This window comes from Pseudomonas sp. 02C 26 (assembly GCF_002843585.1).
GTDB classification, from domain to species: domain Bacteria; phylum Pseudomonadota; class Gammaproteobacteria; order Pseudomonadales; family Pseudomonadaceae; genus Aquipseudomonas; species Aquipseudomonas shirazensis.
Window position 1 is genome coordinate 1,080,687 of record NZ_CP025262.1, and the last position, 55,622, is coordinate 1,136,308.

General features: G+C 63.6%; 56 protein-coding genes and 1 pseudogene (2 of these 57 cut by a window edge). 38 read left to right on the forward strand and 19 right to left on the reverse strand.

Annotation, left to right across the window (positions count from 1 at the left end):
• From CXQ80_RS04885 to tatA, 4 genes are all read right to left on the reverse strand, one after another.
• On the reverse strand, positions 1-71 hold the 5' portion of the coding sequence (locus CXQ80_RS04885; protein ID WP_101317033.1) for an HET-C-related protein. The gene continues 1,945 nt to the left of window position 1, outside the view; only the first 71 of its 2,016 coding nucleotides appear in the window; its start codon is at positions 69-71; the stop codon falls past the left edge of the window.
• A gap of 86 nt (positions 72-157) precedes the next feature.
• Positions 158-901, reverse strand: coding sequence for a twin-arginine translocase subunit TatC (gene tatC / locus CXQ80_RS04890; RefSeq protein WP_101317035.1), 744 nt, complete (start codon positions 899-901; stop codon positions 158-160).
• Entirely contained in the window at positions 898-1,188 is a 291-nt protein-coding gene (gene tatB, locus CXQ80_RS04895) for a Sec-independent protein translocase protein TatB (RefSeq protein WP_101317037.1), read from the reverse strand. The genes tatC and tatB overlap by 4 nt, the downstream gene beginning before the upstream one ends.
• Positions 1,188-1,421 carry a twin-arginine translocase TatA/TatE family subunit gene (tatA, locus tag CXQ80_RS25225; RefSeq protein ID WP_101317039.1) on the reverse strand — a complete coding sequence of 78 codons (234 nt, stop codon included), beginning with the start codon at positions 1,419-1,421 and terminating at the stop codon, positions 1,188-1,190. The genes tatB and tatA overlap by 1 nt, the downstream gene beginning before the upstream one ends.
• 145 nt (positions 1,422-1,566) lie before the next feature.
• Between tatA and gspK the strand changes: the two genes are divergently transcribed.
• The gene (gene gspK / locus CXQ80_RS04905) at positions 1,567-2,529 is read left to right on the forward strand and encodes a type II secretion system minor pseudopilin GspK (protein ID WP_101317041.1); all 963 of its coding nucleotides are present in this window, start codon (positions 1,567-1,569) and stop codon (positions 2,527-2,529) included.
• Positions 2,530-2,599: 70 nt separating this feature from the next.
• Here the strand turns inward: gspK and CXQ80_RS04910 are convergent, their stop codons facing one another.
• Positions 2,600-4,645: a PhoX family phosphatase gene (locus tag CXQ80_RS04910; RefSeq protein ID WP_101317043.1), complete on the reverse strand. Its 2,046-nt coding sequence runs from the start codon at positions 4,643-4,645 to the stop codon at positions 2,600-2,602.
• Between the two features lie 224 nt (positions 4,646-4,869).
• On the opposite strand from CXQ80_RS04910, the gene CXQ80_RS04915 reads away from it, so the two are divergent.
• Genes CXQ80_RS04915 through CXQ80_RS04970 form a run of 12 tightly spaced genes read left to right on the forward strand, consistent with a single transcriptional unit; the run spans position 4,870 to position 15,534 of the window.
• Positions 4,870-6,510 (forward strand): lipoprotein UxpA, encoded by a 1,641-nt coding sequence (locus CXQ80_RS04915; RefSeq protein ID WP_101317045.1) that lies wholly within the window; start codon positions 4,870-4,872, stop codon positions 6,508-6,510.
• Positions 6,507-6,932: a pilus assembly protein PilZ gene (locus CXQ80_RS04920; protein ID WP_101317047.1), complete on the forward strand. Its 426-nt coding sequence runs from the start codon at positions 6,507-6,509 to the stop codon at positions 6,930-6,932. The genes CXQ80_RS04915 and CXQ80_RS04920 overlap by 4 nt, the downstream gene beginning before the upstream one ends.
• A 4-nt stretch (positions 6,933-6,936) precedes the next feature.
• Positions 6,937-8,889: a type II secretion system secretin GspD gene (gspD, locus tag CXQ80_RS04925; RefSeq protein WP_101317049.1), complete on the forward strand. Its 1,953-nt coding sequence runs from the start codon at positions 6,937-6,939 to the stop codon at positions 8,887-8,889.
• Positions 8,889-10,337 carry a GspE/PulE family protein gene (locus CXQ80_RS04930; protein WP_101317051.1) on the forward strand — a complete coding sequence of 483 codons (1,449 nt, stop codon included), beginning with the start codon at positions 8,889-8,891 and terminating at the stop codon, positions 10,335-10,337. The genes gspD and CXQ80_RS04930 overlap by 1 nt, the downstream gene beginning before the upstream one ends.
• Positions 10,338-10,340: 3 nt before the next feature.
• The gene (gene gspF, locus CXQ80_RS04935; protein WP_101317053.1) at positions 10,341-11,543 is read left to right on the forward strand and encodes a type II secretion system inner membrane protein GspF; all 1,203 of its coding nucleotides are present in this window, start codon (positions 10,341-10,343) and stop codon (positions 11,541-11,543) included.
• A gap of 15 nt (positions 11,544-11,558) precedes the next feature.
• The gene (gene gspG / locus CXQ80_RS04940; RefSeq protein ID WP_101317055.1) at positions 11,559-11,993 is read left to right on the forward strand and encodes a type II secretion system major pseudopilin GspG; all 435 of its coding nucleotides are present in this window, start codon (positions 11,559-11,561) and stop codon (positions 11,991-11,993) included.
• Between the two features lie 3 nt (positions 11,994-11,996).
• Positions 11,997-12,434 (forward strand): type II secretion system minor pseudopilin GspH, encoded by a 438-nt coding sequence (gene gspH / locus CXQ80_RS04945; RefSeq protein WP_101317058.1) that lies wholly within the window; start codon positions 11,997-11,999, stop codon positions 12,432-12,434.
• Complete coding sequence (locus CXQ80_RS04950; protein WP_101317060.1) at positions 12,431-12,799, forward strand: type II secretion system protein; 369 nt, start codon at positions 12,431-12,433, stop codon at positions 12,797-12,799. The genes gspH and CXQ80_RS04950 overlap by 4 nt, the downstream gene beginning before the upstream one ends.
• The gene (locus CXQ80_RS04955) at positions 12,796-13,386 is read left to right on the forward strand and encodes a Tfp pilus assembly protein FimT/FimU (protein WP_101317062.1); all 591 of its coding nucleotides are present in this window, start codon (positions 12,796-12,798) and stop codon (positions 13,384-13,386) included. Before CXQ80_RS04950 ends, CXQ80_RS04955 begins: the two co-directional genes overlap by 4 nt.
• Before the next feature lie 11 nt (positions 13,387-13,397).
• Complete coding sequence (locus CXQ80_RS04960; RefSeq protein WP_101317064.1) at positions 13,398-14,492, forward strand: GspL/Epsl periplasmic domain-containing protein; 1,095 nt, start codon at positions 13,398-13,400, stop codon at positions 14,490-14,492.
• Positions 14,492-14,878 carry a type II secretion system protein GspM gene (gspM, locus tag CXQ80_RS04965; RefSeq protein ID WP_101317066.1) on the forward strand — a complete coding sequence of 129 codons (387 nt, stop codon included), beginning with the start codon at positions 14,492-14,494 and terminating at the stop codon, positions 14,876-14,878. Before CXQ80_RS04960 ends, gspM begins: the two co-directional genes overlap by 1 nt.
• A complete protein-coding gene (locus CXQ80_RS04970) occupies positions 14,875-15,534 on the forward strand; it encodes a general secretion pathway protein GspN (protein WP_101317068.1) in 660 nt (219 codons plus the stop codon). The genes gspM and CXQ80_RS04970 overlap by 4 nt, the downstream gene beginning before the upstream one ends.
• A 53-nt stretch (positions 15,535-15,587) precedes the next feature.
• On the opposite strand, the gene CXQ80_RS04975 is transcribed toward CXQ80_RS04970, so the two are convergent.
• The 4 genes from CXQ80_RS04975 to CXQ80_RS04990 all read right to left on the reverse strand — a co-directional run bounded on the left by CXQ80_RS04975 (position 15,588) and on the right by CXQ80_RS04990 (position 22,901).
• Positions 15,588-19,892, reverse strand: coding sequence for a hemagglutinin repeat-containing protein (locus CXQ80_RS04975; RefSeq protein ID WP_101317071.1), 4,305 nt, complete (start codon positions 19,890-19,892; stop codon positions 15,588-15,590).
• A 28-nt stretch (positions 19,893-19,920) separates the two neighbouring features.
• Positions 19,921-21,603 carry a ShlB/FhaC/HecB family hemolysin secretion/activation protein gene (locus tag CXQ80_RS04980; protein ID WP_101317073.1) on the reverse strand — a complete coding sequence of 561 codons (1,683 nt, stop codon included), beginning with the start codon at positions 21,601-21,603 and terminating at the stop codon, positions 19,921-19,923.
• Positions 21,604-21,754: 151 nt separating this feature from the next.
• Complete coding sequence (locus CXQ80_RS04985) at positions 21,755-22,327, reverse strand: murein L,D-transpeptidase family protein (protein ID WP_101317075.1); 573 nt, start codon at positions 22,325-22,327, stop codon at positions 21,755-21,757.
• A gap of 19 nt (positions 22,328-22,346) precedes the next feature.
• The gene (locus CXQ80_RS04990) at positions 22,347-22,901 is read right to left on the reverse strand and encodes an NUDIX hydrolase (RefSeq protein ID WP_101317077.1); all 555 of its coding nucleotides are present in this window, start codon (positions 22,899-22,901) and stop codon (positions 22,347-22,349) included.
• 132 nt (positions 22,902-23,033) lie between these two features.
• Between CXQ80_RS04990 and CXQ80_RS04995 the strand changes: the two genes are divergently transcribed.
• The 5 genes from CXQ80_RS04995 to purT all read left to right on the forward strand — a co-directional run bounded on the left by CXQ80_RS04995 (position 23,034) and on the right by purT (position 26,194).
• Entirely contained in the window at positions 23,034-23,633 is a 600-nt protein-coding gene (locus CXQ80_RS04995; protein WP_101317079.1) for a CoA pyrophosphatase, read from the forward strand.
• Between the two features lie 43 nt (positions 23,634-23,676).
• Entirely contained in the window at positions 23,677-24,201 is a 525-nt protein-coding gene (locus CXQ80_RS05000; protein ID WP_101317081.1) for a gamma carbonic anhydrase family protein, read from the forward strand.
• A 1-nt stretch (position 24,202) separates the two neighbouring features.
• The gene (locus tag CXQ80_RS05005) at positions 24,203-24,400 is read left to right on the forward strand and encodes a DUF1289 domain-containing protein (RefSeq protein ID WP_101317083.1); all 198 of its coding nucleotides are present in this window, start codon (positions 24,203-24,205) and stop codon (positions 24,398-24,400) included.
• Positions 24,401-24,458: 58 nt separating this feature from the next.
• Positions 24,459-24,926: a VUT family protein gene (locus tag CXQ80_RS05010; RefSeq protein ID WP_101317085.1), complete on the forward strand. Its 468-nt coding sequence runs from the start codon at positions 24,459-24,461 to the stop codon at positions 24,924-24,926.
• An 86-nt stretch (positions 24,927-25,012) separates the two neighbouring features.
• Positions 25,013-26,194, forward strand: a complete 1,182-nt coding sequence (gene purT, locus CXQ80_RS05015) for a formate-dependent phosphoribosylglycinamide formyltransferase (RefSeq protein ID WP_101317087.1) — start codon at positions 25,013-25,015, stop codon at positions 26,192-26,194.
• 36 nt (positions 26,195-26,230) lie between these two features.
• Here the strand turns inward: purT and CXQ80_RS05020 are convergent, their stop codons facing one another.
• The 3 genes from CXQ80_RS05020 to CXQ80_RS05030 form a co-directional block, all read right to left on the reverse strand.
• Positions 26,231-27,535, reverse strand: a complete 1,305-nt coding sequence (locus CXQ80_RS05020; protein ID WP_101317089.1) for an MFS transporter — start codon at positions 27,533-27,535, stop codon at positions 26,231-26,233.
• Between the two features lie 256 nt (positions 27,536-27,791).
• Entirely contained in the window at positions 27,792-29,009 is a 1,218-nt protein-coding gene (locus CXQ80_RS05025) for a transporter associated domain-containing protein (protein ID WP_101317091.1), read from the reverse strand.
• Between the two features lie 9 nt (positions 29,010-29,018).
• The gene (locus CXQ80_RS05030) at positions 29,019-29,828 is read right to left on the reverse strand and encodes an inner membrane protein YpjD (protein ID WP_101317093.1); all 810 of its coding nucleotides are present in this window, start codon (positions 29,826-29,828) and stop codon (positions 29,019-29,021) included.
• 252 nt (positions 29,829-30,080) lie between these two features.
• On the opposite strand from CXQ80_RS05030, the gene ffh reads away from it, so the two are divergent.
• The 12 genes from ffh to CXQ80_RS05090 all read left to right on the forward strand — a co-directional run bounded on the left by ffh (position 30,081) and on the right by CXQ80_RS05090 (position 40,178).
• Positions 30,081-31,457, forward strand: coding sequence for a signal recognition particle protein (gene ffh, locus CXQ80_RS05035; protein ID WP_101317095.1), 1,377 nt, complete (start codon positions 30,081-30,083; stop codon positions 31,455-31,457).
• 245 nt (positions 31,458-31,702) lie between these two features.
• Positions 31,703-31,954, forward strand: coding sequence for a 30S ribosomal protein S16 (rpsP, locus tag CXQ80_RS05040; protein ID WP_101317097.1), 252 nt, complete (start codon positions 31,703-31,705; stop codon positions 31,952-31,954).
• Positions 31,955-31,959: 5 nt separating this feature from the next.
• Positions 31,960-32,496, forward strand: a complete 537-nt coding sequence (gene rimM, locus CXQ80_RS05045) for a ribosome maturation factor RimM (RefSeq protein ID WP_101317099.1) — start codon at positions 31,960-31,962, stop codon at positions 32,494-32,496.
• Between the two features lie 3 nt (positions 32,497-32,499).
• Positions 32,500-33,252, forward strand: a complete 753-nt coding sequence (gene trmD / locus CXQ80_RS05050) for a tRNA (guanosine(37)-N1)-methyltransferase TrmD (RefSeq protein WP_101317101.1) — start codon at positions 32,500-32,502, stop codon at positions 33,250-33,252.
• A gap of 42 nt (positions 33,253-33,294) precedes the next feature.
• Positions 33,295-33,645 (forward strand): 50S ribosomal protein L19, encoded by a 351-nt coding sequence (gene rplS, locus CXQ80_RS05055; RefSeq protein ID WP_023629812.1) that lies wholly within the window; start codon positions 33,295-33,297, stop codon positions 33,643-33,645.
• Positions 33,646-33,747: 102 nt separating this feature from the next.
• A complete protein-coding gene (locus CXQ80_RS05060) occupies positions 33,748-34,158 on the forward strand; it encodes an acyl-CoA thioesterase (protein WP_101317103.1) in 411 nt (136 codons plus the stop codon).
• Between the two features lie 81 nt (positions 34,159-34,239).
• Positions 34,240-35,136, forward strand: a complete 897-nt coding sequence (gene xerD, locus CXQ80_RS05065; protein WP_101317105.1) for a site-specific tyrosine recombinase XerD — start codon at positions 34,240-34,242, stop codon at positions 35,134-35,136.
• A 154-nt stretch (positions 35,137-35,290) separates the two neighbouring features.
• The gene (locus tag CXQ80_RS05070) at positions 35,291-36,046 is read left to right on the forward strand and encodes a thioredoxin fold domain-containing protein (protein ID WP_101317107.1); all 756 of its coding nucleotides are present in this window, start codon (positions 35,291-35,293) and stop codon (positions 36,044-36,046) included.
• A gap of 82 nt (positions 36,047-36,128) precedes the next feature.
• On the forward strand, positions 36,129-37,433 hold the full coding sequence (locus CXQ80_RS05075; RefSeq protein WP_101317109.1) for a homoserine dehydrogenase: 1,305 nt from the start codon (positions 36,129-36,131) through the stop codon (positions 37,431-37,433).
• A gap of 54 nt (positions 37,434-37,487) precedes the next feature.
• Complete coding sequence (gene thrC, locus CXQ80_RS05080) at positions 37,488-38,897, forward strand: threonine synthase (RefSeq protein ID WP_101317111.1); 1,410 nt, start codon at positions 37,488-37,490, stop codon at positions 38,895-38,897.
• Positions 38,898-39,377: 480 nt separating this feature from the next.
• Positions 39,378-39,818: a response regulator gene (locus tag CXQ80_RS05085; protein ID WP_101317113.1), complete on the forward strand. Its 441-nt coding sequence runs from the start codon at positions 39,378-39,380 to the stop codon at positions 39,816-39,818.
• 75 nt (positions 39,819-39,893) lie between these two features.
• A complete protein-coding gene (locus CXQ80_RS05090; protein WP_101317115.1) occupies positions 39,894-40,178 on the forward strand; it encodes a DUF3509 domain-containing protein in 285 nt (94 codons plus the stop codon).
• Positions 40,179-40,309: 131 nt separating this feature from the next.
• Here CXQ80_RS05090 and CXQ80_RS05095 read toward each other — a convergent pair whose 3' ends face one another.
• Positions 40,310-41,191, reverse strand: a complete 882-nt coding sequence (locus tag CXQ80_RS05095; protein ID WP_371918896.1) for a TIGR02285 family protein — start codon at positions 41,189-41,191, stop codon at positions 40,310-40,312.
• Positions 41,192-41,205: 14 nt separating this feature from the next.
• Positions 41,206-42,405, reverse strand: coding sequence for a CaiB/BaiF CoA-transferase family protein (locus CXQ80_RS05100; protein WP_101317120.1), 1,200 nt, complete (start codon positions 42,403-42,405; stop codon positions 41,206-41,208).
• A gap of 131 nt (positions 42,406-42,536) precedes the next feature.
• Between CXQ80_RS05100 and CXQ80_RS05105 the strand changes: the two genes are divergently transcribed.
• The 3 genes from CXQ80_RS05105 (at position 42,537) to CXQ80_RS05115 (ending at position 46,073) form a co-directional block, all read left to right on the forward strand.
• Positions 42,537-43,079: a YaeQ family protein gene (locus CXQ80_RS05105; RefSeq protein WP_101317122.1), complete on the forward strand. Its 543-nt coding sequence runs from the start codon at positions 42,537-42,539 to the stop codon at positions 43,077-43,079.
• A gap of 30 nt (positions 43,080-43,109) precedes the next feature.
• Entirely contained in the window at positions 43,110-44,819 is a 1,710-nt protein-coding gene (gene recJ, locus CXQ80_RS05110) for a single-stranded-DNA-specific exonuclease RecJ (protein ID WP_101317124.1), read from the forward strand.
• A 144-nt stretch (positions 44,820-44,963) separates the two neighbouring features.
• Positions 44,964-46,073, forward strand: coding sequence for an NADH:flavin oxidoreductase/NADH oxidase (locus CXQ80_RS05115; protein WP_101317126.1), 1,110 nt, complete (start codon positions 44,964-44,966; stop codon positions 46,071-46,073).
• Positions 46,074-46,129: 56 nt separating this feature from the next.
• On the opposite strand, the gene CXQ80_RS05120 is transcribed toward CXQ80_RS05115, so the two are convergent.
• From CXQ80_RS05120 to CXQ80_RS05135, 5 genes and pseudogenes are all read right to left on the reverse strand, one after another.
• The gene (locus CXQ80_RS05120) at positions 46,130-47,554 is read right to left on the reverse strand and encodes a gamma-aminobutyraldehyde dehydrogenase (protein ID WP_101317128.1); all 1,425 of its coding nucleotides are present in this window, start codon (positions 47,552-47,554) and stop codon (positions 46,130-46,132) included.
• A gap of 46 nt (positions 47,555-47,600) precedes the next feature.
• On the reverse strand, positions 47,601-48,047 hold the full coding sequence (locus CXQ80_RS25230; RefSeq protein ID WP_371918916.1) for a methyl-accepting chemotaxis protein: 447 nt from the start codon (positions 48,045-48,047) through the stop codon (positions 47,601-47,603).
• A gap of 108 nt (positions 48,048-48,155) precedes the next feature.
• Positions 48,156-48,866 (reverse strand): annotated as a pseudogene (locus tag CXQ80_RS25235) (PAS domain-containing protein); the annotation flags it as partial.
• An 18-nt stretch (positions 48,867-48,884) separates the two neighbouring features.
• Positions 48,885-49,940, reverse strand: coding sequence for a diguanylate cyclase (locus tag CXQ80_RS05130; protein ID WP_101317131.1), 1,056 nt, complete (start codon positions 49,938-49,940; stop codon positions 48,885-48,887).
• Positions 49,891-50,775, reverse strand: coding sequence for a hypothetical protein (locus CXQ80_RS05135; protein ID WP_101322956.1), 885 nt, complete (start codon positions 50,773-50,775; stop codon positions 49,891-49,893). The genes CXQ80_RS05130 and CXQ80_RS05135 overlap by 50 nt, the downstream gene beginning before the upstream one ends.
• A 307-nt stretch (positions 50,776-51,082) precedes the next feature.
• On the opposite strand from CXQ80_RS05135, the gene CXQ80_RS05140 reads away from it, so the two are divergent.
• The 5 genes from CXQ80_RS05140 to CXQ80_RS05160 form a co-directional block, all read left to right on the forward strand.
• Complete coding sequence (locus tag CXQ80_RS05140; RefSeq protein WP_101317133.1) at positions 51,083-51,778, forward strand: tellurite resistance TerB family protein; 696 nt, start codon at positions 51,083-51,085, stop codon at positions 51,776-51,778.
• Positions 51,779-51,906: 128 nt separating this feature from the next.
• Positions 51,907-53,529, forward strand: a complete 1,623-nt coding sequence (locus CXQ80_RS05145; protein WP_101317135.1) for a methyl-accepting chemotaxis protein — start codon at positions 51,907-51,909, stop codon at positions 53,527-53,529.
• Positions 53,530-53,534: 5 nt separating this feature from the next.
• Positions 53,535-54,056, forward strand: coding sequence for a chemotaxis protein CheW (locus CXQ80_RS05150; protein ID WP_371918918.1), 522 nt, complete (start codon positions 53,535-53,537; stop codon positions 54,054-54,056).
• Positions 54,053-55,318 (forward strand): CheR family methyltransferase, encoded by a 1,266-nt coding sequence (locus CXQ80_RS05155; protein ID WP_101317140.1) that lies wholly within the window; start codon positions 54,053-54,055, stop codon positions 55,316-55,318. The genes CXQ80_RS05150 and CXQ80_RS05155 overlap by 4 nt, the downstream gene beginning before the upstream one ends.
• On the forward strand, positions 55,315-55,622 hold the 5' portion of the coding sequence (locus tag CXQ80_RS05160; RefSeq protein WP_101317142.1) for a chemotaxis protein CheW. 358 nt of this gene lie beyond the right edge of the window; 308 of the gene's 666 nt are visible here — the first part of the coding sequence; its start codon is at positions 55,315-55,317; its stop codon lies beyond the right edge, outside the window. Before CXQ80_RS05155 ends, CXQ80_RS05160 begins: the two co-directional genes overlap by 4 nt.

A 55,622-nucleotide genomic window follows, 5' to 3' on the forward strand; every position in this document is an offset into this window, starting at 1 on the left:
AGCGGCGCGGCGATATCGGTCAGCAGGTCCAGCGCGAAGCTGGTCTGCAGGGTCATGGCGGGGGCGGTCATGATGGACACTCGGCGAGGGATGAGCCGCCAGCATGTGAGCCCTCGCCGGGTACTGGGAGCAGGCAATCTGTCCTGCTGTAAGTGCCTCAGTCGCGGCTGCGTGACTTGGGTAGAGAAGTACAGGCCAACAGCCCGACTTCAAACAGGACCCACATCGGCACCGCCAGCATCGTCTGTGAGAACACATCCGGCGGCGTCAGGATCATCCCCACCACAAAGCAGCCGACGATCACGTAGGGCCGACTCTTGCGCAGCGTCGCCACATCGGTCAAACCGGCCCAGACCACGATGAAGGTCGCCACCGGGATCTCGAACGCCAGGCCAAACGCCAGGAACAGCGCCATGATGAAATCCAGATACAGGCTGATGTCGGTCATCATCGCCACGCCATCAGGCGTCACGCTGGCGAAAAAGCCGAACATCATCGGAAATACCAGAAAGAACGCGAAGGCCATGCCGCTGTAGAACAGGACGATGCTCGACAGCAGCAGTGGCAGGGCGATGCGCCGCTCGCGCTGGTACATGCCGGGCGCTATGAAGCCCCAGGCCTGATGCAGCAGCAACGGCATGGCCACGAACAACGCGCACATCGCGGTCAGCTTGAACGGCGTCAGAAACGGCGAGGTGACGCTGGTGGCAATCATACTGGTGCCTTCCGGCAGGTACCGACGCAGCGGCTCGGAAATCAGCGTGTACAGCGTCTGCGCAAACGGGAACAGTGCGGCGAACAGCAGGCCGATCATCAGCAGCGCGCGCAGCAGGCGTTTGCGCAGTTCGCGCAGATGCTCGGTGATCGGCATGCGAGGCTGCTCAGGCACAGCAATGCTCATGATGCATTCTCCTTGGCGATGACCGGCGCAGCGGCGTCATTGGCCGGCTGCGTGTCGAGGCGGATACCCTGGCGCAGGTCCTGTTCCAGGCGTTGCAGCGGCGCGCTGTCCAGTGCCGGCAGGTCGATCTCGCGTTCGACCTGAGTGCGCAGCGTGTGCATAGCGCGACGGGCCTGGCCCAGCACGCGGCCGACCGCGCGCGCCGCCACCGGCAGCCGCTCGGGGCCGAGCACCAGCAGGGCGACGATGCCGACCAGCATCAGCTCGGTGAAGCCGATCTCGAACATCAGGCCTGACGGTCCGTGTGCGCCTGCGGCACGCTCTGCCCGTTCAGCGTTGGCGCCTGCTCGGCCTGAACATTGGCAGCGTTGTTGGCATCGGTATCGCCGCCCATGGATTTGCGAAAGCCCTGAATCGCCTCGCCGACATCGCTGCCCAGGCCCTTGAGGCGCTTGGTGCCAAACAGCAGAAACACGATCAACAGCACAATCACCAGTTGCCAGATTCCAATACCACCCATGTCAGCGCACTCCTGTAAGGCCATGAAAAGAGAAGCAATCCTGCCTGTCCTAGATGACGCCTGGATGACGGTGGAACGGCTGCCATCTGCCTGCAACACGCACGGTGTTGACTGGCGGCTTTCGGTGATGAAAAGGCAGGCGGCAATGGGCGGTAAGCAACAGCAGGGCGCGGCACTGTTGATGGTCATGGTGGCGCTGGCGATGCTGGCTGCGGGCTTGACCTGGCTGGTCGAAGGTGGCCGTCGTCAGGTCGATGAAGTGCGCCTGCTGCAGCAGCGGGTGCAGGCGCGGGCGATGCAACAGGCCGGTCTGGCCTATGCCAAACAAGCCCTGCGCGATCCCGCTTGGCGGCTCAGCCCGCTGTTCTGGCAGGCCCTGCGCGGGCAGCCACTGAATTACGATTTTGCCGGCGGTACGGCGCAGTTGCGGGTACGCGATCAGCACACCTGCTTCAACGTCAATGCCCTGCTTGGCAACGACGCCGAGCGCGCCGAGCGCCAGCTGCGCTACTTGCTGGGCGACAACATGGCGGCCGAACGGCTGGTGCACGGCCTGGCGGACTGGCTCGACAGTGACAGCGATGCCCGCCTGCAAGGCGCCGAAAGTGCCCAGTACCTGCGCCAGCAGCCACCGCGGCTGGCGGCCAATCAGCCGATGCTCGACAGCAGCGAGCTGAACCTGCTGCTGGAGCCGGACGCGACCCGCCAGCGCCGCTATCCGATGTTGTGTGCGATCGCGCAGACCAGTGGCTGGCGCTTGAACGCCAACGCCTTGGGCCTGGAACACCTGGAGCTGCTCGATGCGTTGTATGAAGGCAAGTATCCGCGTTCACTGCTCAGCCGCATTGTCAGTGGCCGCCCTGCGACCGGTTATGCCGATGCAGCGGATCTGCGCCAGGCGCTGGGTGCGGTCGATGATGAAACGTTCGAGCGCTTGAGTGAGGGCTTGCTGCTCAACAGCGGCCATTACCTGTTGCAGCTGTCGTTCGAGGAAGAGGGGCTGAGCTTGCGCAGTCAGTTGCAGGTCGAGGCTCTGGGTGTGGTGCAGTGGCATGCGCGGGTGCCGGCGCAGCAGGTGCGCGTCAGGGCGCGCGAACCGTTGTTGTGAGCCCACAATCGAGAACGCCCCGGTCGCAGTGCCAGGGCGGCGCTGCAACCGGGGCGTTGATCAGGTTCGATCAGGCAGTGCCGATCTCGCCGCCATCATTACGCTGAATGACTACCGTCGAAGCTCGCGGGCGCACCGTGGCACCTGCCGGAGTGGCGTCGGTAGCGACGTCGTTGTACGGCCAGTTGCCCGGATGCTGGATGTTGACGAACATCGACTTGTTGTCTGGGGCAAAGGCAATCCCGGTCACTTCACAGCCGTTCGGGCCGACGAAGAAACGGCGCAGGGCCGACTGGTTCTGCGCGTTTACCGGGACCTGCTTGCCGGCAGCATCGACCAGATCGGTCGGGATCACTGCCAGCAGCTGGTCGTTGGTGTAGTCGGTGAGGGTCGACTCGCCGTTGTCGGTTTCGATCCAGAGCACGCCGCGGCTGTCGAAGCTCATGCCATCGGGGCTGGCGAACTGGTTCAGTTCGGTCAAGCCGGAGCGGTTGATATCGGCAGTGCCGGCAGCGTTGGCGCCAAACACGAAGATGTCCCAGTTGAAGCTCAACTGGTCGTCGCTGTCGTGCCAGCGGATCACGTGGCCATGACGGTTCGGCCCGCGTGGGTTGGCAGCATCGACCTTGTCCGCAGTGCGCGCGCTGTTGTTGGTGAGGGTCAGGTAGACGTCACCGTTGACCGGGTGTACTGCGGTCCACTCGGGGCGGTCCATCGGCGTTGCACCAACGGCATCGGCGGCGCCGCGGGTATTGATGATGATCCCCGGCAGGTCACCGAACAGCGCGCCCAGGGTGCTGCCGCCGGTGGTGGCGGTGGCCACGTCGAGCAGCAGCCAGTTGCCGCTGCCGTCGGCATTGAAGCGAGCCACGTACAGCTTGCCTTGGTCCATGTACTTGGCACCGGTAGCCAGGCGGTCGGCCGGGGTGGCGTCCGCCGGGTCCCAGACCGCGTCTGAGACGAACTTGTACAGGTATTCGTTGTTGGAGTCGTCGCCGGTGTACCAGACCAGCGGCTTGCCCGCGACCGGCAGGCCCGGGCAGCAGCCCTCGTGGCGGAAGCGGCCCAATGCGGTGCGCTTCACTGCCAGGGTGCTGGCGTTGTACGGGTCGATCTCGACGATATAGCCGTAGGTGCTGGCTTCGTTGCGGTAGTCGTCAGTGGCGCTGGCGCCGCTTGGGGTGATGTTGAAACGGCCGAACTCATCGTCCACTTCGCTGGCATCACCGGCACAGGTTTCCCAGCGGTACTGGCCACGGGTGGCGCTGACGCCGATGCGCACCTGATCCGCCGGGCGGGTCGCAGTGTTGACGAAGATGCCTGGCCAGTTTTCTTCGCAGGTCAGGTAGGTGCCCCACGGCGTGTAGCCATTGCCGCAGTTGTTGTTGGTGCCGCGGCACTGGGTGCCGGCTGGGGAGAATTTGGTCTTGACGTGGTCGCTGCCGCGCAGTGGTCCGGCGATATCCATCAGCGACACCGTGGTGAAGCGGCGGTTGAGCGGGTCGTTGTCGACCACCTGCCAGCGCCCGCTGACCTTGCTCAGGCGGACCACGCCGGCGCCGTGGGCGTTGATTTCCTTGCGTGCTTCTTCCACCGGGCGCTTGCCGCTGCCGTCGGTGGTGGGGCCGGCCGGGTGCAGTGCGGCGGCATCGATGTACTCGAAGTTGATCGCCAGCAGGCCGTCATCCGAGCTGCCGTTGATAGGGAAGAAGTGCATGCCGTCGTGGTGCATGCCCATCGCGTTGGCCTGGTCGGTGGAGGTGTTGCTGCCATCGGACTTCCACGGATTGGCGTTGCTGTTCAGCGGAGTGCCCCAGGGCGCCAGCACGTAGGCGCTGTAACCGGCAGCGACGACGCAGGCATCGGTGCGCGAGCCGGCGATGGAGTCGAAACCGAGCTTGAGCTTGACCGGCTCCGGGGTAGACGGCGAGTCGTTGTCGGAACCGCCACCACTGTCGAAACAGCCTGTCAGACCGGTGCCGGCGATCATTGCGATGGCTGCGCCAAGGCTGCCGCGCATCACGGTGCGACGGCTCAGGTAAGTGTCCATGACGCTGGCCATCGGCAGGTTGCCGCTTTGGTTGCGGTCCAGGTTGTCGCCGGTGTCTCGACTCATCAGGGTGTCCTTATAGTGGCTGAGTTGGAGGAAACCGCGACTGTAGTGCTCAAGTGTGATGATTCCTTGGCAGAAATATTAAGGTCTGCTTAAAACCAGCAGTTCTTACCAGTACGTATTGACAGAACAATCGGCGATTACTGTCGGATATCTGCCATGAAACTGTCATCTGAGCGCCGCAATATCCGAACCCCAACGTGAACTCGGAAAAGGATGCGGGCCTGATGGTTAGCAGTGTGGGCAGACGCGAGGTAATCAGCTGGATGGGTGTCGCGGCGTTGACGCCGTTGCTTGGCGCCTGCTCGGCGCTGCCCGGCCAGCGTGGCGGCGGTGCGCCGCTGGACCTGCTGTATCTCGCCGACACCCTGGATGCCCGCCAACCCGGCCAGGCGGTGGTGCCGGCGACGCGCCTGGGGCCGGTCAGCCACCTCGGCCGCGCGCCGTGGATGACCGGCGCCAGCGCCAGTGCCGCATCCCCGGAGCTTGCACCTTTGCTGGATGCCAGCCAGAGCAGCCGCGCACAGCTGGGTGGGTACCCGGTGCTGGCCGCGTTGCTCGAGCAACTGCGCAACGAAGGCGGCGCAGACAACTGCCTGACCCTGGAGAACGGCCAGGGCTGGAATGGCAGCGGCCTGGCTTATCTGAGCCAGGGCGAAAGCGGCGTGCAGGGCAGCCAGCTACTGGGCAGCGATGTCCGCGTCAGCAGCGATGAACGTGTGCTCTGGCCACAGCGCTGTGCGGCGCTCTATCAGCAGTCTACCGCGGCGACACTGGGTGCAGGCCTGTCTGCCGAGCAGAGCAAGGCGCTGGGCATCGACAGCCTGCGGGTGTTCCAGCGCGCAGGTGTGCGGATTGCTGTAGTGGGGGTGACCGACCCTTATGCGCAGGATCAAAAAGCCTCTCTGAAGCAGTGGTATCAGTCACTGCAAGCGGTCTTTCAGCAGGCGCGACGCGAGGCTGATCTGGTCGTTGCGCTGGCCGATGTCGGCACCGGCCCGGGCCTGTGGCTGGCCGAGCGCGTGGCTGAAATCGACGTGCTGCTGTGCGCCCGTGGCCAGGACTTGTGGCCGGCGCCAGTGCTGGCCAGCCAGGCCAGCGGCCGGCAGGTGCCGGTGCTGTTCGCCGGTTGCCGTGGCAGCGGCGCGTTCCGTTTGCGTTGCCAGCAGGTGGCGGGTCAATGGCAGTTTCAGGCGCGTTTCTTTCCCGCCTTCGAGCAGCAGTTGACGCCCGTTGCCCAGGCGCGCGCCGCACAACTGCGCAGTGTGGTGCGGGCGCAGCGTGCTGGCCATGCCGCTTGGCTCGATCTACCGTTGGCACGAGCGCCGCAAGCCCTGTGGCGGCGCGATACGCGCGGCGGCAGTTGGGATGCCTTGCTCCAGCAAGCGTTGTCTGACAGCAGCGCCATGCCGGTGTTGTTGCCGGGGCTGCGCTACGACTATCCGTTGGCAGGCGGTGAAATGATTACCCGCGAGCACCTGATAAGCCTTACCGGTGGCTACCCGGCGCCCGTGGTCGAGGCGCCGGCACGGCAGGTTGAACAGGTGCTGGAAAACGCCGCCGAGCAGTTGTTCGGCGACCCGCTGCTGCTCGACAACAGCCAGGATCTACCACGCTGGCAAGACCAGGCCTGGCGCGTCAGTTATAGCCCGCAAGGCAAGCGTATCGCTGACTTTGCGACCGTGCAGGGCCAGTGCCGCACCTTCGGCCTGCAGTTCGCCGCCGATGCCGGTGAGCCGCTGTGGCAAACCCTCGAAGCCTGGTTGCGTCGTCAGCCCAGCGACTGGCGCCTGGCACCGCTGCAGTTGCCTGAGGTGCGCTATGTACAGGGGCATCCCGGCTGGCACCCACGGCAGGCTAAGACGTGAGCTGGAGCAGTCGCCTCGGCGCCTTTTTGCTGTTGACCCTCGCCGGCTGGCTGGCGGCGCAATGTGTGCTGCAGCTTAGCCGTCAGCCGCTGCCGGCCACGACGGCGCAGCCTGAACACGCGGCCATTCCAGGGCTGATGGCGGGGCACTGGCAAGCCCCGCTCGATACCGGCGAGATCCCTCTGACCCGGCTGCCCTTGCAGTACCTCGGCGGGCTGCGTGCCCAGCCGCTGTCGGCGACGGTGGTGGTGCTGCGTTTCGGCGAGCAGATTCGCACCTTGGGCCGCGGCCAGCGGCTGGCGCCGGGGATCGTGCTGCAGGACATCGATGGCGCAGGCCTGATTATCGACAACCAGGGGCGGCGCGAACGCCTGCCCTGGCCGCCACGGCCCGCCGTGACCGGCTTCAAGCGGCAAGGATGAGTTGATGTTTGCTAGATACTGCGCAGCGGCTGCATTGAGCCTGAGCTTGTCATTGGCGTGGGCTGAAGAGCCCGAGGTGCTCGACGAAGGCGGCACGCCGATGTACGAAGTGAATTTCGTCGACACTGACCTGGTCGAGTTCATCGACAGCGTGTCGCGGATCACCGGCACTACGTTCATCGTCGACCCGCGGGTCAAAGGCAAGGTCACCGTGCGCACCGTCGACCGGCATGACGCTGACGCCATCTACGATATCTTCCTCGCCCAGCTGCGTGCGCAGGGTTACGCCGCCGTCGACCTGCCCAATGGCAGCGTCAAGATCGTCCCCGATCAAGCCGCGCGGCTCGAGCCGGTGCCGGTCGAGAACGCCGCCAGCAAGAATACCGGCAGCGATGGTGTCGCCACCCGCGTGTTCAATGTGCGCAATGCGGGCAGCGAGCAGATACTTGGCATCATCAAGCCGCTGATCGATCCCCGGGTGGGCGTGATCACGCCGTACCCTGCTGCCAACCTGCTGGTGGTGACCGACTGGCGCAGCAACCTCGAACGCATCGACAGCCTGCTGCGCGAACTCGACCAGGTCAGCGAGGAGCCACTGCAGGTGATGAAACTGCAGCACGCCAGCGCTGCCGATACCGCCCAGTTGGTCACGCGGCTGCTGGCCAGTGAACAGGCCGCTGACCGTGCCCAGGTGGTGGCCGACCCGCGCAGCAATGCCTTGCTGGTGCGCGGCAGCGCCGACAGCCGTGAGCGCGTGCGCGCCTTGTTGGCCCAGCTGGATCGGCCCGGCGACAACCTGCACAGCAGCAATACCCAGGTGATCTACCTGCGCCACGCCAATGCCAGCGAAGTGGTCAAGGTCTTGCGCGGCCTGAGCCAGACCGGCGCGGTGCCGGCCGAAGGGCAGGGCGAGGGCAAGGATCAGCCAGTGGCGATGGCCAGTGACTCCGGTATTCGCCTGGAATACGAGGAGGGCACCAACGCTGTGGTGATGGTCGGCCCGGACAGCGAGCTGGCGGCCTATCGCAACATTGTCGAGCAGCTGGACATCCGTCGTGCGCAGGTGGTGGTCGAGGCGATCATTGCCGAGGTCTCGGACATTCAAGCCCAGGAGTTGGGTGTGCAGTGGCTGTTTGCTGACGAGAAGTTTGGCGCTGGCGTGGTCAACTTCGGCAGCAACGGAGTGAACATCGCTGGTATTGCCGGCGCGGCCGCCGAGGGCGATACCAGTGCGCTGGGCAAGCTGCTGTCGGCTACCACTGGGGTGACTGCCGGCATCGGCAACTTCGGCGGCGGCTTCAACTTCGCCATGTTGGTCAATGCACTCAAGGGCAAGAGCGGCTTCAATCTGCTGTCGACGCCAACCCTGTTGACTCTGGACAACGCCGAGGCGTCGATCCTGGTCGGTCAGGAGGTGCCATTCGTGACCGGCTCGGTAACCCAGAACAACGCCAACCCGTACCAGACCATCGAGCGCAAGGAGGTCGGGGTCAAGCTGCGGATCAAACCGCAGGTCAACGTCGACAACAGTGTGCGCCTGGATATCGTCCAGGAAGTTTCGTCGATTGCCGACAGCAGCAGCGCCAGTGACGTCATTACCAACAAGCGCGAGATCAAGACCAAGGTCATGGTCGAGGACAACGGCCTGGTGATTCTCGGTGGCCTGATCAGCGATGAATTGAGCACCAGCAACCAGCGTGTGCCGCTGCTTGGTGATGTCCCGGTGCTGGGCCGCTTGTTCCGCTCCGATGCCAGCCGCAATACCAAGCAGAACCTGATGGTGTTCATCCGCCCGCGCATCCTGCGTGACGGCCCAAGCCTCGCCGGTCTGAGCCAGGACAAGTACCGCAGCCTGCAGCAGAGCACGCCGCTGCAATTGCCAGCGTTGGCCGAAGGCTCGCAGTTGTTGCAGGTGTTTCCGGCCAGCCGCGCGCGGCTCGAAGGCGGTAACTGGTGATGCTGCCCTATCGCCTGGCGCGCCAGTCCGGCCTTGCCCTGGCGCCACTCGCCGAAGGTTGGCAGCTGTGGCTGCGGGCCGACGCCGACAGCGCGCAGTTGCAGGAACTGCTGCGCGTGCACGGCCAGCCGGCAGCGGTCGAGTACCTGCCGGCGGCAGACTTCGATCAACGCCTCGGCCAGCTTTATCAAGCCGGCAGCGCGGCCAACCAGGCGTTGATCGAAGGCATCGGCGAGCAGGTCGATCTCGACAGCCTGATGAGCGAAATGCCACGCATCGAAGACCTGCTCGAAAGCGATGACGAAGCGCCGGTGATCCGCCTGATCAACGGCCTGTTCGGCCAGGCCATGCGCCTGCGTGCATCGGACATCCACATCGAAACCTTCGAGCAAAGCCTGGTGGTGCGCCTGCGCGTCGACGGCCACCTGCGCGAAGTGCTGCGCCCACCGCGGGCACTGTCGGCGATGCTGGTGTCGCGGATCAAGGTCATGGCCCGCCTCGATATCGCCGAAAAACGCCAGCCACAGGACGGCCGGATCACCCTGCGCGCAGCTGGTCGCGAGATCGATGTGCGGGTCTCGACCTTGCCCGGCATCCACGGTGAGCGGGTGGTGATGCGCGTGCTCGACAAGCAGGCCAGCCTGCTGGCGCTGGACAACCTGGGCATGCCCGCCGCCGTGTTGCAGGGCTTGCGCAATTGCCTGGCGCGGCCCAATGGCATTGTCCTCAGTACCGGCCCGACCGGCTCGGGCAAGACCACCACCCTGTACGCCAGCCTCAACAGCCTCAACGACGGCAGCCGCAACATCCTCACCGTGGAAGACCCGGTCGAATATGCCATCGCCGGCATTGGCCAGACCGCGATCAACCCACGCGCAGGGCTGACCTTTGCCGCCGGCCTGCGGGCGATTCTGCGTCAGGACCCGGACGTGATCATGCTCGGCGAAATCCGCGACCAGGAGACTGCACAGATTGCCGTGCAGGCCAGCCTCACCGGCCACCTGGTGCTGTCGACCCTGCACACCAACAGCGCCGTGGGCGCCGTTACCCGTCTGCGCGACATGGGCATCGAGCCGTTTCTGATTGCCTCGTGCCTGCGCGGCGTATTGGCCCAGCGGCTGGTCCGGCAACTGTGCAGCTGTGCTGTCGCGCAGCCGCTGCAGGCCGCAGAAAAACAACTGTTCCCCGAACTGGGTGCGTTGCGCGAGAGCTTTCACGCAGTCGGCTGCGAAGCCTGCCAGGGCAGTGGCTATGCCGGGCGGATGGGCCTGTACGAATTCGTTGAACTGGATGCCGGGCTGATTGCCTTGCTGTACGAGGGCGCCAGCGAAGTGGCCATGCACGCCTACCTGAGCGACCGTCGGCGCAGCCTGGTGAGCATGGCCAGTGACTGCCTGCAGCGCGGCCAGACCAGCCTTGCCGAAGTGTTGCGCGTGGTCCAGGGCTAACCTATGCCGACCTATCGCTACCAGGCCGTCGACCTTGTCGGCAAACGCCACGCCGCCACTTTGCAGGCCGACAGCGAGCGCCATGCACGGCAGTTGTTGCGCGAGCAGGGGTTGTTCGCCAAAGACCTCAAGCGCCACGACAACGCGACCGGTCGCTCCCGTCACCAGCGCCTCAGCCGGGCGCAGCTGTGCGAGCTGACCCGCCAACTGGCAACCCTGACTGGCGCCGGTATCCCTCTGGTCGATGCGCTCGCCACACTGGAGCGGCAGTTGCGCCAGCCGGCGCTGCAAGCGGTACTGGTCGGTGTGCGCGGGGCGTTGGCCGAGGGCCTTGGGCTGGCCCGGAGTTTGGCAAGGCAGGGCGCGCCGTTCACTGGTCTCTACTGCGCGCTGGTCGAAGCCGGTGAGCGTTCCGGGCGGCTGGCGCAGGTGCTGACGCGGCTGGCAGATCACCTCGAACAGGTCCAGCGCCAGCAACACAAGGCGCGTACGGCGTTGATCTATCCGGCGGTGCTGATGGGTGTATCGCTGGCCGTAGTGGTCGGCCTGATGACCTTCGTGGTGCCCAAACTCACCGAACAATTTGCCCATTCCGGACAGAGCCTGCCGCTGGTGACCTCGATCCTCATCGGCCTCAGCCAGGGCCTGGTCAGCGCCGGGCCCTGGCTGTTGGCGGCGGTCCTGCTATTCAGCGTGATCAGCCGCTGGCTGCTGCGCAAAGCGCACTGGTGCCTGCGCCGTGATCAATGGCTGCTGCGCCTGCCGCGTGTCGGCGGCCTGCTGCAAGTGCTGGAAAGCGCGCGGCTGGCGCGCAGCCTGGCGATTCTCAGCAGCAGTGGCGTGGCCCTTCTCGAAGCGCTGCAGGTGGCCACCGAAACGGTTGGCAACCGGCGCATTCGCCAAGCCATGGAACAGGTCCGCCAGCAGGTCGAGGGCGGCACCAGCCTGCACCGGGCACTGGACGCCAGCCAACAGTTTCCGCCACTGCTGGTGAACATGGTCGGCAGCGGCGAGGCCAGCGGCACCCTGGCCGACATGCTCGAGCGCGTGGCCGACGACCAGGAGCGTGGCTTTGCCCGTCAGGTCGATACCGCGATGGCGCTGTTTGAACCTTTGATGATTCTGGTGATGGGCGGCGTGGTGCTGTTCATCGTACTGGCGGTCTTGCTGCCGATCATGCAACTCAACCAGGGCCTGCAACTGTGACAAGGAGAACCGGCAATGCAGCATCGACGTAAGCGCCAACAAGGCTTCACCCTGATGGAAATCATGGTGGTGATTTTCATCATCGGCCTGCTCATCGCCGTGGTCGCTCCGAGCGTGCTGGGCAATCAGGACAAAGCCATGCGCCAGAAGGTCATGGCCGACCTGGCAACGCTCGAGCAGGCGCTGGACATGTATCGGCTCGACAACCTGCGCTTTCCCAGCAGCGAGCAGGGCTTGGCGGCGCTGGTTACAAAACCGGTCGCCGAACCCGTCCCGCGGGCCTGGCGCAGCGACGGTTATATCCGCCGCTTGCCAGAAGACCCTTGGGGCACTCCGTACCAGTACCGCATGCCCGGCGAGCATGGTCGGGTCGACGTGTATTCGCTGGGTGCCGATGGCGTAGCGGGCGGCGAAGACCTGGATGCCGACCTGGGCAACTGGGCGCTGTGACCGATGCTCGCCCAGCGTGGCTTCAGCCTGATCGAACTGCTCGTGGTGCTGGCGATTGCCGGCTTGATGAGCGGCCTCAGTGTGGCCTGGCTCGACAGTGGCAACAGCAACGTCAGCCAGACGCTCAAGCGGCTGGCTGCACAGACCCGCGAACAAGCTGCGCTGGCGCGCCATGCCGGGCAATTGCGCGGGCTGCGTTGGAACGGCCGGCAGCCGGAGTTTGTCCGCCGCGAGGGCGACGCCTGGGTGGTCGAACCGGTGCGCCTCGGCCAGTGGCCAAAGACGCTGCGCCCGGACTGGTCCGCCAGTGCTACGCCGCAATTGCTGTTCACTCCCGAGGGCTGGGCACAGCCCGGCACGCTGCTGTGGCGCTGGCCGCAAGGCAGCCAGCGCTGGCAGTGGGGGCGCGACGGTCGCTTGCTGACCCAGGCCGCGCCGTGAAGTCGCGCCAGGTGGGCTTCACCTTGCTTGAGGTCGTGGTGGCGCTGGCCATCGCCTCGGTGCTGGCGGTGATCGCCAGTCAGGTCCTGCGCCAGCGCCTGGCGGTGCAGGAGACCGTCCAGCAGCATCGCCTCGGGCTGCTCTGCGCGCGTGAATTGCAGGCGCGCTTTGTCGTCGAGCAGTACTGGCCTGCGGCCAATCAGGGCAGCGGAGAATTGCAGCAGGGCGGGCAGACCTGCCATTGGCAACTGCAATTGCGCAGCACCGGTGTGCGTGACCTGCGCCGTGGCGAGCTGCAGTTGTTCGCAGACCGCGAGCAGCGCCTGCCGCTGGGTTTGTACAGCGTGTTTCTGGAGCGGCCATGAAGCGTCGCCAGGCAGGCTTGACCCTGATCGAGCTGATGGTCGCGCTGGCCCTGACCGCCGTGCTCGGGGTCATGCTCGCCGCGCTGGTCAACGGCTGGCTCAAAGTTCGCGAACGTCTCGACAGCACCAGCAACGAACGCGGTGTGCTGGAGTTTTGCCTGGCCCTGGAGCGGCGTTTCGACAGCCCGGTGCTGCGCCGTCTCTATGAGCAGCGCTTGCCCTTGGCCGTGCGCTGGCTCGATTGGCAACCGCAGGCGCAGCAGTTGCTCTGGGTGGCTGCCGCCGCCTGGCCGCAGGCCGAGGGCGGCTCGCGGCTGCAACGTCAGCGCCTGCGCTTCGATCCGCGCGAGCAGCAGTTGCTGTTGGAAAGTTCGGCAGACCTGTATGCCGTCGGCATGCCGCATTGGGTCGTGCGCGAGCGGTTGCCGCGGGTCAGCAGTTGGAGCGTTGTCTATTACCAGGGCGGCCGCTGGCTGGCCTGGCCTTCCGATCAACCGGCACACCCCGGCGCCGGTGTGCGGCTGCAACTGCAGCGTGATGGAGCACCTTATGTCTGTACATTCGCTTTGCCCCATGGGCTGTCCTGAAGGTGGCGCTGATGGCTGTTGATTGGCGTCGCAAGCGCAGCCCCCGGCCTTGGTTGCTGTTGCGTCCGGGCAACGTTGATCAGCCGTGGGACTGGCTGCTGGTGCAGGGTAACCAGCCGTCGCGCCACGGCAAAGGCCAGCCCCCGACCGATCTTGAGGCGCGGGTTGCGCTGATCATTCCTGCCGCGTCTTGCAGCCATTTTCACATGTCCGCGCCACCCGGCTTGAAGCGCGACGAATGGCCGCTGCTGCTTGAAGACCGACTGTTGCAGGCAGCTGATGAGGTGTTGTGTGCCTGCCTCGGGCGTTCGCCAAGGCAATTGCGCCTGGCAGTGGTCGCGCGTGCGCAGTTGCAAGACTGGCGCGAACAATGCGCGGGGTGGGCGTTGAACATCGAACGCTGCTGGACTGAGATGCAATTGCTGCCTGCGCCTGCGCCTGCTGTCGGCAGCGGCTGGCGATGGCAACGTGGCGATGGCCTCGAACTGTTGCGCGCTGTCACCGCCGATGGCCTTGAACACTGGCTGTGTTGGCCGCAGCGCCTTGGCCAGGCACCGTCCAGCCCGTGGGCCGAACTGCAGCTCAATTCACTGCAAGGTAGTTGGCCGACCCAACTGCAATGCCTCGATAGCTTGCCCGATCTGTTCGCCGCGCCGCGTCAGCGTCAGCCGCTCAAGCTGCCACGTGGCCCGTTGCGCCTGGCCGTTGCCTGTCTCGCCATGGCCACGCTGTGGGCCGGCATCTGGCTGAGCCAGCAGTGGCGCCAGGCTGAGGTGTATCGCCAGCAGGTGCTGGCCGTAACCGGCGAGCAGGCCACGCTGCGCCAGGCGAGTGTGGCACTCAAGCGCTTGGGCGAGGTGCACAGCGAGCGTCAGTTGCGCCTGCGCAAGCTGCAGGACTTGCAGGCCCAGCTGGACCTTTGGCTGGGTGAGAATCCCGGTTGGCGCCTGCAAGCGGTGCGCTTCGATGGCCAGCGCTGGCAACTGCGCCTGGACGGGGAGGGTAGTGCCCCGGACTGGCAGGCGCTAGCCAAATCCGTCGGCGCCAGCGTCGAAGTCGGCGCTGCAGGGCAGTGGCCGGTGGTGTTCGATCTGGGAGCCGCATGATGGACCGTCAATGGTTGCACCGAAACCGTATGCCGCTGGCTTGCGGCCTGATCGCGCTGTTGCTGCTGGCGCTTGCGAGCCGTACCGCGCTGGCGCACTGGGGGGAGATGCGCCAATGGCAGGCCTTGGCCGAGTCGGCGGCCAGCTTGCAGCAAGGCGCGCCGGTGAGTCTTGAGCAACTGCGCCAGTCAGCGCAGGTGCGGCAGGTCAAGCTGCTCGATGTCGAGCCGCGCGATGGCCTCTGGCAGTTGCGCGGCCAGGTGGCTGATGAGCAGCATCTGCAACAGTGGCTGGCGGCCTTGCAGGCCGATGGCGTGCAGTTGCTGCAATGGGGTTTGGAGCAAGACCCGAGCGGGCTGCGTTTCGAGCTGCAGGTGCAGCCATGAGCAAGCGCGCTGGGCTGTGGCTGGTGATGGTATTCTGCGTGAGCGTGCTGGCGCAACTGCCCGCCAGCTGGGTCGTCAGTGGCCTGGGCCTACCTGCAACGGGGGTTGCCGGCAGCATCTGGCAGGGCCAGGCGACGCAGTGGGGGCAGCTTGGGTTGGTACGTTGGCACTTGCAGCCGTGGCGCATCAGCGGGCAGGTGCAGGCGGGCTTTCAAGGCCAGGACTGGCAGGCACAGGTGTCCGGCTGGCCCTGGGCGTGGCGGGCAGAGCTGGCCGCGCTTGGCGCGCAGGCACGGGTGCCGGTCGGCTACCGCCTGGTCGGGCAATGGCAGGGCGCGATAAGCATGCAGGGCTCTGGCTGGGGCTGCAGCGCGGCGCAAGGGCAACTTCAGGCACACGACCTGGCACTGGTCGAGCCATGGTCGCTGGGGCTGGGCCGGGCGACGCTGCAGATGGACTGCAGTGACGGCTGGAATCTGTCGGGAACACTGCAGGCAGACGGGCAGCACCACGGCCGTGTGGACGCTGACCTGTTGCGCCGGCAAGCTAAGATCAACCTCGCGCTGGAGCCTGACACTGGCCTGGTGCCGATCTTGCGCGGGGCGCAGTTGCTGGGCATGCAGGCATTACAGATGCAGCGCCGTGTCAGCTGGTAGCAACCCACCCGCGCAGGCCCGTCCGTTCTGAACCGAACAGGCCAGCGCAGCCCTTACTTACGTGGCGTGCGTGTGTCTTGAATACTCGATGCGAATACCTCGCTTCGATCATGCCCGCTGGTGCGCAGCAAACCCAGGTTCAAGGCATTCTCACCATCAGTGCGAGTGCTGTTCTTGATCACGTCAAGCAATGCCGTGCCCAGATCGACCGGCGAATTTGACGCATCCACAGCCACATCGCGGCGGTAGTCGCGGCCATATAGGGTCTGCTCGGTGACGGATGCAGCCTGCACCTTCCCCTGGCCTTTGCCTGACTGCAGCTTGGCACCTTCCAGTTTCAGATTGCCGCCGACGTTGAGCTGGACTTCATCGCGTCCACTCAAACTCGCTTGCTCGCTGACGGTGTCGCGCTGAACCTGCGACACGTCCAGTTTCAGCGTAGGCGACAGGCTTGGGTCGACCTTGCTGACCTGCTTGCCGAACTTGCCGGTGAGCTTGTCGCCCGCGGGACCTGCCAACGCAGCCAGGGCATTGTTGAAGCCCTGCGGATTGCGCTCGCGGCTCAAGCGCGCATCAACATCGACGCTGAGGTTGTTGACTTGGTCCTTGCGGCTGGCGACCAGTAGGTCGCCACCGATGTCGGCGTCGATGCGTCCTGCATCCAGGCGCGCGCTCAGCAAGCGACTGTCGCCGCTGCTGGTCAGGACGATGTGGTCGGCGCGCAGGTTGCTGGTGTTCCTGGTCTGGTTATCGCGTTGGTCGAGGTTGACCTTGACCCGGCCGTGCAGGCCTTGGCTGTCGAGGCTGCCGCTGGATTGGGCAAAGCCGGCGCCGGCAGTGACGGCGAGGTTGTCGCGCCGCTCGCTGTTCGATGAGCCTTCCAGCAGCAGGCCGCCGTTGTCTGCGGTGATCGCGATCTGCCCCGCCGTCGCCTGCAGCCCTTGCAGGTGCATGGCAGTTTCTTCGCGTGCGCTGCTGGCCAGGGCCAGCTTGCCGGTGGCGTCGATCTGCGCATCCACTGCCTGGCGCGAGGACTCATCCACACGACCATTGTTGAAGTGGCCGCCGACTGCGCCACCGCGGCTATCGCCTTGCTTGAGGGCCAATTCCAGGCCGCCGCCGAGGGCGTTGCCGTGGGCCTCGTGACTTGAGGTAGCGGCCTTGACCTGTAACAGCCCGGCGCTGTTCATATCGACGTTGGCGACCTTGGCCGCTCGGCTGCCGATACGTGTGCCTTCCAGCAACAGGTCGCCAGCACTGCTCAGGCTGACATCGCCCTTGGCGTCGATCTGGGCCACCTGCGCAGTCGTATCGTCGAGCGAGCGTTGCTCGCTCTTGAGATAGCCGCGCACTTCACCCCCCGTGCTGCCGGGGCGGTTGCCGCCTTTGGCCCAGGCGTTGCCCTCGATGGCATTGATCTGCTCGCTGTGCCGATCAGTGACCTGCACCAGGCTCAGTTGCCCGCCGCTGTGCAGGCTTACCCCCGCATCGCCACCGTCGAAGCGGCTGCCCTCATAGCGGCCTTCGCTGCCCAACTGAACCTGAATGCCTTGCTTGCCGTAGAGGCTGCCTGGGCGGGCCGTGTCCTTGCTGACAAGACTTGCCAGTGAGTCACCCTTGGCCGAGGCGCGCACATTGATGTCTTCGCCAGTGCTGGTGTCGACCCGCAGGTCGCCGCCATAGGCCAGGCGGTCGACCTTGCTCTGCTGCTGATCAACCGCCGCCGCCATGTGATGACGGTTGGCATCGATCTGCAGGGTGCCGGTATTGGCTCGCCATGCCGTACCTTGATCATCGATGCGATCTGCCTTGACCACCACCGAGCCACCACTCAGCTCGCTGACCTGCGCATAGCCGCGGCGCTGGTTTTCCAAGCGTTTGAGGTGCTCCACAGTCATGTCGGCGCCGGCGCTCGGGGCGACCAGCGCATCCTCCACAGAGGCCTGCTGGAAGCGCTGACCCTCACCGCCTGCGATCAGTTGCTCGATCGGCCGGGTGAGCCCGCGGTATTCCAGGCTGCCACCCAGGCTGGCGCTCCAGTCGTTACGGTTGTGCTCGCGCACTTCAGTGTCATGCACCGCCCGATTGTCGATGTGCTCGGCATCGATTTGCAGAGTATCGCCGGCAGTCACCCGTGCGGCTTCGGTGACCAGTTGCTTGCTGTTGATATGAAGGTTGCCTGTGGCCGAGAGTTCGCTGCGCTGCACCTTGCTGTCCTTTTGCTGTTGCGTATCGCGGTTGTGGTGGCCTTCGAAGGCCGCACCGAGCTTGTCGATGCCGCCGCTCAACAGCAGGCCGCCGCCGCTCTGGCTGGAGCTGTCGAGCGACTCGTGCTGATTGTGGGTGGCGCTCAGAGTGGTTTGCTCTGCGTTGATGTTCAGGTCGCCGTGGGTGGCCTTGACCTGTGAGCCGTTGACTTGCAGGTGGGCATCGCTGCGCAGGTCGACGTTGCCGGCTTGCAGCTCACTGCCCAGCTGGGTGGTGTCTTGCTGCTCATGCTGGCTGTTGACTACCTGATAGCCCAGGCCCGCCTGGTACTGGTGCGAAGCAGGCTTGCCGTCCTCAGCCTCCTGGGTCTGCTTGGCAGATGCGGTGAGGCCGCGTTGATGAGTTGAAGCCTGCTGCTGGGATCGAGACTGGGCACTGTCGATCAGCAGATCGCCCTTGGCGTCGACCTTCAACTGCTGGCCAGCCTTGAGCCTGGAGCCGTGAATGCGCATCTGCTCGGCGCTGGCCAGGTGCAGGTTGCTCTGGGCCTGCACTTCGCTGGCCTGGGCTTGTTCATGTTGCTCGGCGTCGTCCTTGCTCTTGCTTATGATGCCGAACAACTTGCTGTCGCGGCTGTGCGAGTTGGAGCTTGACTGGGTCTGCCCGCTGGTGACCTCGAGGCTGCCCTGGTCACTGTGCAGGACTGCATCGCTCTGGCTATGCACTTCACTGCCGCGGACGTTTATCGCGCCGGTGGCACTGGCGCTGACTTGGCCAGCCTGAAGGCGGCTGCCGCGGGCGGTTTCCTGATAGTCGTCGCTGTTACTGTCGCCATTCCACAGGTGTTTGCGATGGCGGATGGTTTGGTTTACCCGCGTGCTGTCGACAGCTGCGTCGATGTCCAGTTTGCCGCCGCTGGCGAGATTAATCTGGCCCTCGCTGGTTAGCGTTGCGGCAGCCATTCGCAGGTCGCCGCCCGACTGCAATTGGACCGCTTCGTCAGCCTTCAACGTGGTGCCTTGCACGGTGCGTTCGGTGGTAGTGCGGTCGCGGTTGTAAGTTTCGGTGGTCACGAACCACCAGCCTTTATCCCAGTTCTCCTGCTCGCGGGCGATGGTTTCGCGGGTAGTGGTATCCAGGGTCAGCTGTTGCCCGGCCTTGGCTTCGATACGCTTGGCCTGGCCATCAATAGCGCGCAGGGTCAAGTTGTCCCTGGCCTGCAGCCTCAACAGCCCCTGCTCACTGCGTAACGTGGCGGCCTGGCCGGGTTCACCGCTGATGAACAGATCGCCTGCCGAACCGATGCTGACGCCGTCACGGCCGTTGACCTGCACCGCGCCAACGCGCACGCCGGCACCTTCGCCAGTGCTGACTACCCGAATACGCCCTGCGTGCATCGCACCGAAGAGCTGGGCGTCGATGCTCGAAGGCGTCGCAGCCAGGTGTTCGACGACGTTACCGGTCACCGCATCGATACGATTGCGGCCAACGGTGATGTTGAGGTCGTCCTTGGCGCCGAGCTCGCCCGTGCTGTGAATCTGCGGTGCGATCAGGTCCAGCGCACCGCCGTCGTTGCGTTGGCCGCCGCTCAGCACCTGCAGCGAGCCGCTCGCCTGCAAGGTATCGAGCAGCTTCAACTGCTGGTCCTGGACCTCTGCAGTACCGACCGCGAAGCCGGCCCGGGTGGTGTTGATGAAGCTGCCGCCGTTGAGGGTGATGCCGTTGGGGTTGGCGAGGATGTAGTTGGCCGCGCGACCGAAGATTTCCTGCGGGCCTTCGATCAGCGAGGCGTTGCGGCTGACCACCTCATTGAGGATGGTCGAAGCGGCCTGACCGTGAAACTGCGGGTTGGCCGCCAGGGCGCCGGCCAGTTGCGACTGGCCCGACTGCAGCGAGTTGTTGAGCACCAGCCCGGGCTTGCCGACGTTATAGTCGATGAACTGGTTGTGCGACAGGCCACTGGCATTTGGCGGGACGATTTCGATCACCGGCACGCCATGGGCCGGGTTGATCACGGGCGTTCCACCGGGGCCGCTGCTGGGCTGCAATGCGGGTTGGGCAAGGGCTGCGCCCGTGCAGAACAGGCCGACAAACACCGCCCAGCGCAGTGTGTCTGGTTGGATCAGGGGGAGTTGCGCAAGGTTTTTCATTATTGTTTTTCTCGTGGTGGTGGGTGAATCACAGGGACAGGCTCCAATCCAGCACCCAGAATCCCGGCTCGAGGGCCTGTCGAGAACGGTCACTGGCGTACAGCGGAAATTGATAGTCGAGGCGCAAACGGCTGCCCGGCAGGCTGACCTCGACGCCAGCGGCGGCGCCGGCCAGTCGTTGCCAGGGGCTGTCGCTGGTGAGGCGGGCCCAACCCAGGTCTAGGCTGAGTTGTGGGCGTAGCTGCAAGTTGAAGGGCAGGGGTATGGCCAAGGGTTGGCTAACGCTGTTGCGCCAGACCGCGCCGCTGGCGCCGGCGACGCTGTAGGCGCGAAAACCGCGTACCGCCGAGTCGTCGCTGAGCAGCAACTGTTCGATGGCCGGCAGCACATCGCGGCTGTACTGCAGATTGAGTTCGCTCTGCCAGCGCCAGGGGCTTTGCGCTGGCCCCTGACGCACATGCAGCAGATTTGCCCGGTACTTGAGAAACTGCGCTTGTGGATGCGCGGCTGCGCTAGCCGGTGGGTCTGCGCCAAACCAGGCCAAGCCGCGGGCAATGCCGAGGTAGCCGTGCCACAGGCCTGCCTCCAGCCACAGCAGATTGACCTCGGCGTCCAGCGTGGTCAGGGTCGGGCTCTGTAGTTGCAGCAGGCTGTCGTCGAGGCGGTTCTGCAGTTGCTTGTGGTCAAGCCGCGCGCTGGCGCTGAGCATGCCGTGCTGACCGCGCCAGAGCACGCGCTCGGCGCTCACGCCCTGGAAGCGGCTAGTGCCGTTGCTGGTGTAACGGGTATCCGGGATCGGCGCTCGGTAGCTCAGCTGGCTGGCGTTGACGGCGAACGTCCACGGGCCGTAGGGCACGCTGTAATACAGGCTGGCGCCCTGGCTCTGCCCCGGTGCGTCGAATACGGCGGCGTTGAGGGTCAGGCGCAGGTCGTCGTTGACCTGCAGCGGGCTGTCGACGCCGAGGCCGAGGCTCAACCTGTGGCGACCGGTAAGGGGGCTGCCGCGGTTGTCCAGGCGGCTGTCCAGGTGCCAGCGCGAACCCACTGCGCGCGGCTCGATGAGTATCTGGGTGCCGCCCTGCAGGGTGCCCGGCAGCAGCGCGGCAGTCAGGTCGTAGGCGCGCAGCCGATTGAGTTGGTCGAGGCCTTGCTCCAGATCAGGCAAGTACAACGGCCGGCCCAGCAGATTGGGAAAGGCGCCGCGTAACGACAATGGCAGGTCGGGATCGGCAAGCCTGATCGACTCGACAAAGCCTTCGATGATGACCACCTCGAGTGGCTTGCCAGTCGCCGGTTGCCGGGCCAGGTACGGTCGACTGGCCGGATAACCGGCGCGTACATAGAGTTCGGTGATGGCCTTGAGTAGGCGATTGAGATCGGCCACGCCCGTGCAGGATGGCAGCAGCGGCCGCAGGTGTTGTTCAAGGTCGGCGCTGGAGATCTGTTTGTTGCCGGTGATGCGCACACCGGAGATCGCCCAGCACTGTTGATCAGGCGGGGCTGACGTGGTCGACTCGACAGTGCTGTCGACCCGCCCCCGGCGCTGCCACTGCTGCAAACGCTGGTGCTGCTCGATTTGCTGCAGCGCGCGTTGTTGATCACGTATCTGCTGGCTGGCGGGGTCGCTGGCGAGCGCCTCTACTGTGCCAAAAAGGCCCAGCAAGAGGGCGCAAAGGATTAGTCGACCTACACGGGGCAGGCAAGTAGGCATTGTGAACTTCCGCAACTAGGGCACGGTTTGCGTGCTTCTTTGCGGAAATTTTAAGAAGTTGGCTATTGGAAAATATGCCGTACCTTGCCGACCGGAGCGTCAGACAAGTGTGCTAATTGTGTAGGAGATTTCTTGTCAGGAGCCGGCCGCTTCAGGGCCGGATCTCGATCATGGTGCCATCCTTGACCATGCTCCATACCTCGCGCATATCGGCATTGCGCATGGCGATACAGCCCTCGGTCCAGTCCAGGGTATGGAAATACCACTCCGGGTATTCCTCATCCAGCGGCGTACCGTGGATCATGATCATGCTGCCGGCGGATACGCCTGCGCGGCGGGCTTTGGCGGCGTCGGTGATGTTTGGGTAGGAGATGTGCATGGCCAGGTTGTAGCGGTCGCTGGCCTTGCGCCAATCGAGCCAGTAGAAACCTTCCGGGGTGCGTTTGTCGCCTTCGCGCTCCTTGGCGCCCTTGGGCTGCTTGCCCAGTGAGATGCGGTAGGTCTTGAGCGGCTCGCCGCGGCTGATCAGTTGCAGGCGGCGTTCGGACTTGAGCACCAGCACCTTGTCGATCAGTGGCTGCTGGGTCTGCTGCTGCTGCTGCTGCTGCTGCGCGGGCGCCTGGGTTTGCACCTGGCCCTGGGGCTTGCGAATGATGACTTCGGTAAACGCCGCTTGCGACACCGAAGCGACACCACAGCAGATAAGGGCTAGCAACCAACGCATGAAACGGTATCCCTGCAGACTAGGTAATGGGCGGCGCAACGGTCATCGGCGCCACGTATTCATGGCCTATGGGGAAGTGCTGCTCGATGCGGTCGCGATAATAGCATTCTAGTGTGCGTGCGACTGTGCGAAAAGCCAGATGGTCCCACGGGATCTCATGCTCCTCGAACAAACGCACCTCCAGGCTTTCGACGCCGACGGCATAGTCCAGATCGGCCAGTTCGGCGCGGAAGAACAGGTGCACCTGATTGATATGCGGCAGGTCGAACAGCTGATACAGCCTCATTTCGCCGACCCTGGCGCAGGCTTCTTCGACGGTTTCGCGACGAGCGGCCTGATCGATGGTCTCGCCGTTCTCCATGAAGCCTGCGGGCAGAGTCCAGAAGCCGCGGCGCGGCTCGATAGCGCGGCGGCACAGCAGCACCTGGCTGCCATGGGTCGGTAGCACCCCGGCGACGATGTTGGGGTTTTGGTAATGGATGGTCTGGCAATGGTCGCAGACGTAGCGCAGGCGGCTGTCGCCGTCGGGGATGCGCTGGATGACCGGCTTGCCGCACGCACTGCAGAAATTCATGCTTTGCTCCCTTTATATGCGCCTATCTTGGCGCGCCTTGCCGCCCGCCAGCAAGTGCCCGTCGGCCAGGGCTTGGGTGGCCCGCAGCTTTTGGTGCATCATGCACGGCAGGCCTTGCAATCGAGAGTGCGTATGCTGGACGAGCTGTTGCGCCGAATGAGCAACCATACCCCCGCGGCCATGGCGGGTGACCGTCGTTTTCCGGAAGCGGCGGTGCTGCTGCCCATCACCCGCAGCGATGAGCCCGAGCTGGTCTTGACCCTGCGGGCCAAGGGCCTGTCGACCCATGGCGGCGAAGTGGCGTTTCCCGGTGGACGGCGTGACCCGGAAGATCCGGATCTGGTGTTCACCGCGCTGCGCGAAGCCCATGAAGAGATCGGCCTGCCGCCGGGCCTGGTGGAAGTGATCGGGCCGCTCAGCCCGCTGATTTCGCTGCATGGCCTGAAGGTGACGCCGTTCGTCGGTTTGATCCCTGACTACGTCGAATACCGGCCCAACGACGCCGAGATTGCCGCGGTGTTCAGCGTGCCGCTGGAGTTCTTCCGTCAGGACCCGCGCGACCACACCCACCGCATCGATTATCAAGGCCGCAGTTGGTATGTGCCCAGCTATCGCTATGAGGGCTACAAGATCTGGGGTTTGTCGGCGATCATGATCGTCGAACTGGTCAACCTGTTGTATGACGCAGGTATCAGCCTGCATCAGCCGCCTGAGCGTTTCATCAATATCTGAGTGGGGTCGACCCCACCAAGCCGCCGACCGTGAGGAGCCAACCATGAAGTACCGCCTGGGTGACATGCACGTAGAGACCCATCCCACCAGCTGGACGGCACCGACCGCCACGCTGATCGGCAAGGTCCGCCTGCAGGCCGGGGCCAGCGTGTGGTTTGGCGCGGTGCTGCGCGGCGACAACGAGCTGATCGACATCGGCGAGGGCAGTAATGTCCAGGACGGCACCGTAATGCACACCGACATGGGCTCGCCGCTGACCATCGGCAAGGGCGTGACCATTGGCCACAACGCCATGCTGCATGGCTGCACGGTTGGCGACCACAGCCTGATCGGCATCAACGCGGTGGTGCTCAACGGCGCGCGTATCGGCAAACACTGCATCATCGGCGCCAATGCGCTGATTGCAGAAGGCAAGGAAATCCCTGACGGCTCGTTGGTGATGGGCTCGCCGGGCAAGGTCGTGCGCGAGCTGACCGATGCGCAGAAAAGCATGCTCGAAGCCAGCGCCGCTCACTACGTGCACAACGCCGAGCGCTATGCCCGCGACCTCGCTGTGCAGGAAGACTGACATGAGCGAAGTCGAACGTCCGGTCAGCTCGCCCTGCGTGAACATCTGCGCGCTGGATGAGCAGGATATCTGCACCGGTTGCCAGCGCAGCGTGGCCGAGATCAGCCGCTGGGGGCGGATGGATAACGACGAACGCCGGCAGGTACTCAGGCTGTGCCATGAGCGGGCGCTGGCGTCCGGGATGATTGTTGGCCTGTGAGGCTGGCGTTGACTTGAAAATCAAGTAATCTGTGCGGCTTGCCCGAAGGTCGCTCACCATGTTCTATCTGCTCGCCTATATCAGCAGCGTAGTGCTGATCAACTACGCGTTTTCCAGCGCTCCGCATCTGGACGTGATCTGGTCCGCCTGGGGCGGGCTGGTGTTCATTCTGCGTGACATGGTGCAAACCCGCTTTGGCCACGGCGCGCTGGTGGCTATGCTGGCCGCGCTGGTGCTGTCGTACATCACCTCGGAACCGGCCATCGCCCTGGCCAGCGCCACCGCGTTCTTTGTCTCCGAACTGATCGACTGGCTGGTGTTCAGCATCACCAAGCGGCCGCTGCGCGATCGCCTGTGGCTGAGCTCGGCGCTGAGCATTCCGGTGGACACCTTTATCTTCTTCGGCATGATCGGCGCGTTGACGCCGCTTGTGGTCGGCACCGCCATGGCCTCCAAGTTTGCCGGCGTCAGCGCCGTGTGGTTGGCGATGACCTGGCGCGCACGCAAGGCAGCGCTGCTGCGCTGAGCGCCGCGCCTGTTGTAGAATACCGGTCCTTTTTCAGCGGGTAGCGCTCAGCCTGACGCCGCCCCGCACGCCCACGAGGACCTGAAATGACCCGTATCGGAACTCCACTGTCGCCGACCGCGACCCGTGTACTGCTGTGCGGCTGCGGCGAGCTGGGCAAAGAAGTGGTGATCGAGCTGCAGCGCCTGGGCGTCGAAGTGATCGCCGTCGACCGCTACGCCAACGCGCCGGCCATGCAGGTCGCGCACCGCAGCCACGTCATCAACATGCTTGATGGGGTTGCGCTGCGGGCAGTGATCGAGGCAGAAAAACCGCATTACATCGTCCCTGAAATCGAAGCCATCGCCACCGCGACTCTGGTCGAGCTGGAAAACGAAGGCTTCAACGTGGTGCCAACCGCACGCGCGACTCAGCTGACCATGAACCGCGAAGGCATTCGTCGCCTGGCCGCCGAAGAGCTGGACCTGCCGACCTCGCCGTACCACTTCGCCGACACCTTCGAGGACTACGCCAGCGCCGTCAATGACCTCGGCTACCCGTGCGTGGTCAAGCCGGTGATGAGTTCGTCGGGCAAGGGCCAGAGCCTGCTGCGCAGCGCCGATGACCTGCAACAGGCCTGGGACTACGCCCAGGAAGGTGGCCGCGCCGGTAAAGGTCGGGTAATCGTCGAAGGCTTTATCGACTTTGAATACGAGATCACCCTGCTGACCGTGCGCCACGTCGGTGGCACCACCTTCCTTGCGCCGGTCGGCCATCGTCAGGAGAAGGGTGACTATCAAGAGTCTTGGCAGCCACAGGCGATGAGCGCCAAGGCTTTGGCCGAGTCGCAGCGCGTCGCCCAGGCAGTTACCGATGCCCTCGGCGGGCGTGGCCTGTTTGGCGTCGAGCTGTTCGTCAAAGGCGATCAGGTGTGGTTCAGCGAAGTCTCGCCGCGCCCGCACGATACCGGCCTGGTCACCTTGATTTCCCAGGACCTGTCGCAGTTTGCCCTGCACGCGCGGGCGATCCTCGGTCTGCCGATTCCACTGGTGCGTCAGTTTGGTCCATCGGCGTCGGCGGTGATCCTGCCGCAAGGCAAGTCGCAGCAGACCAGCTTCGCCAACCTTGGCGCTGCCCTGAGCGAGCCTGACACGGCGATCCGCCTGTTCGGCAAGCCCGAAATCGACGGCCAGCGCCGCATGGGCGTGTGCCTGGCGCGTGACGAGTCGATCGAGGCCGCACGGGCCAAGGCGACCCGTTCAGCGCAGGCGGTCAAGGTCGAGTTCTGATTCAGCAATGGGGCTGCCTTGCAGCCCCAACTTCCATCAGAGGTGCGCGTTGCGCGTCTCCTTCAGGCACAGCACAGCCAGCAGGCTGATCAGCGCTGCCGCCGACACATACCCGCCAACCCAGCTCAAACCGCCCATGCTCACCAGCTTCTGGGCAAAGAACGGTGCCGCCGAGGCGCCGACAATACCGCCCAGGTTATACGCCGCCGACGCGCCGGTATAACGCACCTGAGTCGGGAACAGCTCGGGCAGCAACGCGCCCATCGGCGCGAAGGTCACGCCCATCAAGAACAGTTCGATCGCCAGAAACAGCGCCACGCCCGCGGTCGAGCCTGAGGTCAGCAGTGGCTCCATGGTAAAGCCCGACGCAATTGCCAGCAGTGCGCCGACGATCAGCACCGGTTTGCGCCCGTAGCGGTCGCTGAGCCAGGCCGACAGCGGCGTGGCCAAGGCCATGAACACCACTGCAAAGCACAGCAGGCCAAGGAAGGTCTCGCGGCTGTAGCCAAGGGTGCTCACGCCATAGCTGAGCGAGAATACCGTCGAAATGTAGAACAGCGCATAGCACACGACCATGGCTGCGGCGCCGAGCAGGGTTGGCCGCCAGTGTTTGGCAAAGACATCCACTACCGGCATCTTCACCCGCTGATTGTCGGCAATCGCCTTGGCGAACACCGGGCTCTCTTCCAGCTTGAGGCGCACATACAGACCAACCAGCACCAGTGCGGCGCTGAGCAGGAATGGGATGCGCCAGCCCCACGCGCGGAACTGCTCGTCACTCAGGCCTAGAGCGAGGCCGAGGAACAGCCCGTTGGCCGCCAGAAAACCAATCGACGGGCCAAGTTGCGGGAACATGCCGAACCAGGCGCGCTTGCCTGGCGGGGCGTTCTCTGTGGCCAGCAGTGCTGCGCCGCCCCATTCGCCACCCAGGCCCAGGCCTTGGCCAAAGCGCAGGATGCACAGGATGATCGGTGCCCACACGCCAATGCTGTCGTAGCCCGGCAGCACACCGATCAGCGTGGTCGACACGCCCATCAGCAGCAGCGAGGCAACCAGAGTCGATTTACGGCCGATCCGGTCGCCAAAATGGCCGAACAGGGCGGAACCCAACGGCCGCGCCATGAAGGCGATGCCGAAGGTCAGAAACGCCGCGAGCATCTGCGCGGTGCCCGAGCCGGACGGGAAGAACACCGGGCCGATCACCAGCGCGGCGGCGGTGGCGTAGACATAGAAGTCGTAGAACTCGATCGCGGTGCCGATAAAGCTGGCGGTAGCCACCCTCGCTGGCGAGTTGACCGGTGCTGCCGGGGTCGAATCGGAATAGGTGCTGCTGGTGGTCATCTGTGTAGATCCCTGACAGTCGAAGCTCCGTGGCCGGCGCAGGTCAGACAGGCAGCTGCGCGCGCACAGGCGCTGGAGCGAATGGTTGTGGGTCGCTCGACTGATCAAAGCCCTGGGGGTAGGCGAGGGGAGCGGGCACTGTTCAGGATGGTGAGGCAGGCGCGCGGGGTACATCAGTGGAGCGGACTGGCCGTGTGGCGCCAAATGCGGATAGCGGGCGCGACGGCAGGGCTGGGTAAGCGTGACCCGAGTATAGCTAGCGGGTCACGGTCCAGACCAGTACCTTGCTCGCACAATTGTCTTCGGTTTCAAGGATTTCCAGCCGGTAGCGGCCAATCTTCAGGCACACGGCACTGGCCGGGATGCTTTCCAGTGCCTCGGTGACCAACCCGTTGAGGGTCTTCGGCCCGCCGTCACAGGGCAGATGCCAGCCCAGGCTGCGGTTGACCTCGCGCAGCGAAGCGGCGCCTTCGATGACGAAGCGGCCGTCGGCCTGCGGATGAATGTGCGGGTTCTGCGGGCTTTGCTCGTCCTCGAACTCGCCGACGATTTCTTCGAGGATGTCTTCCAGAGTGACGATGCCCAGCACTTCGCCGTATTCATCGACCACCACGCCAAGGCGCCGTTGCTGCTTGTGAAAGTTCAGCAGCTGCATCTGCAGTGGCGTGCTTTCGGGCACGAAGTACGGCTCATAGCAGGCGGCGGTAATCGCCTCCAGGGTCAGCTCGGCGTGTGGCAGCAGATGGCTGATCAGCTTGGTGTTGAGGATTGCCTCGACCTGGTTGATGTCGTTGTGAAACACCGGCAAGCGGGTATGCCGGCTGACGATCAGTTGTTCGATGATGCGTTCGATAGAGTCGTCGAGATTGATCCCGTCGACTTCGTTGCGTGGCACCAGAATGTCGTTGACGGTGATCTCGTCAAGTGAACGCAAACCATCGAGCAGGCCGTGGCGCTGGGCTTCGAACTCGTCCTGATCGTCATCGTCGTTATTCTGTGGGTGCAGCGCAACCGCAGTCGGCGCCGGGCGGAACGGGCGCAGGATGAGCTTGGCGATACCGTCGAGCAGGCACGCCAGCGGTTGCAGCAGGGTCAGCGGCAACTTCAGCAGGTTGGCGCCAAGGCTGACGAACGCTTCCGGATTACGCCGTACCATTCGCCGCGGCAGGTATTCGGCCAGTACCAGCACCAATACCGCAGCCATCAGACCGCCCAGCCAGAAGCCGTGCTCGCCGCTGTAGCGCTGACCCAGCAGACAGCCCAGGCCAAACACCAACAGCTTGCCCAGACTGGCGCCGAGCACCAACGCCTGAGCCGGCAAGGCAGGTGCGACAGGCTCTGTGCCACGTGGTTGCGCGTTGAGTTGTTGGCGGGCGCTATCGACCGCAGTGAACAATGCCGCCCACAGCAGCGCCAGGGCCAGGCAACCCAGCAGTGGCGCATGCAACTGGACGAACAGCGGCAGACTATCCATGGACCACCGTCAGATATGCAGGATGAATTCGCGTACCAGCTTGCTGCCGAAATAGGCCAGCATCAGCAGGCAGAAACCGGCCAGGGTCCAGCGGATCGCCTTGTGCCCGCGCCAGCCCAGGCGGGTACGGCCCCACAGCAGCACGCTGAACACCACCCACGCCACGCAGGCGAGCAAGGTCTTGTGCACCAGGTGCTGGGCAAACAGGTTGTCGAGGAACAGCCAGCCCGAGATCAGTGACAGCGACAGCAGTGCCCAGCCGGCCCAGAGGAAGCCGAACAGCAGGCTTTCCATGGTTTGCAGCGGCGGGAAGTTGCGGATCAGCCCGGACGGGTGCTTGTGCTTGAGCTGGTAGTCCTGCAGCAACAGCAGCAGCGCCTGGAACACGGCGATGGTGAACAGCCCGTATGCCAGGATCGACAGCAGGATATGGGCAAGGATGCCCGGTTCTTCGTTGATCAGCGGCACTGTACCTGCGGGGGCGAACTGCGCCAGCAAGGCGGTGATCGCGCCGAGCGGGAACAGCAGGACCAGCAGGTTCTCCACCGGAATGCGCAGGCACGCCAGCAGGGTCAGGGCGATCACTGCGACGGCGATCAGGCTCGAGGCACTGAAGAAGTCCAGGCTCAGCCCCAACGGGGTGATCAGCTGGAAGAACAGCGCGCCGGCCTGGGCGATGACCGCGATCGTGCCGAGCAGACCGAGCAGGCGCTTGTCGGCACGCGTGCCCTGGGCCAGGCGCATGCTGTGGTAGATCGCAGCGGCAATATAAAGGCCGGCGGCGAGCAGATTGGGGATGAGGCTGGGTGAAGAGAGCATAAGTCCTGATAGGCAAGCCCGGGAAGATCGCGAGTTTGGCATAGAACGCGGGTGCCAAGGAAGGCCGAAGCACGGCTCTGCCGTTGATCCAGCGCAGGCCTCGCGCTGCGGGTGATTGGGCCGATGGTCCTGTACATGGTGTGCGCGGCGTCAAGTCTCCGCTATAATCGCCGGCTTGCTGTTCCCCGTGCGTGTCGATTACCGCCGGGGCGCCTGACAAATCGCGGCTTTGCCAAGCCTGAAAGGATCACCATGTTCGAAAACCTGACCGACCGCCTGTCACAGACGCTGCGCCATGTCACCGGCAAGGCCAAGCTGACCGAAGACAACATCAAGGACACGCTGCGCGAAGTGCGCATGGCGTTGCTCGAAGCCGACGTTGCGCTGCCGGTGGTCAAGGATTTCGTCAACAGCATCAAGGAACGCGCAATCGGCACCGAGGTGTCGCGCAGCCTGAGCCCGGGCCAGGCGTTCGTGAAGATCGTCCAGGCCGAACTCGAAAGCCTGATGGGCGCAGCCAACGAAGACCTTGCCCTGAACGCCGCCCCGCCCGCCGTGGTGCTGATGGCCGGCCTGCAGGGTGCGGGCAAGACCACCACCGCCGGCAAGCTGGCGCGCTTCCTTAAAGAGCGCAAGAAGAAGTCGGTGATGGTGGTGTCTGCCGACGTCTACCGTCCGGCGGCGATCAAACAGCTGGAGACCCTGGCAGGCGAAGTCGGCGTGACCTTCTTCCCGTCCGATATCAGCCAGAAGCCTGTGGCAATCGCTGAAGCGGCGATCCGCGAGGCCAAGCTCAAGTTCATCGACGTGGTCATCCTCGACACCGCCGGTCGTCTGCACATCGACAGCGACATGATGGACGAGATCAAGGCGTTGCACGCTGCGGTCAAGCCGGTTGAGACCCTGTTCGTGGTCGACGCCATGACCGGTCAGGATGCCGCCAACACCGCCAAGGCGTTTGGTGATGCGCTGCCGCTGACCGGCGTAGTGCTGACCAAAGTCGACGGTGACGCCCGTGGCGGTGCCGCGCTGTCGGTACGCTCGATCACCGGCAAGCCGATCAAGTTCATCGGTATGGGCGAGAAGAGCGACGCGCTCGAGCCGTTCCACCCTGACCGTATCGCCTCGCGCATCCTCGGCATGGGCGACGTGCTCAGCCTGATCGAGCAGGCCGAGCAGACCATCGACAAGGCCAAGGCCGACAAGCTGGCCAAGAAGCTGAAGAAGGGCAAGGGCTTCGACCTCGAAGACTTCCGCGACCAGTTGCAACAGATGAAGAACATGGGCGGCCTCGGCGGCTTGATGGACAAGCTGCCGAGCATCGGCGGGGTCAACCTGTCGCAGATGGGCAATGCCCAGGGCGCGGCCGAGAAGCAGTTCAAGCAGATGGAAGCGATGATCAACTCGATGACCCCGGCCGAGCGCCGCGATCCCGATTTGATCAGCGGTTCGCGCAAGCGCCGCATCGCCCTCGGCTCCGGCACTCAGGTGCAGGACGTCGGCCGGTTGATCAAGCAGCACAAGCAAATGCAGAAGATGATGAAGAAATTTTCCACCAAGGGCGGCATGTCGAAGATGATGCGCGGCCTTGGCGGCATGATGCCAGGTGGCGGCATGCCCAAGATGTAACCCTACTCAGGCCAGTGGCGCGAAGGCGCGGCTGGCCGGGATCCCGCTTCGGCGGGGACACCGCTGCCTTGCGAGAGGCAGCTTTATCGCAGATCGGCAGGCGGGTCTTTTTTCAGGGTGAACAACCCGGTGAAAAAAGGCATTTGCAAATGTCCGGATATTCCTTGAGAATATGCGGCCTTTCGGGCACCCGTGTGCCCGCTGTGCATCATGATTTGCAGCACCGACTACAGGAACGATGTTCAATGCTTACCATTCGTCTTGCCCGTGGCGGCTCCAAAAAGCGCCCGTTCTACCAACTGACCGTAACCGACTCGCGTAACCCGCGTGACGGCTCCCACATCGAACAGGTTGGCTTCTTCAACCCGGTCGCTCGTGGTCAGGAAGTTCGTCTGTCCGTTAAACAAGACCGCGTTGCTCACTGGTTGAGCGTTGGCGCACAGCCGTCTGAGCGTGTTGCTCAGCTGCTGAAGGAAGCTGCCAAGGCTGCTGCCTGAACAGTATGAACGCGACGCCAGAAAAGGCTGACGACCTCATCGTCGTTGGCAAGATTTTTTCGGTACACGGCGTTCGCGGCGAGGTGAAGGTTTATTCCTTTACCGATCCGATTGAAAACCTGTTGGATTACCAGAACTGGACGCTTCGGCGCGAAGGGACGGTCAAGCAGGTCGAGCTGGTCAGTGGCCGTTCCAATAAAAAGGAGCTGGTCGCCAAGCTCAAGGGCCTCGACGATCGTGACGAAGCACGTCTTCTGAGCGGTTACGAGATTTGCATCTCGCGAAGCCTTTTGCCCAACCTGACTGACGACGAGTACTACTGGTACCAGTTGCAAGGTCTGAAAGTCATCAACCAGGACGAGCATCTGTTCGGCACGGTTGATCACCTGTTGGAGACCGGCGCGAACGATGTAATGGTGGTCAAGCCTTGTGCAGGCAGCCTGGATGACCGTGAGCGTCTGTTGCCCTATACGGCGCAATGCGTGCTTGCAGTCGACCTTGAAGCCGGCGTGATGCGGGTCGAATGGGACGCGGATTTCTAACTGATGGGTAACCTTCGCGTAGAAGTCATCACGTTGTTCCCCGAGATGTTCTCGGCCATTACTGAGTACGGCATTACCAGCCGCGCGGTGAAGCAGGGCTTGTTGCAAGTCACTTGCTGGAATCCGCGGGACTACACCACAGATCGTCACCATACGGTGGATGATCGGCCGTTTGGCGGTGGTCCGGGGATGGTGATGAAGATCAAGCCTCTGGAAGATGCACTGGCTAGCGCCAGGCAAGCGACCGGAGCAACGGCGAAGGTGATCTACCTCTCGCCACAGGGCCGCAAGCTGGATCAGCAGGCGGTTCAAGGCTTGGCCGAACAGGAATCTTTGATCCTGATCGCCGGCCGATACGAAGGCATTGACGAGCGCTTTATTGAGGCTCATGTCGATGAAGAGTGGTCGATTGGTGACTATGTACTTTCCGGTGGCGAGCTGCCGGCCATGGTACTGATCGATGCGGTTACGCGGCTGCTGCCCGGAGCTTTAGGGCATATAGGCTCGGCGGAGGAAGATTCCTTCACCGATGGCTTGCTGGATTGCCCGCACTACACCCGACCTGAGGTGTATGCGGATCAGCGTGTACCCGACGTGTTGCTAAGTGGCAACCATGCACATATCCGGCGATGGCGGATGAAGCAGTCCCTTGGTAGGACCTTCGAACGTCGCGCCGATCTTCTGGAAAGTCGCTCACTTTCTGGAGAAGAGAAAAAGCTGCTCGAGGAATACCTCCGCGAGCGGAACGATAGTTAACGTATCGATGGTGGATCACGTTTTCCACCTTAGGAGCACAGCATGACTAACAAAATCATCCAGCAGCTCGAAGCAGAGCAGATGAGCAAGGAAATCCCTACCTTCGCACCAGGCGACACCATTGTCGTCCAGGTTAAAGTGAAGGAAGGTGATCGTTCCCGTCTGCAGGCATTCGAAGGCGTTGTTATCGCCAAGCGTAACCGCGGTCTGAACAGCGCCTTCACCGTGCGCAAGATCTCCAGCGGCGTTGGCGTTGAGCGTACCTTCCAGACCTACAGCCCGCAGATCGACAGCCTGGCCGTGAAACGTCGTGGTGACGTGCGTAAAGCCAAGCTGTACTACCTGCGTGACCTGTCCGGCAAAGCCGCTCGCATCAAAGAAAAACTGTCCTGAGTACAGTTTGACTGGCGGCTGCGGCCGCCATGCGAGAAAAAAAGCAGCCTTCGGGCTGCTTTTTTGCTTTCTGCAACCTTGCCTTAGTGATGTGACATAACCATGACCAATACCCGCGAGCAGGAAATCCAGCGCCGCACCGAACTGTCGGTAACCCGCGTGACCAAGGCGGTGTTCCCCAACACCACCAACCACCACAACACCTTGTTTGGCGGCACCGCGCTGGCCTGGATGGATGAAGTGTCGTTCATCGCGGCAACGCGCTTTTGCCGCTTGCCGTTGGTGACCGTGTCGACCGATCGCATCGACTTCAAACACCCGATCCCGGCCGGAACCATCGTCGAGCTGGTCGGCACTGTGATCAAGGTGGGCAATACCAGCTTGCAGGTGCAGGTCGATGTGTTCGTCGAGAACATGTATCTGGATGGCCGCGAGCGCGCCATTCATGGGGTCTTCAGCTTTGTCGCCATCGACGAGGACAAACGCCCGGTGCCGGTGCTGGCAGGGTTCTGACGGCTGCAGCGCCGAGCGCCGATGACAGCGTGTCGGTGGCTGTGAAACACTCAGCCCATCTTCCCTGGATAGCGACTGTGCATGCCCGCCCTTGACCACCCTTTGATTGACCAGTTTCTCGATGCGCTATGGCTTGAGAAAGGCCTGTCCGACAACACCCGCGTGTCCTACCGCAGTGACCTTGCGCTGTTCAACGGCTGGCTGCAGGAGCATGGCGTTGCCCTGCCAGATGCTGGTCGCACGTTGATTCTCGATCACCTGGCCTGGCGCCTGGATCAGGGTTACAAGCCGCGCTCGACGGCGCGTTTCATCTCCGGCCTGCGTGGCTTCTTTCGCTACCTGCTGCGGGAGAAGCTGATCGCCGTCGATCCCACCCTGCAGATCGACATGCCGCAACTGGGCAAGCCACTGCCCAAGTCGCTGTCGGAGGCTGACGTCGAGGCGTTGCTGCAGGCGCCGGATCTCAGCGAGGCTATTGGTCAGCGTGATCGGGCCATGCTCGAGGTGTTGTATGCCTGTGGTTTGCGCGTTACCGAACTGATCAGTCTGACCCTTGATCAGGTCAATCTGCGCCAGGGCGTGGTGCGGGTAATGGGCAAGGGTAGCAAGGAGCGGCTGGTGCCAATGGGTGAGGAAGCTGTGCTGTGGCTGGAGCGCTATGTGCGTCATGGCCGCCCTGAGCTGCTCAACGAGCGCCCCAGCGACGTGCTGTTCCCCAGCCTGCGCGGCGAGCAGATGACCCGGCAGACCTTCTGGCACCGGATCAAGCACCAGGCCAAGGTTGCCGGAATCGACAAGGCCCTGTCGCCGCACACCCTGCGTCATGCCTTTGCCACACACCTGCTCAATCACGGTGCAGACCTGCGCGTGGTGCAGATGCTGCTGGGCCACAGTGACCTGTCGACCACGCAGATCTACACCCATGTAGCCAAGGCTCGGCTGCAGCAGCTGCACGCACAGCACCATCCGCGTGGATGAAGCAAATTCATGTTGCGCCGAGCGGTCGCTGAGGGCTCATTCAGCACAGCCTGATGTGGTAGGCTTGGGCGGTTTGCACCAAGGGCCGCACGGTCGCCGCGGTTTTTTACCCGCAGGTGACGTCTTCGGCCCGGTCCGTCTTCAGGAGTACCCCATGCGCGTGACCCGTATCATTGCCGCCGCCGCCTTGGCGCTGGCCAGTACCTTTGCTGTGGCTGCAACCAGCGAAACCAACAATGGCGCCGCCGAGCAGGCAATCCGCAAGAGCCTGCAGACCCTCGAACTGGAAGTGCCGATCGAGAGCGTCGCCAGCAGCCCGCTCAATGGCCTCTATGAAGTCAAGCTGCAGGGCGGCCGCGTGCTCTACGCCAGCGCCGACGGCCAGTTCGTCATGCAGGGTTATCTGTTCCAGATCGCCGACGGCAAGCCGGTCAACCTGACCGAGAAGACCGAGCGCCAGGGTATCGCCAAGCTCATCAACGGCATTCCAGCTGCCGAGATGGTGGTTTATCCTGCCAAGGGCGAGACCAAGTCGCATATCACCGTGTTCACCGACACCACCTGCCCGTACTGCCACAAGCTGCACGCCGAAGTACCCGAGCTCAACCGTCGCGGTATCGAAGTGCGCTATGTCGCCTTCCCGCGCCAGGGCCTGGGTTCGACCGGTGACGAGCAGTTGCAGGCCGTCTGGTGCTCCAGCGACCGCCGCGCGGCGATGGACAAGATGGCCGATGGCAAGGACGTCAAAGCGGCCAAGTGCGTCAACCCGGTGGGCAAACAGTTCCAGTTGGGCCAGTCGATCGGTGTCAACGGTACGCCAGCCATCGTGCTCGAAAGCGGGCAGGTGATTCCTGGTTACCAGCCAGCCCCGCAAGTGGCCAAGCTGGCCCTGGCTGCCGGCAGCAAGTAATCCAATTCAGTGCGCCGTCGCCATGCGGCGGCGGTAGTTTTCACGGTCGGCCGAGTGCCGGCCGTTCTATGGGGAGTTCACAGTGAAACCGGTCAAAGTAGGCATCTGTGGGTTGGGGACCGTCGGTGGCGGTACCTTCAATGTACTTCAACGCAACGCCGAGGAGATTGCCCGTCGTGCCGGGCGCGGTATTGAAGTTGCTCAGATTGCCATGCGCTCGCAGAACCCGAACTGTCAGATTACCGGTACCCCCATTACCGCTGACGTGTTCGAGGTTGCCAGCAACCCGGAAATCGACGTCGTCATCGAACTGATCGGCGGCTACACCATTGCCCGTGACCTGGTCCTCAAGGCCATCGAAAACGGCAAACATGTGGTTACCGCGAACAAGGCGCTGATCGCCGTACATGGCAACGAGATCTTTGCCAAGGCGCGCGAGAAGGGCGTTATCGTTGCTTTCGAAGCCGCCGTTGCCGGTGGTATTCCGGTGATCAAGGCGATCCGCGAAGGGCTTTCGGCCAACCGCATCAACTGGCTGGCCGGGATCATCAACGGCACCGGTAACTTCATCCTCACCGAAATGCGCGAAAAAGGCCGGGCGTTCCCCGATGTGCTGGCCGAAGCACAGGCGTTGGGTTACGCCGAAGCCGATCCGACCTTCGACGTCGAAGGCATCGATGCAGCGCACAAGCTGACCATCCTGGCCTCGATTGCCTTTGGTATCCCGCTGCAGTTCGACAAGGCCTACACCGAAGGCATCACTCAGCTGACCACTGCTGACGTCAACTATGCCGAAGCACTGGGCTATCGCATCAAGCACCTGGGCGTGGCTCGTAGCACCGAGGCCGGTATCGAGCTGCGCGTGCACCCGACGCTGATCCCGAGCGACCGCCTGATCGCCAACGTCAATGGCGTGATGAACGCGGTCATGGTCAATGGCGATGCCGCGGGTTCCACGCTGTACTACGGCGCTGGCGCCGGCATGGAGCCGACTGCTTCGTCGGTGATCGCCGACCTTGTCGACGTGGTACGGGCGATGACCTGCGACCCGGAAAACCGCGTGCCGCACCTGGCCTTCCAGCCGGATTCGCTGTCGGCCCACCCGATCCTGCCGATCGAAGCCTGCCAGAGCGCCTACTACCTGCGCATCCAGGCCAAGGATCACCCCGGTGTGCTGGCTCAGGTCGCGAGCATCCTCTCCGAGCGCGGAATCAACATCGAGTCGATCATGCAGAAGGAAGCCGAGGAGCAGGACGGCCTGGTGCCGATGATCCTGGTCACTCATCGCGTGGTCGAGGAGCACATCAACGACGCGATCCTGGCTCTGGAGAGCCTGCAGGATGTAGTCGGCAAGGTCGTGCGCATCCGCGTCGAGCAGCTCAACTAATTTCGCCGTCGGGCCGCGTCTGCGGCCCGGGCCCCAGCATTGAAGGTTTGCACCATGCGCTATATCAGCACTCGCGGCCAGGCACCGGCCCTGAACTTCGAAGACGTCCTGCTTGCCGGTCTCGCCAGTGATGGCGGCCTGTACGTGCCGGAGAACCTGCCGCGTTTTACCCAGGAAGAAATCGCCTCGTGGGCCGGCCTGCCGTACCACGAGCTGGCCTTCCGGGTGATGCGCCCGTTCGTGGCCGGCAGCATTGCCGACGCCGACTTCAAGAAGATCCTCGAAGAAACCTACGGCGCCTTCGCCCATGCGGCAGTGGCGCCGCTGCGTCAGCTTGGCTCCAATGAATGGGTACTGGAGCTGTTCCACGGCCCGACCCTGGCGTTCAAGGACTTTGCCCTGCAACTGCTCGGCCGCCTGCTCGATCACGTATTGGCCAAGCGCAACGAGCGCGTGGTGATCGTCGGTGCTACCAGCGGCGACACCGGCTCGGCAGCTATCGAAGGCTGCCGCCGTTGCGACAACGTCGACATCTTCATCCTGCACCCGCATCAGCGCGTATCGGAAGTGCAGCGCCGGCAGATGACCACCATCTTTGGCGAAAACATCCACAACATCGCCATCGAAGGCAACTTCGACGATTGCCAGGAGATGGTCAAGGCCAGCTTCGCCGACCAGTCGTTCCTCAAAGGCACGCGCCTGGTGGCAGTCAACTCGATCAACTGGGCGCGGATCATGGCCCAGATCGTCTACTACTTCCACGCCGCCCTGCAGTTGGGCGGGCCGGCGCGTTCGGTGGCGTTCTCGGTGCCGACCGGCAACTTCGGCGACATCTTCGCCGGTTACCTGGCGCGCAACATGGGCCTGCCGATCAGCCAGCTGATCGTCGCGACCAACCGTAACGACATCCTGCACCGCTTCATGAGCGGCAATCAGTACGTCAAGGAAACCCTGCACGCGACCCTGTCGCCGTCGATGGACATCATGGTTTCGTCCAACTTCGAGCGGCTGCTGTTCGACCTGCACGGGCGCAACGGTGCGGCGATTGCCGAGTTGATGGCCAACTTCAAGCAGGGTGGTGGTTTCAGCGTCGAGCAAGACCGCTGGACCGAGGCGCGCAAGCTGTTCGATTCGCTGGCGGTCAGTGACGAGCAGACCTGCACGACCATTGCCGAGGTGTTTGCCAGCACGGGTGAGGTGCTTGATCCGCATACGGCGATTGGCGTGCATGCGGCACGTGAGTGCCGGCGCAGTCTGGATACGCCGATGGTGGTGTTGGGGACGGCGCATCCGGTCAAGTTCCCCGAGGCGGTGGAGAAGGCTGGGGTGGGCAAGGCGTTGGAATTGCCGGCGCACCTGACTGACCTGTTTGAGCGGGAAGAGCGGTGTACGGTGTTGGCCAATGACCTGAAAGTGGTGCAGGGGTTTGTTAGCCAGCATGGCAATCGCGGTAAGCCATTGTGATGGGGTAGCTGGGGGACGGTCCCCTCGCTCCGGTCTTGCTCCCGGGGGACCGTGCTGTACGGGCCATCCTGGCCCGCAGCGCTTGTCGGCCATCCATGGCCGTCACCTCCCTTGGCAAGACCTGCGCTCGGCCTCCTGAGTCGCCGGTGGGTCAAGATCAAAAGCAGATCAAGAGCACGCCTCGCTGCGCTGGCGCAGATTAACAGCGGGGCCGCTTCGCGGGTGAGCCTGCTCCCACAGAGTTCGCGTTGCCAGGAGTGGTGTGCAGTATGGAAGCGAGGTTGCTGGAGCGTCGAACCAAAGGTCCGCTGAGAGCACCGCATCCTGTGGGAGCGGGTTCACCCGCGAAGGTCTGCGAAGCAGACCCCATTCACGGATTGTCCTGTTCGCACTTTCAGCCTTTTCCTATATCCCTCGCACTTGACCCTTTCTACAGTTGGCGCTACTTCAACCCGGGCGCGCGGCGCTCAGGAGCGCCCTATGTACCGGCTCAACGTCGTCATCTATCACACTCGTCCCGCCCAGCAGATCAGCCTGCATCAGGCTTGCAATGCTCAGGGCATATTCAATGTGCGCATCGCCGACAACCTGATCACCGCCACAACCTTGCTGGCTCGCCGGCGTGCACCTGATCTGCTGATCATCGACCACGCCATGCCCAGTGCCGACGGCAAGGCGTTGCTGCAGCACCTGAGCTTGACCTGCCCATCCACGGCGTTGCTGTTGATCGGTCAGCCCCGTCCCGCGCATCTTGATATCGCCCAGCAGGCCCGGCAAAAAGGCTTGTGGGTGGTCAACGAACTGGCCTGGCCTTTGTCGATGCCAGCATTGCAACGAACGCTGCAGCGAGTAGGTGGCAGCCGCCATAAGCCTGCTGTGAGCGATTTTCAAACTGTCATGATGCGCGCGCATGCTCACTGAACCCCGCAGCAACGAACTTTCTGCGGCCGCCAAGGGTCAGTACCCATATAGCCAAAAAACAAGTGAGTGCGCCGGATGGAAAGAATTTGCAGACTGCTCAATGATGCTCTGACCCCTTACCAAGCTCACCTTGCCGCCGCCGATGCCAATGGCAATCGGCAACTGGTTCTGCGTGACCCTCAAGGCAATGTCACCCTGCAACGGGCTGTCACCTCGCGACAATTGCAGGAACAGAGCCTGCTGATAGATCTGGTCGATGGCCTGCATCGGGATGTGCAGATTGCCGAAGGACGCCTGCAGCCTTGTGTGATCGCTGCCCTGCAGCAGCGCCAACCGATTCACGGAACCTTTGCCAGCTGATTGCGTCTTATTTGCTAATGGCAGCCCAGCGGCGCTTTGCTCCGGTGACGTTGAGCTGCCACGGAAAGTCCAGATGACTTTCGCTTGACCCCGGTCGTCTTCCCCAGCGACCGGGGTTTCTTTTTTCTGGCTCAGGGCGTGGCGTAGGCCTGATCGTCGGCCAGCTCTGCGGCCCGCTGCATATACGCTTCGCGCTGCTCTGGATCTAGCCAGCGGGCATACAGATCCGGCAATGTGTCACGGCGCAGCGCCGGCAACAGTTTGTCGATATGGCCGATCGCCTCACGCCCGAGCGGTGTGTCGGAGCAGGCGACATGCATTAGCTGGTAGGGCTGCACGCTCTGGATCGGATAAAAACGGTAGCTGTGCGTATCCGCGCCTTGCTGATTGAGCAGGTAGCGCAACTCTGGCCAGTAACCCAGCACCAGCTGCAAACGGCCCAACTGCTGCATCTGCAGCAAGCTGGCGGTCGCTTCGGTGCCGTAGTGACGGTTGAAAGCGCTGTCGGGCAGTTGCCTGAGCAACTTATCGACCGAGGCGCTGTAACTGCGCTCGGCAACAATCCCGAGCTTCAACGTGCTCTGGGTCAGTAGGCGTTTGAGGTCGACGCTGCCGCCTTGCAGGTAAGGTTCGATCAGCGTCTGGTCCTCGTTGCGCACCAACAGGCCGCTGCTCAACGTGGCCATGGTCGGGCTGGAGAAATAAGCGTACTTGGCCCGCTCCGGGGTCCACAGCAGGGTAGGGTCGCAGGTGAAGGAGGGCTCTTGCAGCATCTGGATGCCGCGGGCGCGGTTGACCCGGACGATGCTGTGCTCGTACTCGGGCATCTGCGCGATCAGCAGCGGCAGCATGCGGTCGAGCACGCCCTGGCCTTGTTCAGGCCCTTCAAAGATCGTGAAGGGCGGCAGATCGCGGATCAGCCACAGCAGCTTTTCCTTGGCCGTGGCTACGCCGGGCAGCAGCGCGCAGCTAACTGCAAGCGTCAGCAGCCAGCGTAACTTGAGCCTGAACACCACGGCGGCGCGGTTCAGACCGCGCCGTCCTTGCGCAGCCGGGCAATGGCTGCAGCATCGTAGCCAAGCCCGCTGAGCAGCGCCGTGGTGTGTTCGCCCAGCGCCGGGCCAACCCATTCAGTCGAGCCTGGCGTGTCGGACAGCTTCGGCACGATGCCGGGCATCTTGAACGCTTTGCCATCGGGCAAGCGGCCCTGCAGGAACATTTCGCGGGCCAGAAACTGCGGGTCGCTGAACATGTCCTCTGCCGAGTAGATCCGGCTGGCCGGCACCTGCGCGGTGTTCAAAACCTCCAGTACCTGTTCCAGCGGCAAGCCATTGACCCAGCGATCGATCACGCCGTAAAGCTCGTCACGGCGCAGGTCGCGGCCGTCGTTGCTGGCCAGGGTTGGGTCATCGGCCAGGTCGTCGCGGCCGATTGCCTGCATGAAGCGCTTGAAGATCGCATCGCCGTTGGCGCCGATCTGCACATGCTTGCCGTCGGCGCTGGTGTGGATGCATGAGGGAGTGATGCCGGGCATGATGTTGCCGGTGCGCTCGCGGATAAAACCGAACACGTCGAATTCCGGCACCATGCTTTCCATCATGGCGAAGATCGCTTCATACAGCGCCACATCGACCACTTGCCCGGCACCGCCATTGACCTCGCGGTGACGCAGCGCCATCAATGCACCGATCACGCCCCACAGGGCGGCAATCGAGTCGCCGATGGAGATACCGGTACGCACGGGCGGGCGATCATCGAAGCCAGTGATGTAACGCAAGCCACCCATCGATTCGCCGACCGCACCGAAGCCTGGCTGGTCTTTCATCGGCCCGGTCTGGCCGAAGCCCGACAGGCGCACCATGACCAGGCGCGGGTTCAGCGCATGCAGCACGTCCCAGCCCAGGCCGAGTTTTTCCAGCACGCCGGGGCGGAAGTTCTCGATCAGGATGTCGGCTTCGGCCAGTAGCCGCTTGAGGATCTCGCGACCTTCCTCGTGCTTGAGGTTCAGCGTCAGCGACTGTTTGTTGCGCGCCTGGACGAACCACCACAACGACGTGCCTTCATACAGCTTGCGCCATTTGCGCAACGGATCACCGCCGTCGGGCGATTCGACCTTGATCACCTCGGCACCGAATTCGGCGCAGATGCGCGACGCAAAGGGGCCGGCGATCAGGGTCCCGAGCTCGATGACTTTAAGGCCGGCGAGGGGTTTGCTGGGCGTGGGCATGGGGGCATCCGTGGCGGCAGAAACAAAGCGCTGGTTTTATCACAGCTCGCCTGCGGCAGATACTGCCGCGACGCAAGCAGGGCAGGATCAGTTAGACTAGCCGACTTTCTCCAGCTAGAAGCCCGTCACCCATGGCCCAGCCGTCCACCACCTACAAGTTCGAACTGAACCTGACCGACCTCGACCGCAACGTCTACGAAAGCGTCAAGCAGACCATCGCCCGCCACCCTTCGGAAACCGAAGAGCGCATGGCCGTGCGCCTGCTCGCCTACGCGCTCTGGTACAACGAGCAACTGTCGTTCGGCCGTGGTCTGTCGGACGTCGACGAGCCTGCGCTGTGGGAAAAGAGCCTGGATGATCGCGTCCTGCACTGGATCGAAGTCGGCCAGCCCGACGCTGATCGACTGACCTGGTGCTCGCGTCGCACCGAGCGCACCAGCCTGCTCGCCTATGGCAGCCTGCGCGTGTGGGAAACCAAAGTGCTCAGCGCGATCAAGAACCTGAAAAACGTCAACATCGCCGCCGTCCCGCAAGATGTGCTGGAAGTCATCGCCAAGGACATGCCGCGGGTGATCAAGTGGGATGTGATGATCAGCGAAGGCACGGTGTTCGTCACCGACGACCGCGGCCAGCACGAAGTGCAGCTGCAGTGGCTGCTCGGCGAGCGCGGCTGATTTCAACCTTTATAGACTGCTGAAGACCCCATGCGTATCGAACCCCGCCCGTTGCCGCCCACCCTGCCTTTTCTGGGAGCCTTGCCGCCGTTGCTGACCCGCCTGTACGCCGCTCGCGGCGTGCAATCGGAGGCTGAACTGGACAAGAGCCTGGCCCGTCTGCTGCCGTATCAGCAGCTCAAGGGCATCGATGCGGCGGTCGATCTGCTGGTCGAGGCGCTGGACCAGCGCCAGCGTATCCTCATCGTCGGCGACTTCGATGCCGATGGCGCCACCGCCAGCACCGTTGGCGTGCTGGGCCTGCGGCTGCTGGGCGCGGCGCATGTCGACTATCTGGTGCCAAACCGCTTCGAGTACGGCTATGGCCTGACCCCGGAAATCGTCGAAGTCGCGCTGCAGCGCCAGCCGCAGCTGCTGGTCACCGTCGACAACGGTATTTCCAGTGTCGAGGGCGTTGCCGCTGCCAAGGCGGCCGGGCTCAAGGTGCTGGTGACCGACCACCACTTGCCCGGCCAGCACTTGCCGGACGCCGACGCCATCGTCAACCCGAACCAGCCAGGCTGCGAGTTCCCCAGCAAGTCGCTGGCCGGGGTAGGGGTGATCTTCTATGTGTTGATGGCCCTGCGCGCGCGTTTGCGCAGCCTTGGCCGTTACCAGACGCAGGCACAACCGAACATCGGTGAACTGCTCGACCTGGTCGCGCTGGGCAGTGTTGCCGACGTGGTGCCGCTGGATGCCAATAACCGCATCCTGGTCCATCAGGGCCTCGAGCGAATTCGTGCTGGTCGCGCCCGCGCTGGCTTGAAGGCGATCCTCGAAGTCGCTCGCCGTGACTACCAGCGCATCACCTCGACCGATCTGGGCTTTATCCTCGGCCCGCGCCTGAACGCCGCAGGACGGCTGGACGACATGAGCCTGGGCATCGAATGCCTGCTCTGTGACGACCCGGCGCTGGCCCGTGACATGGCCGAGCAGTTGGACGGCCTCAACCAGGATCGCAAGTCGATCGAGCAGGGCATGCAGCGCGAGGCGCTGGCCCAGCTCAAGGACCTGCCGCTGGAGTCGATGCCGTATGGCCTGTGCCTGTTCGATGCCCAGTGGCATCAGGGCGTGATCGGTATCCTCGCCTCGCGCCTGAAAGAACGTTACCACCGCCCGACCATCGCCTTTGCCGATGCCGGTGAGGGTTTGCTCAAGGGCTCGGCGCGTTCGGTGCCAGGCTTTCATATCCGCGATGCGCTGGACGCGGTGGCTGCGCGTCACCCGCAACTGATCAGCAAGTTCGGTGGTCACGCCATGGCCGCCGGTTTGTCGCTGCCGGCAGAGAACTTCCCGGCGTTTGCCGCCGCGTTCGACGAAGAAACCCGGCGTCAGCTCAATGAAGACGACCTGACCGGGCGGTTGCTGACCGACGGCACCCTGGCGGTTGAAGAATTCCACTTGGACCTGGCCCGCGCCCTGCGCAACGCCGGCCCGTGGGGCCAGCATTTTCCCGAGCCGCTGTTCCATGGTGTGTTCCAGCTGGTTGAGCAGCGTGTGGTCGGCGAGCGGCATTTGAAGGTGGTGCTCAAGAGCGAGTGCGGTGCGGTCAAGCTCGACGGTATTGCCTTCGGTATCGACCGCGAAGTCTGGCCCAACCCCACCGTGCGTTGGGTCGAGCTGGCCTACAAGCTGGACGTCAACGAGTTTCGCGGCAACGAAAGCGTGCAACTGATGATCGCGCACATCGAACCACGCTAACCGGCTGCTGCAGGGATACTCCTGCGACCGGGCTGAACCCTGGTCGCAGCAAACTGGTCTAGGCTCAAGAGAACCGGTACCAGGCCACGGCTGCACATCAGTGCCCGGGCCGGTCACCCATTTGGAGTCCCAGGGAGATCCCCCATGAGCCTGCTGTTAGAGCCCTACACCCTCCGCCAGTTGACCCTGCCCAACCGCATCGCCGTGTCGCCGATGTGCCAGTATTCGGCCGCCGATGGCTTGGCCAATGACTGGCATCTCGTGCACTTGGGCAGCCGTGCCGTAGGCGGGGCCGGGCTGGTCTTCACCGAAGCCGTGGCGGTCACTGCCGATGGTCGGATTACCGCTGAAGACCTCGGTCTGTGGGATGACCAGCAGATCGCGCCGCTGCAGCGCATCACCCGCTTTATCACTGCCCAGGGTTCGGTACCCGCCATTCAGCTGGCCCATGCCGGGCGCAAGGCCAGCACTCATCGGCCCTGGCTGGGCAAGCACGGCAGCGTCAAACCGGAGGACGGCGGCTGGCAGCCGGTCGGCCCGTCGAAAATAGCCTTCGACCCGGAGCACACTGCACCGCGTGAGCTGAGCACCGGCGAGATCCAGGAGATCATCGACGCCTTCGTCAAAGCCGCCGAGCGCGCGCTCACTGCGGGTTTCAAGGTGGTCGAACTGCACGCTGCCCATGGCTACCTGCTGCATCAGTTTCTCTCGCCGCTGAGCAACCAGCGCCGCGATGAATACGGCAGCAGCTTCGAAAACCGCATTCGCTTTACCCTTCAGATTACCGAGGCTGTGCGTGCGGTATGGCCCAAAGAGCTGCCGCTGTTCGTCCGGGTGTCGGCCACCGATTGGGTCGAAGACGGCTGGAACCCTGACGAAACCGTCGAGCTGGCGCGCCGCCTGCGTGCGCTAGGGGTGGACTTGATCGACGTGTCGTCGGGCGGCACTTCGGTCAACGCCGAGATTCCCACCGGCCCGGGCTATCAAACGCGCTTTGCCGAGCGCGTGCGCAAAGAGGCGGAGATCGCCACCGGCACCGTCGGCATGATCACCGAACCCGCCCAGGCCGAGCACATTCTGCGCACGGGGCAGGCTGACCTGATCTTCCTCGCCCGTGAACTGCTGCGTGATCCGTACTGGCCGCTGCATGCCGACGAGGATCTGGGTGGCAACAAGGCCACGTGGCCAGCGCAATACCAACGGGCAACCCACCGCGCCAACCCGATTCACGAGTCCGACCTGCGCGACGCCTGACGTTGATGTGGCTGCCTTGTCGTCGACAGAAGACGGCGACAAGGCAGCCAACACGGCTAGTGCTTGAACATCACATGGCGGACACAGGTGTAGTCCTCCAGCCCATACATCGACATATCCTTGCCGTAGCCCGATTGCTTCTGCCCGCCGTGGGGCATCTCGCTGATCAGCATGAAGTGCGTGTTGACCCAGGTGCAGCCGTATTGCAGGCGTGCGGCAAGGCGGTGCGCGCGGCCCACGTCAGCGGTCCACACCGATGAGGCAAGGCCGTACTCGGAGTCGTTGGCCCACTCCAGCGCCTGGGCTTCGTCAGCAAAGCGAGTGACGCTGACCACCGGGCCGAACACCTCATGACGGGCGATTTCGTCGTCTTGAAGCACGTCGGCCAGCAGAGTCGGCGCGTAGAAGAAGCCTGCACCCTCCAACACCTTGCCGCCAGTGACCAGGCGGATATGCGGCTGGTCGAGGGCGCGTTGCACCATGCCTGCTACCTTGTCGCGGTGTTGCGCACTGATCAGTGGGCCGAGTTCGGTGTCGGCCGCATCCTGAGGTCCCGGCTTGATGCTGGCGACAGCCTGGCCCAGGCGCTCGATGAATTCATCGTAGATGGCGTCCTGCACATACAGCCGGCAGGCGGCGGTGCAGTCCTGGCCGGCATTGTAGAAACCAAAGCTGCGAATGCCAGCGACGGCCGCATCGAGATCGGCGTCATCGAAGATCAGCACTGGCGCCTTGCCGCCCAACTCCATGTGCATGCGCTTCACGCTGGCGGCAGTGGCGCCGATGATGTTCGCCCCGGTCGGGATCGAGCCGGTCAGCGATACCATGCGTACGCGCGGATGAGTGACCAGCGGCGTGCCCACAGTCGCGCCACGGCCAAACAGAATGTTCAGCACACCGGCCGGGAAGATCTCGCGGGCCAGCTCGGCCAGGCACAGCGCTGTCAGCGGGGTCAGCTCGGAGGGCTTGAGCACCACGGTGTTGCCTGCGGCCAGTGCCGGCGCGATCTTCCACGCGAGCATCATCAGCGGGTAGTTCCACGGCGCAATCGAGGCGACCACGCCCAATGGGTCACGCCGCACCATCGAGGTGTGCCCCGGCAGATACTCCCCTGCCGCCGAACCGCCCAGGCAGCGCGCCGCCCCGGCGAAATAGCGAAACACGTCGACAATGGCCGGGATCTCGTCATTGAGGGCGGCGGCGAGGGGCTTGCCGCAGTTCTGCGATTCGAGGCTGGCCAGTTCTTCGCCGTGTTGCTCAATGGCATCGGCCAGCGCCAGCAGGGCCAGCGAGCGGTCTTTCGGGCTGGTCTGCGACCAACTGGCAAAGGCGCTGTCGGCGGCGCGCACGGCGCTGTCGACCTGCGCCTCGCTGGCCTCGCTGATCTGCGCCAGGACAGTGCCTGCGGCTGGGTCGAGTACGGTCCAGGCTGGGCCTTCACCGGCCACCAGTTGGCCGTTGATCAGCATCTGGGTGTGCATGGGGCAATCCTCCGAGGCATTTGCGATGGTCGATAGCGTAGACCACTCACTGCAGCTCATTGGCTACCCGGCTGGTGACCTCGACGACCTGGCGTGCGCCGCGGCTGATTTCGTCCATCGCGTTGCCGGCCTGGCTGGCCAGGTCCTGCACAGCGCAGGCATGCTCGCGGCTGTTCTGAATGCCTTTGAAGGCGCCATCGGCCAGTTCTCGGTTCAGACGCACTACCTCGAAAATGTCCCGGGTGGCCTCGGTAGTGCGCGCGGCCAGGCGCCTGACTTCATCGGCAACCACAGCAAAGCCACGGCCCTGATCGCCGGCACGGGCGGCCTCGATGGCCGCATTGAGTGCCAGCAGGTTGGTCTGCGCCGCAATCCCGCCGATGGTCTCGACGATCGCACCAATGTTCAGCGACTGCGCCTGCAGCGCTTGCATGTCCTGGCCAACGCTGGCCATTTCCCCGGCGATGGATTGCATGGCCGACGCGGCCTGCATGACTACTGTCAGGCCTTGCTGCGCGCTGTGCTCGGTGGTCAGCGAAACATCATGGGCGAGGTCGGCAGCGCGGCGCACGAGGTCGGCCTTTTCCACCTGTTTGGTTACCACATTGGCGAACTTGGCCACCTTGTAGAGGCGACCGTGCTGGTCCTTGATCGGGTTGTAGGTCGCTTCAAGCCATACGGTATTGCCGCGGGCGTCGATACGACGAAAGCGCCCCGCCACGAACTGCCCGCGATTGAGCGCTTGCCAGAGCTGGGTGTAGTCGGCGCAGGCGGCGTCCTCGGCAGAGCAGAACATGCGGTGGTGCTTGCCGAGAATCTGCGTCAGGCCATAGCCCATGGCGTTGAGAAAGGCTTTGTTGGCATCGAGCACCATGCCTTTGAGGTTGAACTGGATGATGGCGGTGGAATGGTCAAGGGCGTTGTATAACTCCAGCCCGTCCCGGTCACGGCGGCTGGTGCCGGGGCTGGCGCAGCCGTAGCCATGATGTTGGCCCAGCGCGTCGCGCAGCCAGCATAGCTGAAGTAGCACCGGGCGGCCGTCGGCGCCCCGGCACCTGAGCGACGGCGAGCCTGTCAGTGTTGCCGGCACACTGCAGTCTGGTTCAAGCAGGGCTTCGAGCTTGACCCCGAGCAGTTGCGCGGCAGAAAAGCCCAGCGCGTTGGCGAACGGCGCATTGACCTCGGTGAAGCAGCCGTTGGCATCGAGGCGAGCGCTGAGCAGTTGCTGTTCCAGTTGGGCGAGCACAGCTTGCAGGTTGTCCAGTTGTTGTTGGCAAGCGAGTAGTGCCTGCGTGCAGCGGCGGTTGAACACGGCGAACTCCGGTAATTGTCAGGGTAAATGCTCGCCTACACCGAAATGCACCCGGTCCTTGCCGGCGCGTTTGGCCTTGTACAGGCAGCGATCGGCGTGGATAAGGATGTCGGCTAGGGCTTGATCGTGGCTGAAGGGCACCAGCCCAGCGCTGAAGGTGAAGCGGGCGGGAGCTTCGCGGCTGTTGCGTACCGCCTCCAGCAGGCGTTGGGCGATGGCCAGGGCGATGGCTGGGCTCAGGGTGTCGATGATGACGCCGAATTCCTCACCACCCAGCCGCCCGGCACAGTGGCTGCCGGCCATGTTGCGCAGGCGTGCGGCGAGCACGCGCAGCACCTGATCGCCGGCGGCGTGGCCAAGTTGGTCGTTGATCCGCTTGAAGTCGTCGATATCGATCATCATGAAGAAACCGCCACCGTGGCTTTCGATGACACGCTCGAAGCGGTCCATCAGTGCACGTCGGTTGTACAGCGAAGTCAGGTAGTCGGTTTCCGACAGGGTGCGATAGTGCTGCTCGATCTGCAGTGTGATGCTCAGTGCGCGCAGGTAGGTGCGGCTGTTGATCCAGCCCAGGCTGATCGAGAAGGCAAAAAAAATAGCCAGATACCAGCGGTAGTCGCTCACCTCATCGTGACCGATGTGGGGCATCACCAGCACCCAGCTCAACACGGCGACCAGCAGATAATCCATTGGCCCACGGATCAGCAGCGATGCGCCGACCACCGCCAGAACGGTCATGGCCAGAGAGAACTGGCGATGCAATGGCGGGTAGTCGAGAAAGATCAGCTTGAAGCCGATCACCACCGTCAGCATGAACAGCAAGCCTGAATACCGCCATACTTTGTCCGAGTTCGTCCGTGTCTGGATGATGAACAGAGCCATCATCATCAATAGCGGTCCCCAGGCGCCGAGGGTGGCGATGCGTTCGTCAAGCACCAGATGAACGGCAAGCCAGCTGGCGATGACCAACAGTTGCACGGCGATGATGCCCTCGCGCAGCAGCAGCCTGATGCGCGGGCGATGATCAGCCGAGACATCCAGCTCCAGGCTGGGGTATTTCCGATTCAAGGGCATAACTACCAAGCTCCATGCTGACCCGCGTGACGGCGAAGTAGATCGCCATGGTGTGCCTGACCAGCTCGGCGAACGCCGGGCGCATCTCAACCAGTGATCCCTGGGTGCGGAAGTAGCCTTTGCTTTCGCCTTCCTTGACCAGCCGTGCCACGTGCATGGTGGATACCCCGAGCCGGGAGGACAGCTCGGCATAGCTGGAGACCTTGTAGCCGCCGTCGTTTGAGCGAAGGCCCCGGGTATCAAGGTACAAGCTCAGCATCGGCAGATGACCACCGTCGCGGTTCATGATCCACTTGGCCCCCGGCAGCAGCCCGTCCAGCAGCACGTCGGCATCCAGCAGGTGAGCGAATCCGCTGAAGTATTGACGCAGGAACGCCGTTGGCTCGGTGCGCTGCCAAGGCTGGGCATCGGGTATCAGCTTCTGGGCCGGTATGAGGTATGCGCTGATCAGTTGTGTGGCCAGATCGATAGCGGTTTTGCTGGGTCTGTAGTTGCGTTGCCGAGCATCATCCGGGTGGGGCGATACGTGCATATAGCCCGATATCAGGAAGAACGAGAAATACGACTCCAGGGTGTTGCGCGTCAGGTAGCCACGCCGCTCGCAAAATGCCTTGACCCGCGATAACGGTGTCATAGGGTCGTGGAAATAAAAGGCGAACAGCGACAGCACGACCATCAGTCGGTCGTATTTGAGCAAGCTCTTGAAGAAGAACGGTTTGCGCCGGTATTGCTCAAGCATCAACTGCAGGTGGTGGTCCAGCGCGGCATCGGAATCAAGCCGGTAGAAGTTGCTGATCGTCAAATGCAGGTAGTCCAGCAGTTCGGCTCGTTTCATGGCTAGCAACATCACCTAATATCAATGGCTGCACATGGCCATCATCGTCTCAGCGCCGATTATGCGGTCTTGCAGAGCAAATTCAGGATGGCCCCAAAAATGTTGCAAGGTTGACCGCTGGGCGAGGTTTGTCCATGCATGGTCGATGGAGCTGGACCCATGGCGGCTATCGATGATCAGGCAGAGCGTGCCGCCTTGCCAGCGCACTTGGTCGGCTTGTGCAACATCCCGAAGCAAATACTTCCATGGCGAACGACAGGCCAAGCCTTACTCTGGGTTTTCCTTTCTGTAGCGTGGAGACGTGCGCATGAACACCCGAGGTTTGCTCGATCAACTGTTCAAGACCGGCCAGGAAATGCTCAGCAAACAAACCGGTAAAAGCGCTGGCGGCAAGCCATCGCTCGGTGCAGGCGGTCTCGGTGGGCTGCTCTCCGGGATGGGCGGCGGCGCCTTGGCAAGTGGCGCCATGGGCTTGTTGCTCGGTAACAAGAGCGCGCGCAAGTTCGGCGGCAAGGCGCTGACCTACGGCGGCCTGGCAGCGCTGGGGGTGATCGCCTACAAGGCCTTCAATAACTGGCAGGCGCAGCAGGCCACTGGCCAGGTGCGCGAGCCGCAGACGCTCGACCGGCTGCCACCGGCTGAAGCCGAGCTGCACAGCCAGGCCGTGCTGCGTGCGCTGGTCGCGGCAGCCAAGTCCGATGGCCATATCGATGAGCGTGAGCGTGAACTGATCGAAGGTGAATTCACCCGTCTGGACAGCGACCGCGAACTGCAGCAATGGCTGCACGCCGAGCTGAACAAACCGCTCGACCCGGCAGAAGTCGCCCGCGCCGCGCAAACCCCGGAAATGGCCGGCGAGATGTACCTGGCGAGCCTGATGATGGTCGATCAGGAAAACTTCATGGAGCGCGCCTACCTCGATGAGCTGTCGCGCCAGCTGCGCCTGGATCCGGCGCTGCGCCAGGAGCTTGAAGCCCAGGCCAGGCTTGCCGCCGGTCAGTAATCTGGCTATTTGCCACCTTTGCCGGCAGGGATGCCGCAAACGCCGCTCATTCAGCTGAGAAACCCGGCTCATGCCTGGGCTATACTCGAGCGATTTCCCCGCTCGTACTGAATTCTTGAGGGCTGATTTTGAAAAACTGGACCATGCGCCAACGGATCCTGGCAAGTTTTGCCGTGATCATCGCCATCATGTTGTTGATGATCGTTGCAGCCTACTCAAGGTTGGTCGCCATTTCCGCGAGCGAGGAAGCGGTCGGTTCCGATGCCATCCCCGGCGTCTACTACAGCTCGATGATCCGCAGCGCCTGGGTCGACAGCTACGTCACCAGCCAGCAGTTGGTCGGCCTGAGCAAGCATCGCGATATCGCCTCTGCGGATATCGAACTGTTCAAGAGCTTTGAAGAGCGCCTGCGCCAGCACATGGCCAGTTATCAGGGAACCATTCGTAATACGGAAGACCAGACCAGCTTCGACGCCTTCGTCGACATGGAAAAACGTTACATCGCCGACATCGAACTGGTACTCGAGGCCTACCGGCAGAAGAACTACGCCGAAGCCGAGCGCTTGATCACCGACGTGCTGACGCCCGCCTGGGTTGAAGGGCGCAAGCACCTCAACACCGTGATCGAACGCAATCGGGAAGCGGCCGACGTAGCCACCAAAGACATCGTCAGCGCCGTGGCCACCGCCAAGGGCAGCATGATCGTTTCGCTGATCCTGGCCATCATCGCTGCCGGCATTTGCGGGCTGCTGTTGATGCGTGCGATCACCACGCCCATGCAACGCATCGTACATGCCCTCGATAAGCTGCGCTCGGGTGACTTGAGCATGCGCCTGGACCTGGACCGTAAGGACGAGTTTGGCGCCATCGAAACCGGCTTCAACGAAATGGCCGAATCCCTCGCCAGCCTGGTCGCCCAGGCCCAGCGCTCGTCGGTGCAGGTGACCACCTCGGTTACCGAAATCGCCGCCACCTCCAAGCAGCAGCAAGCCACGGCCACCGAAACCGCAGCCACTACCACCGAAATCGGCGCCACCTCGCGTGAGATCGCCGCCACGTCGCGTGATCTGGTGCGGACCATGACCGAGGTCACCTCGGCTGCTGACCAGGCCTCGATCCTCGCCGGCTCCGGCCAGCAAGGCCTGGCACGCATGGAAGAAACCATGCACCAGGTGATGGGCGCGGCCGATCTGGTCAACGCCAAGCTGAGCATCCTCAACGAGAAGGCCAGCAACATCAATCAGGTGGTGGTGACCATCGTCAAGGTTGCCGACCAGACCAACCTGCTGTCGCTGAACGCTGCGATCGAGGCCGAGAAGGCCGGCGAATACGGCCGCGGCTTCGCCGTGGTGGCCACTGAAGTGCGCCGCCTGGCCGACCAGACCGCCGTGGCGACCTACGACATCGAGCAGATGGTGCGCGAGATCCAGTCGTCGGTTTCGGCCGGGGTAATGGGCATGGACAAGTTTTCCGAAGAAGTCCGCCGCGGCATGTTCGAAGTGCAGCAGGTTGGCGAGCAACTCAGCCAGATCATCCATCAGGTCCAGGCGCTGGCGCCGCGGGTATTGATGGTCAACGACGGCATGCAGGCCCAGGCCACCGGTGCCGAGCAGATCAACCAGGCGCTCTCTCAACTCAGCGACGCCAGCACCCAGACCGTCGAATCGCTGCGCCAGGCCAGTTTCGCCATCGATGAGCTGAGCCAGGTCGCGGCTGGCCTGCGTGGCGGTGTCTCGCGTTTCAAAGTCTGATGACAATCAAGGATCTGCCTCAGCGCGAACCCACAGCCGGCACCGGCAAAGGCGTGCTGTACCTGCAGTTTCGCCTCAACGACCAGCGCTTCGCCCTGGATGTGCGTGAGGTGGTGGAAGTGCTGGCGCTGCGTACGCTCAAGCCTATCGCTCAGGCCCCGGGGTGGGTGCGCGGGATTCTCAGCCATCGTGGTGCGCTGATCCCGGTGATCGACCTGGCCGCGCTGAGCTTTGCCAGGCCGGCCGCAGCACGCACCAGCACGCGGCTGGTGGTGGTGCGTTATCACCCGGCTGCCAGCGCTATCACGCTGCACCTGGGTTTGATCCTCGAGCAGGCCACCGAGACCCTGCGCTGCCAGCCTGACGAGTTCCAGCCGTATGGGCTGGACAACGGCGAGGCGCCCTATCTGGGCCCGGTGCGCCAGGATGCCCAGGGCATGTTGCAGCGCATCGAGATCGACCAGTTGCTCAGTGACGAGGTCCGTCGCTTGCTGTTCCCGGATGCGCCAGCGCAGGTGCCGGCATGATCGAACAGCAGTTTTTTCGATTCTTGCAAGAGCGCATCGGCCTGGATGTCGAGTCGGTCGGAGTGCCCATGGTCGAGCGTGCCCTGCGTCAGCGCAGTGCTGCGCTGGCAGCCCACGACTTGAACGATTACTGGCTGCTGCTGCAGCAATCGACGGCTGAACAGCAAGCGCTGATCGAGGCGGTGATCGTCCCGGAAACCTGGTTTTTCCGTTATCCCGAGTCGTTTGCCGCGTTGGCCAGCCTCGCGCACAAGCGCTTGGCCGAACTGGCCGGTGTGCGGCCGCTGCGCATCCTCAGCCTGCCGTGCTCGACCGGCGAAGAGCCGTATTCGATTGCCATGGCGTTGCTCGACAGCGGCATGAGCGCCGCCGCGTTCAGTGTCGATGGGCTGGACATCAGCCCCAACTCGGTCGCCCGTGGACGCCAGGCGCTGTACGGGCGCAATTCGTTTCGTGGCAGTGATGTGGCCTTTCGCGAGCGGCACTTCAGCGCTACCGGTGAGGGCCATCAGTTGCATGAGCGAGTCTGCCACCAGGTCGATCTGCAGGTCGGCAACGTGCTTGATCCAGCCCTGGCTAGTCGCAACGGGCATTATGACTTCGTGTTCTGTCGCAACCTGCTGATCTACTTCGACGTGCCCACCCAGCACCGGGTGTTTGCGGTGCTCAAGCAATTGCTGCATGCCCAGGGTGTGCTGTTCATTGGCCCCGCCGAAGGCAGCCTGTTGGCGCGCCTGGGCATGCGGCCATTGGGCATCCCGCAGTCGTTCGCCTATGTGCGCCAGCCGGAACAAGCCGTGCCCGTAGTTACCCCGACGCCTGCACGGCCGGCCCTGGCGTCTGCGCCATGGAGCCAGCCGCCTGTGCCGCGTAGCGTGCCGCCAGCGCCGCGGCACGTTCGCCCAGCGCCCGCCCCGTCGATAGTGGCCACTGCCGGGCAGGCCGGCGAGAGCGAGCTGCTGGCGCAAATCGCCCGCCAGGCCAACGCCGGCGACAGTCAGGCCGCGCTGGCCAGTTGCGAGCGCTACCTGCGCCAGTTCGAACCCAAGGCGCAGCTGTACTACTGGCTGGGCCTGCTCAGCGACACCGCAGGCGACAGCCACAACGCCATTATTCATTACCGCAAGGCCGTGTACCTTGAGCCGCAACACCCCGAGGCGCTGCTGCAACTGGCGACGCTGCTCGCCGCACAAGGCGATGAGGCCGGTGCGCGGCGTCTGCAGGAACGCGCCGCGCGTGCCGGTCGGGAGCCGCAACGATGAGCGAGATTCATGAGCTGCTGCTGGTCAGCGAAGACCACCCGCCGATCAACGACTGCTGGAATCGCATCGGCGTGCATGGCAACAAACAATGCCCTTTGCTTGAACAGCATATTCACTGCCGCAACTGCGAAGTGCATGCCGCAGCCGCCACGCGCCTGCTCGATCGCTACGCCCTGCAGCAGGATCAAGAGCCTGTCGCCGCCGCGCCGCTGACCGAATGCACCGGGCGTTCGATGCTGGTGTTCCGCCTGGGTGAAGAATGGCTGGCGCTGACGACTGCCAGCCTCGCCGAGATCGCTCCAGT

Coding starts and splice junctions, on each gene's coding strand:
- tatC (WP_101317035.1), bottom strand. CDS start 901: ATGAGCATTGCTGTGCCTGAGCAGCCTCGCATGCCGATCACCGAGCAT.
- tatB (WP_101317037.1), bottom strand. CDS start 1,188: ATGTTCGAGATCGGCTTCACCGAGCTGATGCTGGTCGGCATCGTCGCC.
- tatA (WP_101317039.1), bottom strand. CDS start 1,421: ATGGGTGGTATTGGAATCTGGCAACTGGTGATTGTGCTGTTGATCGTG.
- gspK (WP_101317041.1), top strand. CDS start 1,567: ATGGGCGGTAAGCAACAGCAGGGCGCGGCACTGTTGATGGTCATGGTG.
- CXQ80_RS04910 (WP_101317043.1), bottom strand. CDS start 4,645: ATGAGTCGAGACACCGGCGACAACCTGGACCGCAACCAAAGCGGCAAC.
- CXQ80_RS04915 (WP_101317045.1), top strand. CDS start 4,870: ATGGTTAGCAGTGTGGGCAGACGCGAGGTAATCAGCTGGATGGGTGTC.
- gspD (WP_101317049.1), top strand. CDS start 6,937: ATGTTTGCTAGATACTGCGCAGCGGCTGCATTGAGCCTGAGCTTGTCA.
- CXQ80_RS04930 (WP_101317051.1), top strand. CDS start 8,889: ATGCTGCCCTATCGCCTGGCGCGCCAGTCCGGCCTTGCCCTGGCGCCA.
- gspF (WP_101317053.1), top strand. CDS start 10,341: ATGCCGACCTATCGCTACCAGGCCGTCGACCTTGTCGGCAAACGCCAC.
- gspG (WP_101317055.1), top strand. CDS start 11,559: ATGCAGCATCGACGTAAGCGCCAACAAGGCTTCACCCTGATGGAAATC.
- gspH (WP_101317058.1), top strand. CDS start 11,997: ATGCTCGCCCAGCGTGGCTTCAGCCTGATCGAACTGCTCGTGGTGCTG.
- CXQ80_RS04955 (WP_101317062.1), top strand. CDS start 12,796: ATGAAGCGTCGCCAGGCAGGCTTGACCCTGATCGAGCTGATGGTCGCG.
- CXQ80_RS04960 (WP_101317064.1), top strand. CDS start 13,398: ATGGCTGTTGATTGGCGTCGCAAGCGCAGCCCCCGGCCTTGGTTGCTG.
- gspM (WP_101317066.1), top strand. CDS start 14,492: ATGGACCGTCAATGGTTGCACCGAAACCGTATGCCGCTGGCTTGCGGC.
- CXQ80_RS04970 (WP_101317068.1), top strand. CDS start 14,875: ATGAGCAAGCGCGCTGGGCTGTGGCTGGTGATGGTATTCTGCGTGAGC.
- CXQ80_RS04975 (WP_101317071.1), bottom strand. CDS start 19,892: ATGAAAAACCTTGCGCAACTCCCCCTGATCCAACCAGACACACTGCGC.
- CXQ80_RS04980 (WP_101317073.1), bottom strand. CDS start 21,603: ATGCCTACTTGCCTGCCCCGTGTAGGTCGACTAATCCTTTGCGCCCTC.
- CXQ80_RS04985 (WP_101317075.1), bottom strand. CDS start 22,327: ATGCGTTGGTTGCTAGCCCTTATCTGCTGTGGTGTCGCTTCGGTGTCG.
- CXQ80_RS04990 (WP_101317077.1), bottom strand. CDS start 22,901: ATGAATTTCTGCAGTGCGTGCGGCAAGCCGGTCATCCAGCGCATCCCC.
- CXQ80_RS04995 (WP_101317079.1), top strand. CDS start 23,034: ATGCTGGACGAGCTGTTGCGCCGAATGAGCAACCATACCCCCGCGGCC.
- CXQ80_RS05000 (WP_101317081.1), top strand. CDS start 23,677: ATGAAGTACCGCCTGGGTGACATGCACGTAGAGACCCATCCCACCAGC.
- CXQ80_RS05005 (WP_101317083.1), top strand. CDS start 24,203: ATGAGCGAAGTCGAACGTCCGGTCAGCTCGCCCTGCGTGAACATCTGC.
- CXQ80_RS05010 (WP_101317085.1), top strand. CDS start 24,459: ATGTTCTATCTGCTCGCCTATATCAGCAGCGTAGTGCTGATCAACTAC.
- purT (WP_101317087.1), top strand. CDS start 25,013: ATGACCCGTATCGGAACTCCACTGTCGCCGACCGCGACCCGTGTACTG.
- CXQ80_RS05020 (WP_101317089.1), bottom strand. CDS start 27,535: ATGACCACCAGCAGCACCTATTCCGATTCGACCCCGGCAGCACCGGTC.
- CXQ80_RS05025 (WP_101317091.1), bottom strand. CDS start 29,009: ATGGATAGTCTGCCGCTGTTCGTCCAGTTGCATGCGCCACTGCTGGGT.
- CXQ80_RS05030 (WP_101317093.1), bottom strand. CDS start 29,828: ATGCTCTCTTCACCCAGCCTCATCCCCAATCTGCTCGCCGCCGGCCTT.
- ffh (WP_101317095.1), top strand. CDS start 30,081: ATGTTCGAAAACCTGACCGACCGCCTGTCACAGACGCTGCGCCATGTC.
- rpsP (WP_101317097.1), top strand. CDS start 31,703: ATGCTTACCATTCGTCTTGCCCGTGGCGGCTCCAAAAAGCGCCCGTTC.
- rimM (WP_101317099.1), top strand. CDS start 31,960: ATGAACGCGACGCCAGAAAAGGCTGACGACCTCATCGTCGTTGGCAAG.
- trmD (WP_101317101.1), top strand. CDS start 32,500: ATGGGTAACCTTCGCGTAGAAGTCATCACGTTGTTCCCCGAGATGTTC.
- rplS (WP_023629812.1), top strand. CDS start 33,295: ATGACTAACAAAATCATCCAGCAGCTCGAAGCAGAGCAGATGAGCAAG.
- CXQ80_RS05060 (WP_101317103.1), top strand. CDS start 33,748: ATGACCAATACCCGCGAGCAGGAAATCCAGCGCCGCACCGAACTGTCG.
- xerD (WP_101317105.1), top strand. CDS start 34,240: ATGCCCGCCCTTGACCACCCTTTGATTGACCAGTTTCTCGATGCGCTA.
- CXQ80_RS05070 (WP_101317107.1), top strand. CDS start 35,291: ATGCGCGTGACCCGTATCATTGCCGCCGCCGCCTTGGCGCTGGCCAGT.
- thrC (WP_101317111.1), top strand. CDS start 37,488: ATGCGCTATATCAGCACTCGCGGCCAGGCACCGGCCCTGAACTTCGAA.
- CXQ80_RS05085 (WP_101317113.1), top strand. CDS start 39,378: ATGTACCGGCTCAACGTCGTCATCTATCACACTCGTCCCGCCCAGCAG.
- CXQ80_RS05090 (WP_101317115.1), top strand. CDS start 39,894: ATGGAAAGAATTTGCAGACTGCTCAATGATGCTCTGACCCCTTACCAA.
- CXQ80_RS05100 (WP_101317120.1), bottom strand. CDS start 42,405: ATGCCCACGCCCAGCAAACCCCTCGCCGGCCTTAAAGTCATCGAGCTC.
- CXQ80_RS05105 (WP_101317122.1), top strand. CDS start 42,537: ATGGCCCAGCCGTCCACCACCTACAAGTTCGAACTGAACCTGACCGAC.
- recJ (WP_101317124.1), top strand. CDS start 43,110: ATGCGTATCGAACCCCGCCCGTTGCCGCCCACCCTGCCTTTTCTGGGA.
- CXQ80_RS05115 (WP_101317126.1), top strand. CDS start 44,964: ATGAGCCTGCTGTTAGAGCCCTACACCCTCCGCCAGTTGACCCTGCCC.
- CXQ80_RS05120 (WP_101317128.1), bottom strand. CDS start 47,554: ATGCACACCCAGATGCTGATCAACGGCCAACTGGTGGCCGGTGAAGGC.
- CXQ80_RS25230 (WP_371918916.1), bottom strand. CDS start 48,047: ATGCAGGCCGCGTCGGCCATGCAATCCATCGCCGGGGAAATGGCCAGC.
- CXQ80_RS05130 (WP_101317131.1), bottom strand. CDS start 49,940: ATGCCCTTGAATCGGAAATACCCCAGCCTGGAGCTGGATGTCTCGGCT.
- CXQ80_RS05135 (WP_101322956.1), bottom strand. CDS start 50,775: ATGAAACGAGCCGAACTGCTGGACTACCTGCATTTGACGATCAGCAAC.
- CXQ80_RS05140 (WP_101317133.1), top strand. CDS start 51,083: ATGAACACCCGAGGTTTGCTCGATCAACTGTTCAAGACCGGCCAGGAA.
- CXQ80_RS05155 (WP_101317140.1), top strand. CDS start 54,053: ATGATCGAACAGCAGTTTTTTCGATTCTTGCAAGAGCGCATCGGCCTG.